The sequence below is a fragment of the Parafrankia soli genome, assembly GCF_001854695.1.
In the GTDB taxonomy this organism is placed as follows: domain Bacteria; phylum Actinomycetota; class Actinomycetes; order Frankiales; family Frankiaceae; genus Parafrankia; species Parafrankia soli.
This window is the reverse complement of the sequence record NZ_MAXA01000235.1, coordinates 1-57,671: the sequence shown is the minus strand read 5'-3', so window position 1 is coordinate 57,671 and position 57,671 is coordinate 1. Positions and strand designations below refer to the sequence as shown.

At 72.5% G+C, this 57,671-nt stretch carries 54 protein-coding genes (1 of these 54 running past the window's edge); 35 read left to right on the top strand and 19 right to left on the bottom strand.

Translation table 11 applies throughout. The annotated features are described in order from the left end of the window. On the top strand, positions 1–237 hold the 3' portion of the coding sequence (locus tag BBK14_RS24080; protein WP_071065533.1) for an EAL domain-containing protein. It extends 3,321 nt beyond the left edge of the window; 237 of the gene's 3,558 nt are visible here — the last part of the coding sequence; its start codon lies beyond the left edge, outside the window; it ends in the stop codon at positions 235–237. Here the strand turns inward: BBK14_RS24080 and BBK14_RS35830 are convergent. The 4 genes from BBK14_RS35830 to BBK14_RS24060 all read right to left on the bottom strand — a co-directional run bounded on the left by BBK14_RS35830 (position 137) and on the right by BBK14_RS24060 (position 3,990). Further along, positions 137–565 carry a protealysin inhibitor emfourin gene (locus tag BBK14_RS35830; protein ID WP_071065532.1) on the bottom strand — a complete coding sequence of 143 codons (429 nt, stop codon included), beginning with the start codon at positions 563–565 and terminating at the stop codon, positions 137–139. The two genes, BBK14_RS24080 and BBK14_RS35830, sit on opposite strands and share 101 nt — an antisense overlap. 29 nt (positions 566–594) lie before the next feature. Next, complete coding sequence (locus tag BBK14_RS24070) at positions 595–1,656, bottom strand: M4 family metallopeptidase (protein WP_071065531.1); 1,062 nt, start codon at positions 1,654–1,656, stop codon at positions 595–597. A 64-nt stretch (positions 1,657–1,720) separates the two neighbouring features. Beyond that, positions 1,721–3,007, bottom strand: coding sequence for an ABC transporter substrate-binding protein (locus BBK14_RS24065; protein WP_071065530.1), 1,287 nt, complete (start codon positions 3,005–3,007; stop codon positions 1,721–1,723). Between the two features lie 245 nt (positions 3,008–3,252). After that, the gene (locus BBK14_RS24060) at positions 3,253–3,990 is read right to left on the bottom strand and encodes a hypothetical protein (protein ID WP_071065529.1); all 738 of its coding nucleotides are present in this window, start codon (positions 3,988–3,990) and stop codon (positions 3,253–3,255) included. A 93-nt stretch (positions 3,991–4,083) separates the two neighbouring features. Here BBK14_RS24060 and coaE point away from each other — a divergent pair, with 93 nt between their 5' ends. Beyond that, entirely contained in the window at positions 4,084–4,704 is a 621-nt protein-coding gene (gene coaE / locus BBK14_RS24055; RefSeq protein ID WP_083391224.1) for a dephospho-CoA kinase, read from the top strand. 5 nt (positions 4,705–4,709) lie between these two features. Continuing rightward, positions 4,710–5,450 (top strand): class I SAM-dependent methyltransferase, encoded by a 741-nt coding sequence (locus tag BBK14_RS24050; protein ID WP_071065527.1) that lies wholly within the window; start codon positions 4,710–4,712, stop codon positions 5,448–5,450. A gap of 77 nt (positions 5,451–5,527) precedes the next feature. Here the strand turns inward: BBK14_RS24050 and uvrB are convergent, their stop codons facing one another. Beyond that, positions 5,528–7,654 carry an excinuclease ABC subunit UvrB gene (gene uvrB, locus BBK14_RS24045; protein WP_071065526.1) on the bottom strand — a complete coding sequence of 709 codons (2,127 nt, stop codon included), beginning with the start codon at positions 7,652–7,654 and terminating at the stop codon, positions 5,528–5,530. A 95-nt stretch (positions 7,655–7,749) separates the two neighbouring features. Beyond that, complete coding sequence (locus BBK14_RS24040; RefSeq protein WP_071065525.1) at positions 7,750–9,429, bottom strand: helix-turn-helix domain-containing protein; 1,680 nt, start codon at positions 9,427–9,429, stop codon at positions 7,750–7,752. 304 nt (positions 9,430–9,733) lie between these two features. Here BBK14_RS24040 and BBK14_RS24035 point away from each other — a divergent pair, with 304 nt between their 5' ends. Both BBK14_RS24035 and BBK14_RS24030 read left to right on the top strand, forming a co-directional pair. After that, on the top strand, positions 9,734–11,011 hold the full coding sequence (locus BBK14_RS24035) for a zinc metalloprotease (protein WP_071065524.1): 1,278 nt from the start codon (positions 9,734–9,736) through the stop codon (positions 11,009–11,011). Between the two features lie 242 nt (positions 11,012–11,253). After that, the gene (locus tag BBK14_RS24030) at positions 11,254–12,348 is read left to right on the top strand and encodes a TerC family protein (protein WP_071065523.1); all 1,095 of its coding nucleotides are present in this window, start codon (positions 11,254–11,256) and stop codon (positions 12,346–12,348) included. Positions 12,349–12,373: 25 nt separating this feature from the next. On the opposite strand, the gene BBK14_RS24025 is transcribed toward BBK14_RS24030, so the two are convergent. After that, a complete protein-coding gene (locus BBK14_RS24025; RefSeq protein WP_071065522.1) occupies positions 12,374–12,898 on the bottom strand; it encodes a helix-turn-helix transcriptional regulator in 525 nt (174 codons plus the stop codon). 345 nt (positions 12,899–13,243) lie between these two features. On the opposite strand from BBK14_RS24025, the gene BBK14_RS24020 reads away from it, so the two are divergent. Continuing rightward, complete coding sequence (locus tag BBK14_RS24020; RefSeq protein ID WP_071065521.1) at positions 13,244–14,293, top strand: glycosyltransferase family 2 protein; 1,050 nt, start codon at positions 13,244–13,246, stop codon at positions 14,291–14,293. 64 nt (positions 14,294–14,357) lie between these two features. Here BBK14_RS24020 and BBK14_RS24015 read toward each other — a convergent pair whose 3' ends face one another. Next, positions 14,358–15,026: an MBL fold metallo-hydrolase gene (locus tag BBK14_RS24015; RefSeq protein ID WP_071065520.1), complete on the bottom strand. Its 669-nt coding sequence runs from the start codon at positions 15,024–15,026 to the stop codon at positions 14,358–14,360. A 442-nt stretch (positions 15,027–15,468) separates the two neighbouring features. Between BBK14_RS24015 and uvrA the strand changes: the two genes are divergently transcribed. Next, positions 15,469–18,366, top strand: a complete 2,898-nt coding sequence (gene uvrA, locus BBK14_RS24010; protein ID WP_071065519.1) for an excinuclease ABC subunit UvrA — start codon at positions 15,469–15,471, stop codon at positions 18,364–18,366. Positions 18,367–18,401: 35 nt separating this feature from the next. Here the strand turns inward: uvrA and BBK14_RS24005 are convergent, their stop codons facing one another. Then, positions 18,402–18,821 carry an SsgA family sporulation/cell division regulator gene (locus tag BBK14_RS24005; RefSeq protein ID WP_020459662.1) on the bottom strand — a complete coding sequence of 140 codons (420 nt, stop codon included), beginning with the start codon at positions 18,819–18,821 and terminating at the stop codon, positions 18,402–18,404. A gap of 404 nt (positions 18,822–19,225) precedes the next feature. Between BBK14_RS24005 and uvrC the strand changes: the two genes are divergently transcribed. The 12 genes from uvrC to BBK14_RS23945 all read left to right on the top strand — a co-directional run bounded on the left by uvrC (position 19,226) and on the right by BBK14_RS23945 (position 32,706). After that, entirely contained in the window at positions 19,226–21,295 is a 2,070-nt protein-coding gene (gene uvrC, locus BBK14_RS24000; RefSeq protein WP_071065518.1) for an excinuclease ABC subunit UvrC, read from the top strand. After that, positions 21,292–22,161: an RNase adapter RapZ gene (gene rapZ / locus BBK14_RS23995; protein WP_020459664.1), complete on the top strand. Its 870-nt coding sequence runs from the start codon at positions 21,292–21,294 to the stop codon at positions 22,159–22,161. Before uvrC ends, rapZ begins: the two co-directional genes overlap by 4 nt. Then, positions 22,158–23,264: a gluconeogenesis factor YvcK family protein gene (locus tag BBK14_RS23990; protein WP_071065517.1), complete on the top strand. Its 1,107-nt coding sequence runs from the start codon at positions 22,158–22,160 to the stop codon at positions 23,262–23,264. Before rapZ ends, BBK14_RS23990 begins: the two co-directional genes overlap by 4 nt. A 5-nt stretch (positions 23,265–23,269) precedes the next feature. Beyond that, positions 23,270–24,256 (top strand): DNA-binding protein WhiA, encoded by a 987-nt coding sequence (gene whiA, locus BBK14_RS23985; protein ID WP_041255728.1) that lies wholly within the window; start codon positions 23,270–23,272, stop codon positions 24,254–24,256. 237 nt (positions 24,257–24,493) lie between these two features. Further along, positions 24,494–25,501 (top strand): type I glyceraldehyde-3-phosphate dehydrogenase, encoded by a 1,008-nt coding sequence (gene gap / locus BBK14_RS23980; protein ID WP_020459667.1) that lies wholly within the window; start codon positions 24,494–24,496, stop codon positions 25,499–25,501. A gap of 54 nt (positions 25,502–25,555) precedes the next feature. Next, the gene (locus BBK14_RS23975; RefSeq protein WP_071065516.1) at positions 25,556–26,758 is read left to right on the top strand and encodes a phosphoglycerate kinase; all 1,203 of its coding nucleotides are present in this window, start codon (positions 25,556–25,558) and stop codon (positions 26,756–26,758) included. A gap of 51 nt (positions 26,759–26,809) precedes the next feature. After that, entirely contained in the window at positions 26,810–27,622 is an 813-nt protein-coding gene (gene tpiA / locus BBK14_RS23970) for a triose-phosphate isomerase (protein ID WP_083391207.1), read from the top strand. 259 nt (positions 27,623–27,881) lie between these two features. Beyond that, positions 27,882–28,112 (top strand): preprotein translocase subunit SecG, encoded by a 231-nt coding sequence (gene secG / locus BBK14_RS23965; RefSeq protein ID WP_018503306.1) that lies wholly within the window; start codon positions 27,882–27,884, stop codon positions 28,110–28,112. Beyond that, a complete protein-coding gene (locus tag BBK14_RS23960) occupies positions 28,109–29,911 on the top strand; it encodes an ABC transporter substrate-binding protein (protein WP_071065515.1) in 1,803 nt (600 codons plus the stop codon). Before secG ends, BBK14_RS23960 begins: the two co-directional genes overlap by 4 nt. Before the next feature lie 264 nt (positions 29,912–30,175). Then, positions 30,176–30,517 carry an RNA polymerase-binding protein RbpA gene (locus BBK14_RS23955; protein WP_020459671.1) on the top strand — a complete coding sequence of 114 codons (342 nt, stop codon included), beginning with the start codon at positions 30,176–30,178 and terminating at the stop codon, positions 30,515–30,517. 29 nt (positions 30,518–30,546) lie between these two features. After that, complete coding sequence (locus tag BBK14_RS23950) at positions 30,547–32,109, top strand: serine/threonine-protein kinase (protein WP_071065513.1); 1,563 nt, start codon at positions 30,547–30,549, stop codon at positions 32,107–32,109. Between the two features lie 207 nt (positions 32,110–32,316). Next, a complete protein-coding gene (locus BBK14_RS23945; RefSeq protein ID WP_071065641.1) occupies positions 32,317–32,706 on the top strand; it encodes a PLDc N-terminal domain-containing protein in 390 nt (129 codons plus the stop codon). 108 nt (positions 32,707–32,814) lie between these two features. Here BBK14_RS23945 and pgl read toward each other — a convergent pair whose 3' ends face one another. The 4 genes from pgl to tal form a co-directional block, all read right to left on the bottom strand. Continuing rightward, complete coding sequence (gene pgl / locus BBK14_RS23940) at positions 32,815–33,594, bottom strand: 6-phosphogluconolactonase (protein WP_071065640.1); 780 nt, start codon at positions 33,592–33,594, stop codon at positions 32,815–32,817. Between the two features lie 8 nt (positions 33,595–33,602). Next, on the bottom strand, positions 33,603–34,625 hold the full coding sequence (locus tag BBK14_RS23935) for a glucose-6-phosphate dehydrogenase assembly protein OpcA (RefSeq protein ID WP_071065512.1): 1,023 nt from the start codon (positions 34,623–34,625) through the stop codon (positions 33,603–33,605). A gap of 34 nt (positions 34,626–34,659) precedes the next feature. Further along, complete coding sequence (gene zwf, locus BBK14_RS23930) at positions 34,660–36,192, bottom strand: glucose-6-phosphate dehydrogenase (RefSeq protein WP_071065511.1); 1,533 nt, start codon at positions 36,190–36,192, stop codon at positions 34,660–34,662. Positions 36,193–36,371: 179 nt separating this feature from the next. Then, on the bottom strand, positions 36,372–37,481 hold the full coding sequence (tal, locus tag BBK14_RS23925) for a transaldolase (protein WP_071065510.1): 1,110 nt from the start codon (positions 37,479–37,481) through the stop codon (positions 36,372–36,374). Positions 37,482–38,336: 855 nt separating this feature from the next. Between tal and BBK14_RS23920 the strand changes: the two genes are divergently transcribed. The 6 genes from BBK14_RS23920 (at position 38,337) to BBK14_RS23895 (ending at position 41,594) form a co-directional block, all read left to right on the top strand. Next, positions 38,337–39,317, top strand: coding sequence for a heme o synthase (locus BBK14_RS23920; RefSeq protein ID WP_071065509.1), 981 nt, complete (start codon positions 38,337–38,339; stop codon positions 39,315–39,317). Between the two features lie 257 nt (positions 39,318–39,574). Continuing rightward, positions 39,575–39,739: a hypothetical protein gene (locus BBK14_RS39120; RefSeq protein ID WP_198541415.1), complete on the top strand. Its 165-nt coding sequence runs from the start codon at positions 39,575–39,577 to the stop codon at positions 39,737–39,739. Next, positions 39,721–40,014: a hypothetical protein gene (locus BBK14_RS39115; RefSeq protein WP_198541414.1), complete on the top strand. Its 294-nt coding sequence runs from the start codon at positions 39,721–39,723 to the stop codon at positions 40,012–40,014. Before BBK14_RS39120 ends, BBK14_RS39115 begins: the two co-directional genes overlap by 19 nt. An 11-nt stretch (positions 40,015–40,025) precedes the next feature. Further along, positions 40,026–40,427 carry an ArsR/SmtB family transcription factor gene (locus tag BBK14_RS23905; RefSeq protein ID WP_071065506.1) on the top strand — a complete coding sequence of 134 codons (402 nt, stop codon included), beginning with the start codon at positions 40,026–40,028 and terminating at the stop codon, positions 40,425–40,427. Beyond that, positions 40,427–40,927 (top strand): SRPBCC family protein, encoded by a 501-nt coding sequence (locus BBK14_RS23900; RefSeq protein ID WP_071065505.1) that lies wholly within the window; start codon positions 40,427–40,429, stop codon positions 40,925–40,927. The genes BBK14_RS23905 and BBK14_RS23900 overlap by 1 nt, the downstream gene beginning before the upstream one ends. A 79-nt stretch (positions 40,928–41,006) precedes the next feature. Then, positions 41,007–41,594 (top strand): TIGR03086 family metal-binding protein, encoded by a 588-nt coding sequence (locus BBK14_RS23895; protein ID WP_241831804.1) that lies wholly within the window; start codon positions 41,007–41,009, stop codon positions 41,592–41,594. A 31-nt stretch (positions 41,595–41,625) separates the two neighbouring features. Here the strand turns inward: BBK14_RS23895 and BBK14_RS23890 are convergent, their stop codons facing one another. The 6 genes from BBK14_RS23890 to BBK14_RS23865 all read right to left on the bottom strand — a co-directional run bounded on the left by BBK14_RS23890 (position 41,626) and on the right by BBK14_RS23865 (position 47,842). Continuing rightward, a complete protein-coding gene (locus BBK14_RS23890; protein ID WP_241831803.1) occupies positions 41,626–42,639 on the bottom strand; it encodes a COX15/CtaA family protein in 1,014 nt (337 codons plus the stop codon). An 89-nt stretch (positions 42,640–42,728) separates the two neighbouring features. After that, on the bottom strand, positions 42,729–43,550 hold the full coding sequence (locus BBK14_RS23885; RefSeq protein WP_071065503.1) for an ABC transporter permease: 822 nt from the start codon (positions 43,548–43,550) through the stop codon (positions 42,729–42,731). Continuing rightward, entirely contained in the window at positions 43,547–44,713 is a 1,167-nt protein-coding gene (locus BBK14_RS23880) for an ABC transporter ATP-binding protein (RefSeq protein ID WP_071065502.1), read from the bottom strand. Before BBK14_RS23880 ends, BBK14_RS23885 begins: the two co-directional genes overlap by 4 nt. A 54-nt stretch (positions 44,714–44,767) precedes the next feature. Beyond that, positions 44,768–45,307, bottom strand: coding sequence for a transcriptional regulator (locus BBK14_RS23875; protein ID WP_071065501.1), 540 nt, complete (start codon positions 45,305–45,307; stop codon positions 44,768–44,770). Positions 45,308–45,502: 195 nt separating this feature from the next. Continuing rightward, the gene (gene glpK / locus BBK14_RS23870) at positions 45,503–46,996 is read right to left on the bottom strand and encodes a glycerol kinase GlpK (RefSeq protein ID WP_071065500.1); all 1,494 of its coding nucleotides are present in this window, start codon (positions 46,994–46,996) and stop codon (positions 45,503–45,505) included. Between the two features lie 69 nt (positions 46,997–47,065). Then, positions 47,066–47,842 (bottom strand): hypothetical protein, encoded by a 777-nt coding sequence (locus BBK14_RS23865; protein WP_071065499.1) that lies wholly within the window; start codon positions 47,840–47,842, stop codon positions 47,066–47,068. A gap of 346 nt (positions 47,843–48,188) precedes the next feature. On the opposite strand from BBK14_RS23865, the gene BBK14_RS23860 reads away from it, so the two are divergent. From BBK14_RS23860 to glgA, 10 genes are all read left to right on the top strand, one after another. Continuing rightward, complete coding sequence (locus tag BBK14_RS23860; RefSeq protein WP_071065498.1) at positions 48,189–48,968, top strand: helix-turn-helix transcriptional regulator; 780 nt, start codon at positions 48,189–48,191, stop codon at positions 48,966–48,968. After that, positions 48,965–50,377, top strand: coding sequence for a Fe-S cluster assembly protein SufB (gene sufB, locus BBK14_RS23855; protein ID WP_071065497.1), 1,413 nt, complete (start codon positions 48,965–48,967; stop codon positions 50,375–50,377). The genes BBK14_RS23860 and sufB overlap by 4 nt, the downstream gene beginning before the upstream one ends. Continuing rightward, the gene (sufD, locus tag BBK14_RS23850) at positions 50,377–51,522 is read left to right on the top strand and encodes a Fe-S cluster assembly protein SufD (protein WP_071065496.1); all 1,146 of its coding nucleotides are present in this window, start codon (positions 50,377–50,379) and stop codon (positions 51,520–51,522) included. Before sufB ends, sufD begins: the two co-directional genes overlap by 1 nt. Continuing rightward, positions 51,519–51,863: a non-heme iron oxygenase ferredoxin subunit gene (locus tag BBK14_RS23845; protein ID WP_071065495.1), complete on the top strand. Its 345-nt coding sequence runs from the start codon at positions 51,519–51,521 to the stop codon at positions 51,861–51,863. Before sufD ends, BBK14_RS23845 begins: the two co-directional genes overlap by 4 nt. An 8-nt stretch (positions 51,864–51,871) precedes the next feature. Then, complete coding sequence (gene sufC, locus BBK14_RS23840) at positions 51,872–52,651, top strand: Fe-S cluster assembly ATPase SufC (protein WP_198541413.1); 780 nt, start codon at positions 51,872–51,874, stop codon at positions 52,649–52,651. Then, positions 52,648–53,973, top strand: coding sequence for a cysteine desulfurase (locus BBK14_RS23835; RefSeq protein ID WP_071065493.1), 1,326 nt, complete (start codon positions 52,648–52,650; stop codon positions 53,971–53,973). The genes sufC and BBK14_RS23835 overlap by 4 nt, the downstream gene beginning before the upstream one ends. After that, the gene (gene sufU / locus BBK14_RS23830) at positions 53,970–54,425 is read left to right on the top strand and encodes a Fe-S cluster assembly sulfur transfer protein SufU (RefSeq protein WP_071065492.1); all 456 of its coding nucleotides are present in this window, start codon (positions 53,970–53,972) and stop codon (positions 54,423–54,425) included. Before BBK14_RS23835 ends, sufU begins: the two co-directional genes overlap by 4 nt. A 2-nt stretch (positions 54,426–54,427) precedes the next feature. Further along, positions 54,428–54,811, top strand: coding sequence for a metal-sulfur cluster assembly factor (locus BBK14_RS23825; RefSeq protein ID WP_071065491.1), 384 nt, complete (start codon positions 54,428–54,430; stop codon positions 54,809–54,811). A 255-nt stretch (positions 54,812–55,066) separates the two neighbouring features. Continuing rightward, positions 55,067–56,308, top strand: coding sequence for a glucose-1-phosphate adenylyltransferase (gene glgC / locus BBK14_RS23820; RefSeq protein ID WP_071065490.1), 1,242 nt, complete (start codon positions 55,067–55,069; stop codon positions 56,306–56,308). Positions 56,309–56,356: 48 nt separating this feature from the next. Then, positions 56,357–57,544 carry a glycogen synthase gene (gene glgA, locus BBK14_RS23815; protein WP_071065489.1) on the top strand — a complete coding sequence of 396 codons (1,188 nt, stop codon included), beginning with the start codon at positions 56,357–56,359 and terminating at the stop codon, positions 57,542–57,544. Positions 57,545–57,671: the final 127 nt, after the last annotated feature.

Here is a 57,671-nt window from a genome sequence, read left to right as displayed (position 1 = left end):
GCCGTCCCGACCGGCGGGCGGGAACGGGCCGAGGCGATGGTCGACGAGGTCCGCCGCTCCTGGGCCCGGGAGTCGACGGTGCCGATCGCCGTCGGCATCTCGGTGACCAGGAGCCACGAGCCGTCGAGCGCCGCGCTCATCGACGCGGAGAACCACCTGCTGGAGACGATGGCGGTGGTGGTCCGGGCCGAGCGGGCAGCCGCGGCGCGCGTGACAGCAACGTCAGCAGGGGTCTGACCCCTTCGGGCACCGGCTCGTGGAACGTCCGCTCCACCCGCCCGCCCTGGAACTCCACCTCGATCACGTAGACGAAGCGATCCGCCCCCGCCGGGCCGCCGCCGGTGCCGCCTGGCCCGGCGGTACCGTCCGGCCCGGCGGTGAGCGAGGCCGCCAGCGACCGCAGCGTGGCCGCCTGGTCGGCGGGGAGCTGGGCGGTGTCGAGCCCGCGCCGGACCGGCCGGCCGATGATCCCGCCATAGCGTTCCAGGATCACCCGGATGCGCCCGGCCAGGTCGGCGGGCCCGCCGCCGTCCGGGCGGGACCCGGTGTTCCGGTCGCCGGTCACCCTCCGATTCTCCCCGCCCGGCCGGGGCGTCAGACCGGAACGCCGACCGAGGCCCAGGCGTCCCGCACGGCCTGGGTCTCCTCGGGCCCGAACAGCACCTGGGCCTGGCGCGAGGTGGCGGCGGCGAACGACCGGAACGTCGCGTTCGGCCGGAGCTGGGGGGCGCGCAGCGCCTCGTACCAGATCCGGCCCGCGCGCTCCCAGGCGTGGCCGCCGAGGGCCACCGCGAGCGTGTAGAAAGCCTTGTTCGGGATGCCCGAGTTGATGTGCACCCCGCCGTTGTCGGTCGTCGTGCGGACGTAGCCGTCCATGTGCGCGGGCTGAATGTCGTCGCCGAGCACCGGGTCGTCGTAGGCCGTGCCGGGCTCCTTCATCGACCGCAGCGCCACGCCCTGCACGGCGTCGGTGAGCAGGCCCTCGCCGATCAGCCAGTCGGCCTCCTCGGCGGTCTGGCCGCGCAGGTGCTGCTTCACCAGCGAGCCGAAGACGTCGCTCAGCGACTCGTTCAGCGCGCCCGACTGGTTCAGGTACATCAGCTGCGCCTCGTCCTCGGTGACGCCGTGCGCGAGCTCGTGGCCGATGATGTCCAGCGAGACCGTGAACCGGTTGAACAGCTCGCCGTCACCGTCGCCGAAGACCATCTGCCGGCCGTTCCAGAAGGCATTTTCGTAATGATCGCCGTAGTGCACGGTCGCGAGCAGGCCCATCCCGTCGTCGTCGACGGAGTCCCGGCCGTAGGCGTCGAGGAAGAACGCGAACGTGGCGCCGAGGCCGTCGTACGCCTCGTTCACGGCGACGTCGGCCACTGGGGCGTCGCCCTCGGCGCGCACGGTCGTGCCCGGCAGGTCCTCGGACTCCTTCGCGTCGCCGATCGTGCGGCGCGGGCCGCTGGTCGGGGCCAGCCGCGGCGGGGTCGCCGGGCGCTGCACGGAGCGCATCAGGGCGTTGTGCACGCGCACGCTGCGGTGCGAGGAGTCCTGGGCCATGGTGGACAGCGCGCGGGCGCGCTGCTCGTCGTTCCCGTTCCGGGCGATGCGCTCGAGGATGTGCGGCGGCACGGCACAGGGCGCACAGCGTCGGTGACCGGTCATCGGCGACTCCTCCAGGTGTGGGCCGTCCCGGGCGGATCTGACCCGGGGCCACCGACCTTGGCCGCTACGTGAGCAGATGTCCAGACCGGCCTGCGCCGTCCTGTGCCGCGGCCGTCGCCGCGGTGACGGCCGGAGCCGCCGGGACGAGCTCGCCGCACCGCGGCTGCGGCTCGACAACCTCGAACACGTCACCGGTCGCGGAGACTCGGACGAAGTCCGCGCAGCGGTCCAGCCGGCCCTGCCCGGCCGAGAAGTTGATCTTCTGGGTGAGCAGGCCGCCGGCGTCGTAGTCGGTCACTCCGCGCAGCCCGCGGATGTAGGAGTCGCGGGTCGGGCAGTGCCCCTGGGTCCGCAGTCCGCGCAGGAACAGGTCGGCACTGATCCACCCGTTGACGGCGCTCTGTTGGCTCGGCGGCTGGATCTCGGGGGCGTGCCGGGTCATCGCGGACAGGTAGTCGCGGTGGGCGGGCAGGCCCCGCTCCAGCGCGGTGAAGGGCAGCGGCGTGTAGGTGCCGGCCAGGGCCTGCCGCAGACCGGAGACCAGCACGCGCATGTCGTAGCCGGCGGGGGAGACCGCCGTCCCGAACGGGTGGCCCCGCTCGGCGGCGGTGATCAGGGTGCCGATGTAGATGTCGAGCGAGGTGGCCGCGACCAGGGTGTCCGCTCCGGTCCGGACGATCCGCCCGACGACGTCGGGCATGGTGATGCCGTCGATCGGCTCCTCGAACACGACCGGGATGCCCGCCGCCGCCAGGCTGCGTCGCGCGCTCTCGGCGTAGAGCAGGGAAGCCCGGGTCGCCGAGGTGATGATCAGCGCCGCCCGGGTTCCGCCGCGGGACTGGACGAACTGCCCCAGGGTGGTCGTCGCCTCGGTGTCGTCGGCGACGTATGTGTACGTGAACATGTTCGGGTGGTCCGCCCACAGCGGCTGGTCGGCCACACCCACCACTGGAATGTGCTGCTGGTCGAGCCAGGGCGCGGACTGTTCCGAGTACGCCGTGTGCTCGAGGATCGCGAACGCGCCCGCGGTCACGAGATCCTTCGCCGCGCGCAGGTTGACGCCCGGGCTGGACTCGTCATCACGCCAGATCGTCGTGATCCGGCGGCCGCCGACCCCGCCGGCGGCATTCTGCTCCGCCATGCGGGCCTCGACACCGGAGCGGTATCCGGTGTACTGGGCCGACATCGCGCCGCTGTCCGGGTAGAGGACGCCGACCGTGATCTCGTCGTCAGTGACACCCGGCGCGCAGGTCCAGGTCGCCGTTCCGCTCTGGGTGGATCCTCCTGCKCCACAGGCGCTCACCAGCGCCGCCGTCACGAGCGCCGTGCCGATCAACTTCGAACGAAACACCAGGACGATCCACCTCTCCGATCCGGCACGCGACAGGCCGCGGGGTTCTCGGGCAGTCACGAAGTCTTACGCCCGGGATGGTCGTCCGGCCTGTAAAAACCGTGTTAGATCACAGCGAGGAAATTCGCGCCCGGACGCCGCTCAGGTGGTGCTCGCGGGAAATCCGTCCGGCGCCGGAGAAAATGAGAAAATCGGCGCGGATATACGCTGTCGCCGAACCGTCCCTCGTGCCTGTCCGGCCTTTTCTAGTGGACGTCCTCGACGCTCACCGGCGGGCTGCTGACCGGCGGGCTGGTGGCCGGGGCCGGACGTCGCCCGGCGCGCACCCGGCGGGTCACCATGACCACCGCGGCGTGGGCGCAGGCCAGCGCGATGCCGCCGATGATGAGCAGGCTCGCGTGGTTGTCGAGCCAGCGGACCAGGTCGCTGGTCCACGGCCCGAGGGCGCTGCCCGCCGACAGGTAGAGCGCCGAGGAGGTCATCGAACCGGGGACGAGGAACCGCAGGAACCGGCGCATCGACACCGACCCGGTGCCCAACGCCGCGTCGACGGCCACGTTCGTGTTGATCAGGCAGAACCACAGCAGGCCCCGCTGCGCGCCGTGCCGCGACAGGACGGTGACCAGCCGGCTGGTGCCGACCCGGCGCAGCAGGAGCGACCGGACGTTGTAGCGGGCCAGGCCGAAGTACCCGAGGTCGAGCAGGGTCCGGAGCACCGTGGCGATCAGCAGTGCGGGCAGGAACGCGACGTTGCCGCCGACCAGTATGAGGACGGAGACCGTCGGCCGCAGCGCGATGAGTAGCAGGGGAGCGGAGCTCGCGAGCGTGGGCAGCAGCACCAGGCCCACCGTGCCGGCGGCGAGCAGGCTGCCGGTGAGCAGCGCCGGCCAGCCCCGGGCAATCGCCGCCCGCGTCCACTCTGCCCGGCCGGGCCTGGCGCGGTCAGGCCCGGCACGGCCGGGCTCGCTGCGGGTGGGCGCCACCCGTCCAGTGTGCCAACCCGCGCGGCCGGCCCGGCGCCGCGCGGACCCGTCGCGGGCACGGGGGGCTCCTGGCAGACTCGGCTGGTGCTGATCGTGGGCCTCACGGGCGGAATCGGGTCGGGCAAGAGCGCCGTGTCTGAACTCCTGGTGGAACACGGCGCCCATCTGGTGGACGCCGACCGGATCGCCCGCGAGGTAGTCGCCCCCGGGACGCCCGGCCTCGCCGCCGTCGCCGAGGCGTTCGGGCCGTCCGTGCTGCTGGCGGACGGCACCCTCGACCGGGAGGCGCTGGGACGCGTGGTGTTCGCCGACGAGGCGAGCCGGCGGCAGCTCGAGTCGATCACCCATCCGCTGATCCGGGCGGAGATGGCGGCCCGGATCGCGTCCGCGCCGCCGGACGCCGTCGTGATCCACGACATCCCGCTGCTGGTCGAGGGCGGACCGCGCCCCGGCTACGACGCGATCGTGGTCGTCGAGACACCACGCGAGCTGCGTCTGGAGCGGCTCGCCCGGCGAGGTCTCGCCCGCGGCCAGGCCGAGGCCCGGATGGCTGCCCAGGCCACCGACGAGCAGCGGCGGGCGGTCGCCGACATCCTGGTCGACAACAGCGGGTCGCTCGACGACCTGCGGAAACGCGTGGGCGAGGTGTGGGGGGAGCTGCTGCGCCGGCGTGACGCCGGGCTGGCCGAGCCCTCCGTCCGCCCCGGCTCCTGAGCGCCGTGGCCTGGGAGTGGGACGCGGCCGCCTACGGCCGGCTGCGGCTGCCGCACGAGCTGTGGGGGCAGCGCACGCTCGCCCGGCTCGCGCTGACCGGCAGCGAGACCGTGCTGGACGCCGGCTGCGGCACCGGGCGGGACACCGCGGCGCTGCTCGAGGCGCTCCCGCGCGGCCGGGTCATCGCCGTCGACGCATCGGCGAGCATGCTCGACCAGCTCCGCGCACGGCTGCCTGACACCGAACGGCTCACCATTCTCGCGGCGGACCTGCTCGACCCGCTGCCGATCGCCGGGCCGGTCGACGCCGTGCTGAGCGTGGCCGTCCTGCACTGGATAGCCGATCACCAGCGGGTGTTCGACAACCTCGCGGCGATCCTGCGGCCGGGGGGCAGGCTCTCGGTCGACTGCGGCGGCCACGGCAACATCGCCTCCGTCCAGGCGGCCCTGGCGGCGGTGCTCGGAGAGGTTCCGCAGGTGTGGAACTTCGCGGCGCCGGCCGAGACGGAGCGGCGCCTCGCCGCGGCCGGCTTCGTCGACATCGAGGCCCGGCTGCGCGCCGAGACCGCCCAGTTCGACGGTCCGGCTGCGTTGCACGACTACCTGGAGACGGTCGTGCTCGGCGCGCACCTGGTCAGGCTGGGCGCCGACGAGCGCGCGGCCTTCGTCCGGGCGGTCGCCGAGCGGCTGCCCCGGCCCGCCATCGACTACGTCCGCCTCGAGGTACACGCCCGCCGCGCGGCCTGACCCCGGCCCGGCCAGGCGCCCGGGTTCCGCCGGTGGCCCGGCCCCCGGCCCGGTTCCGGCGCCGGGCGTTCGCGCGGCTACCGGACGTTCGCGGCGTCCATCCCGCGCAGCTCCTTCTTCAGCTCGTTGACCTCGTCGCGCAGGCGGGCCGCCAGCTCGAACTGCAGTTCCTTGGCGGCCTCGTGCATCTGGTCGTCGAGCTGGCGGATGAGCTGGGCGAGCTCGTGGCGCGGCATGCCGGCGAGCTCCGCCGCGTACCGGCCGACCGCGTCCCCCGCCTTCGACTTCATCCCGGGTACCGGGGCCTTGCCACGGGACTGCGCCCGGCCACCGCCGCCGATCATCTCCTCGCCCGCCGACTCGCGGACCATGTCCTCGAGAATGTCGACGACCTTCTTGCGCAGCGGCTGAGGGTCGAGACCGCGCTCGGTGTTGTAGGCGATCTGCTTCTCCCGGCGCCGGTTCGTCTCCTCGATGGCCTTGCTCATCGACGGAGTGATCTTGTCTGCGTACATGTGGACCTGGCCGGAGACGTTGCGGGCGGCCCGGCCGATGGTCTGGATCAGGGACTTGTCCGAGCGCAGGAAGCCCTCCTTGTCGGCGTCGAGGATGGCCACCAGCGACACCTCGGGCAGGTCGAGGCCCTCGCGGAGCAGGTTGATGCCGACGAGCACGTCGAACTCGCCGCGGCGCAGCTCGGTCAGCAGCTCGACCCGGCGCAGTGTGTCGACCTCGCTGTGCAGGTAGCGCACCCGGATGCCGAGCTCGAGCAGGTAGTCGGTGAGATCCTCGGACATCTTCTTGGTCAGCGTGGTGACCAGGATCCGCTCGTCGCGTTCCGCGCGGATCCGGATCTCGTGCACGAGATCGTCGATCTGGCCCTTGGTCGGCTTCAGCACGATCTCCGGGTCGAGCAGGCCGGTCGGCCGGATGATCTGTTCGACGACGCCGTCCCCGCGCCCCAGCTCGTAGGGGCCCGGAGTCGCCGAGAGGTACACCGTCTGGCCGATGCGCTCCAGGAACTCCTCCCAGCGCAGCGGCCGGTTGTCGATGGCGCTCGGCAGCCGGAAGCCGTGGTCGACCAGGTTCCGCTTGCGGGACATGTCGCCCTCGTACATGCCGCCGATCTGCGGCACGGTGACGTGCGACTCGTCGATGACCAGCAGGAAGTCGTCCGGGAAGTAGTCGAGCAGGGTGTGCGGGGCCGTGCCGGCGGCCCGGCCGTCGATGTGCCGGGAGTAGTTCTCGATGCCGGAGCAGAAGCCGACCTGGCGCATCATCTCGATGTCGTACGTGGTGCGCATCCGCAGCCGCTGCGCCTCCAGCAGCTTGCCCTGGCCCTCCAGCTCGGCCAGCCGGTCGGTGAGCTCCGCCTCGATGCCGGCGATCGCCCGCTCCATCCGCTCCGGCCCGGCGACGTAGTGGGTGGCGGGGAAGACGAAGACCTCCTGGGACTCCCGGACGATCTCCCCGGTGAGCGGGTGCAGGTAGGTCAGGCGCTCGATCTCGTCGCCGAACATCTCGATCCGGACCGCGAGCTCCTCGTAGACCGGGAACACCTCGATGGTGTCGCCACGCACGCGGAACGTTCCGCGGGTGAAGGCGAGGTCGTTGCGGGCGTACTGGACGTCGACGAAGCGGCGCAGCAGGCGGTCGCGCTCGATCTCGTCGCCGACGCGCAGCCGGACCATCCGGTCGATGTACTCCTGGGGGGTGCCCAGACCGTAGATGCAGCTCACGCTGGCGACGACGACCACATCGCGCCGGGTGAGGAGGTTCATCGTCGCCGAGTGGCGCAGCCGCTCGACCTCCTCGTTGATGGAGGAGTCCTTCTCGATGTAGGTGTCGGTCTGCGCGATGTACGCCTCGGGCTGGTAGTAGTCGTAGTAGGAGACGAAGTACTCGACGGCGTTGTTCGGCAGCAGCTCACGGAACTCGTTCRCGAGCTGGGCGGCCAGTGTCTTGTTGGGCGCCATCACCAGGGTCGGGCGCTGCAGGCGTTCCACGAGCCAGGCGGTGGTGGCCGACTTGCCGGTGCCCGTCGCGCCCAGGAGCACGACGTCCTTCTCGCCGGCCCGCACGCGGCGGGCCAGCTCCTCGATCGCCGCCGGCTGGTCGCCTGAGGGGGCGAAATCCGAGACGACCTCGAACGGCGCGGCCGAGCGCTGGAAGTCCGTGGTGGGGCGTTCGAACGTTGTGCTCACGAGTTCCAGAACACCACACGCCTCCGACAGTTTCCCGGCGGCGGTCCCCGGCCACCTCGGCGGTGGCACCCGGCGGCCCCACGCGGCGGTGTCCCTCAGCGCGAGGTGCCCTCCCAGCCGAGCAGCCGGGCACCGAGCACCGCGGTCTGCAGGACGTACCGGTCCGTTGGAGAGGTCGGGTCATGCCTGGTCAGGGCGTGGATGCGGTCGAGCCGGTAGGTGAGCGCGCGCACCGACAGGTGCAACCGGCGGGCCGCCGCGAGCGCCACGCCGCCGGTCGCGAAGTAGGCGTCGAGCGTCTCGATCAGCGGTCCCGCGCCGCCCCGCGCCGCCCGCAGCGGGCTGAGCACCGCCTCGACGAGCTCCTCCAGCGGTTCCCGGTCGCGGAGCAGCACCTTGTAGATGAGCAGGTCGTCGGCGTGCACGACCTGCCCGTCCAGCCACATCCGCCCGGCCAGCTCGACGGCGTTGCGGGCCTCCTCATAGCCGATGCGCACGCCGGCGACGCCGCTGCGGGGCCGGCTGACCCCAAGCCGCCACACGAGCTCCGGTTCCACCCCCAGCCGCCCGGTGACCGCCCTGATGGCGGTGGACGGCGCCGCGTCCGCGGGGGAGAACGCCGGCAGCGGCGCGAACCCGGCGTCGCCGGGGCCGGGCGGGTCCATCCGGCGCCGGCCCCGCGGCGCCGTGGTCCGTGGGCGTGCGATCTCCCGGTCGAGGGTCGGCCGGTCGGCTCTCGGGTGCCCGGAGCCGCCGTCCGGCCGGGCGTGCACGGGGTGATGCACAGGATGGTGTCGTCCCGACGTGGGATCGCTCACGCTGGTCACCCCGGCCCTGGCCGACCCGGCCGTCGGGCCGGCGGCGGGGCGACGGTCCGGTGCGGCGCCGTCGTCCGGCGTGATCGCCGCCGTGGGCGGGACGGGCAGGATCAGGTCGGTCTCCTGCGGGACGACGCAGACGAGCAGCCCGTCCTTGGTCGCGACGAGGGGCTCCGTGGCGCACTGCGCGCGCAGCGCCTCCTCGATCCCGCGCACGACCGCCCGCCCGTCCAGGAAGCGCCGCCCGCCCGCCGCGACGAGGACGACGTGCGGCGCCTCCAGCCGGAGCCCGAAGGCGGCCGCCCGCTCGAGCAGCGGCCCGAGCTCGGAGGTGCCGGTGAGCAGGTCGTCCACCAGCTCGCGGCGCATCGCCTCCTCCGAGCGCGCCCGCGCCGCACGGGCCCGTTCGTAGCCCTCGCACACCGCCGCGACCGCGTCGTCGCTGGCCCGCAGGACGGCCGACGCCGCCGCGCGGGTTCGCGAGACCGCCCCGACGGTCAGCCCGCTGAGATCGGTGGGATCACCGCCGTCCTCGGTGTGCTGGGAGTGCTCGGCGTGGGCGACGGCCGGCACCCGCCCGCCCAGGACCGCCGGCAGCGTCCGTCCCAGGTCGCGCGCGTCCCGGTCGGCCTGGCGGACGACGGGCAGCGACGGCCAGATCCGCCAGGTCGCGGAGAGGTAGAGGTCGACGAGCGCCGGCAGCGAGGCGCCGGACTCGGCGGCGGCCTGGCCGAGCGCCCGGAAGACGTCGAGCTCGGCGCGGGACAGCCGCCGGCCGCTGTCGGCCGCGGAGGCGAGCACCTCCAGATAGTTGCCCAGCAGGCCGGCGTGCAGGCGGGCGTCGGCCGCCGCGAGCACGGCGGCCCGGGGGAGCCGGGTGAGGCTGGTACCGGGCAGCCCGGCTGGCTGGTCGTCGTCCGGGAAGACCGGCCTGGATGTTTGATCCCGTTTCGTCACCTCATGCTCTCCCCCCGCTCGGCTGCCGAGTATCGGCAAGGAAATCGTAGACAAAGTCGCGGACTCCGGACGGTGTCTGCCGGGACACCGAAGGGCAGGCTGAGCGTTGAGCCTGGTACGGGGCCCTGCGGGGCGCCCACGGCAGGCCGACGCGGAGCGGATCCGGCCCCTCGCGGGGACGATCCCCGCACCGCCCGTCGGCCGCCCGGCGCCGCGATCATCGCCCCGCCCAGGTGCCACCACGGCAACACAAAGCCCCCGACGGAAGTGACTGACGGTGAAAGGCAAAGGATCTACCCGAGACATGTCCACGAAGGACGGCTCCCGCCCCACGGCGCTGCCGCCGATCGCAGTGCGCCCAGGCCTGTTCGTGTCCGTGGCGGTCGTGACGGTGCTGCTCGGCGCGCTCACCCTCCCCGCCACCGTGCCGGGCCGTCCGGGCTTCGCCTACTTCAGCGGGGGCGTGCTCGGCGCGGGTCTGCTCGTCGCGATCCTGCTCGGGGCCGACCTGGCCCGGGCCGCCGCCGCGCGCAGGGCCGGGATCACGGTCACCGGGATCACCCTCGGCGCCTTCGGGAGCCGGCTGGGCCTCGCACCCGCACGCGACCGCTCGACGGACCGGGGCGACGGCAGCCCGCTGAGCGGTACCGGCCCGTTGGGCGGTACCGGCCCGGCCGGTACCGGTGACCCGCTCGCCCCGGCCACCGGTGACGCACTCGCCGACGCCGCCGTCGCCCGTGCGGGCCTGACGGTGACGGCCCTCGCCGGGATGGTGCTGGTCGCCGCCGGCGCGCTCGCCCCCGGCGGAACGCTCGCCCTGGTCGGCGAGCTGGCGCTCTGGGTCGGCACGTTCGCCCTGCTCATCACCGTCGTCGACCTGCTGCCCGCACCGCGCAGCGCCGGCGGGCGGATCCTCGCCGCCCGGGTCCTGCGCCGCACCGGTGACGAGGCGGCCGCGGAAGCGGCCGTGGCCCGCGCGGGTGTCATCACCGGGTGGACCCTGATCGTCTTCGGTGCGGCGGCCACCTTCCTGGTCGGGCTGGTCGGCCTGTGGGCGATTCTCCTCGGCTGGCTCGCGCTCGGGACGTCCCGGCTCGCGCAGACGCAGGAGCGCACCTCTGCCGCGCTGCGCGGGGTCTTCGTCCGTGACGTGATGATCCCCGCCCCGGAGGCGCTGCCGTCCTGGAAGACGGTCGCCGCCGCGCTGGACGAGACCGTGCTCCCGTCCCGCGCCTCGGTGTTCGGGGTCCGGGACTTCGCCGGGCCGCTGATCGGCGTCACCCTGCTGCGTGATCTGGCCGCGGTGCCCGCGGACGACCGCGACCTGGCCCGGGTGGCCCGGGTGACCATCCCGCTGGACCGGGTCGCCACCGCCCGTCCGGAGGAGCCGCTCGCCGCGGTCGCGTCGCGGCTGGCGCACCGGCCCGCCGCGGGCGTGATCGTCGTCGTCGCCGACGGCCCGGACGGCCTGCCCGGGATGGTGGGCACCGTGGGCCCGGGCGAACTGGCCCGGGCGCTGGAGACCACGCCGCTGCACGGCCGGGTGGTCACCCCGACCGGCTTCGGCCGCCGTCGCCGGTGAGCTCACCGGTCGCGCCGGGAGCCCGGTCCCGCCGGGTTCCCGGCGGACGTCCCCGCCGTCGCCGGGCCTGAGTGGCCCCCTCGGCGCGCGGGCCTGGCGGCCCGTCCTGAACCCGCTCTGGTCACGCTGCTGGCAACGGCGCCCGGCGGACCAGAGCACAGCATTCCCGGCGGGGCCCGTGAGCCCCGCCGGTGACCGCGGCCACCGGCCGCGACCCCCCCGTACCACCCAAAGGAGATTCCGTGGATGTGCCCGCCTGGGCCTGGGCCGCCTTCATTGGCGGCCTGCTCCTGTTGCTCGCCATCGACCTGATCGCGCACCGCAGGGCGCACGTCATCGGCTTCAGGGAGGCCGCGTGGTGGAGCGTTGGCTGGGTGTCGCTCGGTGTCGCCTTCGCCTTCGTCATCTGGGCCTGGCAGGGCCCCGGCGCGGCCGGCGAGTACACGGCGGCCTACCTGCTCGAGAAGAGCCTCTCGGTCGACAACCTGTTCGTCTTCGCGCTGATCTTCTCGTACTTCAAGGTCCCGCGGGAGTACCAGCACCGCGTGCTGTTCTACGGCGTGCTGGGCGCTCTGGTGCTGCGCTTCCTGTTCATCGCGGCCGGCATCGCGCTGCTCGAGAACTTCAGCTTCGTGATCTACATCTTCGGCGCCTTCCTGCTGTACACGGCGTTCAAGATGGTCCGCGACGACGGCGTCGACATGGACCCCGGGCAGAGCAGGGCCGTCCGGCTGCTGCGCCGGGTGATCCCGGTGACGGACACCTACCAGGGGCAGCACTTCATCCTGCGGCGCGCGGGCAAGCTGATCGCCACGCCGCTGCTCGCCGTGCTGGTGGCGGTCGAGACCGCGGACGTCCTGTTCGCCTTCGACTCGGTGCCCGCGGCGCTCGGCGTGACGAACGAGACCTTCCTCGTCTACACCGCCAACGCGCTGGCCATCCTCGGCCTGCGGTCGCTGTTCTTCCTCCTCTCCGGGCTGATGGAGAAGTTCCACCACCTGGCGACCGGGCTCGCCGTGATCCTTGCCTTCATCGGGGTGAAGATGCTGCTCACCGACGTCTGGCACATGCCGATCTGGCTGTCCCTCGCGGTGATCGCGGTCGTGCTGGCCGGGTCGATCGTCTGGTCGCTGACGACGGAGCCGCCCGCCGAGAACGGCGACGGCGGCCAGGACGGCCATGCCGGTGGGGCCGGCGACCTCAGCGGGTCCAGCGAGGTCGGCGGGCTCAGTGGGGCCGGCGGAGTCAGTGAGGCTGGCGATGGCGGTCGTCTGGTGACCGGCACGGACACCCGCGCCGACGCACCGGCGGCCAACGCGGCGGACTCGGGACGCTAGCCGCCGCCGGCGAGGCGGACCCGGTTCAGGCGGGTCGACGGGCGGGAGCGGGGTGGGTCCCGGTGGGCGGGATCCCGAAGGCCGCGATCGTGTCGCGTTCCTGGACCGGGGTCCGCGTCGCCTCCGCGCGCGTGATCCGGTCCCACCGGAAGCAGCGTGGACCGCCCCGGCGCAGGCACCACGCGAACAGGTACCAGTGGCCCCCGGTGAAACCGATCAGCCGGGGCTCCACCGGACGTCCCTCGCTGACCGCGCCGGTGGCGTCGATGTAGTCGATCGTGATGACGACTCCGTCGAGCAGAGCCGCCTCGACAACGGTGGCCACCGGCCCCCGCGGGGCGCGGACCGGGTCCGTGCCGATCCGCCGTGCCTTTTCGGTGAGCTCCTCGCGGGCGGCCGTGCCGGTCACGCCCAGCGCGTCGAGGACGGCGCCCAGCGCGTCGGCGGCGTCAGCGGCGAACGGCCCGTCCTGGAGCGCGGCCAGCGCCGCCATCACTGCCGCGGCCTGCGTCTCGGTGAGGGCCACCGGCGGCAGCAGGGCGCGGACCATGGCAAACACGGTGCCACGGCGATGTCTCCGTTGCCCGCCGATCACCCGCCGGGGCGAGGTCGGCCCGACCGGGTCCGTGGACCGTCGAAGCGAGTTGGCCGAGCCAGCCCCTGCGCTGCTGGCGCAACACGCTTCAGGTGGAGCGCCGGCCGCCCCCGCTCGGGCATGGTCCGGCGGGCGGCGGCATACCGGCCGACGAGAGCTACCTATTATTAATACGAATTGATGACTCGGCGACGCGCCGATTGTCATGTGGGCGACAGTGCGGCGCTCGCGTTAGTGTTTTGAGGCTGCCGGGATCGTCCGAGCTTCCCGAATCCCTCTGTTTCTCCTTCAAGGCGGACTATGTATAACCTTCTGGCCGTTGTTGTCTCCTATGGTGGATCACCCCAGCTCCACTGTCTTCTGGCGACCCTGGTCGGGGTTACCGGCTGCCGGGTCGCGCTGGTCGAGAACCGGCCCGGCACAGTGCACGAAGACCTGCCCGCGGGCGTTGAGCTGTACGAGGGGCACGGGAATGTCGGATATGGCACGGCTGTGAACATCGCCGTGCTCCGTGCGCTGCGGCCCGGCCCGGCGCAGGAGCCGCGGCCCGCGTCCCCGCCCGAGTGGCTGCTCGTCGTGAACAGCGACGTGACCATGCCTGAGCGGACCAGGGACCTGCTTCCCGATATCCTCGGTTCGATACCCGCCGACGCGGACGTGGTGGGTTTCCCGGTGCAGGCCGAGACCGGCCTCTCCGGCCGGAGCGCGGCGGTGCTTCCGAGTATCCGTACGAATGCGTACACGGCGGTGCGCGGTGAGGCCGCCGCGGTGGAACGCTGGCCCGAGCTCTGCTATCCCGTCGGGGCGTTCTTCGCGATCCGTACCCAGGAGTTCATCCGGATGGGCGGTTTCGACCCGTCCTACTGGATGTACTATGAGGAAACGGACCTTTTCGCTCGGCTGCACGCGTCCGGTGGCCGCATCGCGTGGATCGACGACTGCTGCCATGTCACCCACGTCGGCGGCGGGACCGTCGGCCGCGCCGGCCTGATGTACGCCGAACTCGGCCGTTCGGCCGCCATCTACGCGCGGCGCCACAGCGACACGCTCGGGCGGGGCTGGCTCGCCGTCCACGTGGCGCAGCTGGCGGCGCTGGCGCTGCGCAAGCTCGCGACCGGCCGGACCCACGACGCGCTGCGCGCGTCGAGGATCCTGTCCGGCGTCGCGACGGGGCTGGTCCAGCCTCGCTGGGAGCCCGCCACCCAGTCCCGCTGGCGGGCCGTTCCGGTCGCCACCCGCCGTGACCTGGGCCGGATGGACACCGCCGCGCCCGGGCAGGTGCCGGCGCCCCGGGCGTCCCGCACGTCCCGCGCGGACCGGTCGCCACAGGTGACCGCCGGGTACCGCTGACTGTCAGATACAGCCGACTGTCAGATACGGCTGACCGCCGGGCCGGGTGCGGCTGATCGCCGTCTCACCAGCCGCGGGAGCGCCACTCGGCCAGGTGCGGGCGCTCGGCGCCGAGTGTTGTGTCCTTTCCGTGGCCCGGGTAGATCCATGTCCGGTCGGGCAGCGGACCGAACACCTTGGCCTCGAGGCCGTCCATCAGGGTGGCGAAGGCGGCGGCGTCCCCGAAGGTGTTCCCTGGGCCGCCGGGGAACAGACAGTCGCCGGTGAACAGGTGCGGGGCGTCGCCGTCCTGGTCGTAGAGCAGGGCCACGGAGCCGGGCGTGTGCCCGACGAGGTGCACGACCCGCAGCGTGACCTCGCCGACGTGCACCTCGTCGCCGTCGACGACCGGGTCCATCGTCGGGACCGGGATGGCGGGCGCGTCGAGCGGGTGCGCCACGGTGCGGGCCCCGGTCGCGGCGACGACCTCCTCGAGCGCCTGGACGTGGTCGGCGTGCCGGTGGGTCGTCACCACGGTGGCCAACCCGCTGTCGCCGACAAGGCGTAGCAGCGTGTCGGTCTCGTTCGCCGCGTCGACGAGCAGCTGCTCGCCGGTGGCGGCGCAGCGCAGGAGATAGCAGTTGTTGTCGAACGGGCCGACCGCCACCTTGGTGATCGTGAGGTCCGGGAGCTCGCGGGTGTCCGCCGGCCCGCCGACGGTGACCTCGCCCGTGTATCCGGCGCCGATGTTCATCACGGTTCTCCTCGATCTCTCCGTGGACTGGTCCGCGCGGATCCGTCCGTGGCCGGACCGCCGTGGTGGCGGCCGGGCGGCGTGGAATGATCCGCGGAGCGCATCCATTCTGATCGGCGTGACCGCCGTGTGTCCTCGACGGAACAAGGATGTGGCCCGCGGGGTTCCCCTGCGCGGAGCCGGGCACCGCCGGTGCGGGCACGTCGGCCCGGGCGTGTAGCGTCGGTCGTGTTCGAACGCGCGTTTGATCCGGTGCCGCTGCGGAGCCGGGCCCAGGGCGCGGCGCCTGCCCGCGGGGCCGCGTAACGGGCCGCAAACCCGTCCGTAGCATGCCTGCCGCAGGCCGCGACAGTTGTCCCCCACACCTGATGTCACCCACACCTGATGTCACCTGTATCCGACTGTCACCCCCACCCGACCGAAGACCACGAGGGACCTGACGATGGCTGACCGTCTTGTCGTCCGCGGAGCACGTGAGCACAACCTTCGTGACGTCGATCTCGACCTGCCCAGGGACGGCCTGGTGGTCTTCACCGGGCTGTCGGGCTCGGGCAAGTCGAGCCTCGCCTTCGACACGATCTTCGCCGAGGGGCAGCGCCGGTACGTCGAGTCACTTTCGGCCTACGCCCGCCAGTTCCTCGGCCAGATGGACAAGCCGGACGTCGACTTCATCGAGGGCCTGTCACCCGCGGTCTCGATCGACCAGAAGTCGACCTCGCGCAACCCGCGCTCGACGGTGGGCACGATCACCGAGGTCTACGACTACCTGCGGCTGCTGTACGCGCGGGTCGGCCACCCGCACTGCCCGAAGTGCGGCCGCCCGATCGCCCGGCAGACCCCGCAGCAGATCGTCGACCGGCTCCTGGAGCTCCCCGAGGGCACCCGCTTCCAGGTCCTGGCGCCGGTCGTCCGTGGCCGCAAGGGCGAGTACGCCGACCTCTTCGCCGAGCTGCAGAGCTCCGGCTTCGCCCGGGTCCGGGTGGACGGCACCGTCGTGGCGCTCACCGAGCGCCCCAAGCTCGAGAAGCAGCGCAAGCACACGATCGAGGTCGTGGTCGACCGGCTCGCGGCGAAGGAGTCGGCCAAGCGCCGCCTCACCGACTCGATCGAGACGGCGCTCAAGCTCGGCAGCGGCCTGGTGCTGCTCGACTTCGTCGACCGGGATCCGGCCGACCCCGACCGCGAGCGGATGTACTCCGAGCACCTGGCCTGCATGTACGACGACCTCTCCTTCGAGGAGATGGAGCCGAGGTCGTTCTCGTTCAACTCACCGTTCGGGGCCTGCCAGGAGTGTTCGGGTCTGGGAACCCGCAAGGAGGTCGACCCCGACCTCGTCGTGCCCGACCCGACGCTCTCGCTCGCCGAGGGCGCGATCCAACCGTGGGCCGGCGGGCACAACAAGGAGTACTTCGAGCGGCTGCTGACGGCGCTCAGCGAGGACCTCAGCTTCCGGATGGACACCCCGTGGGAGGGGCTGCCGGAGCGCGCCCGCAAGGCGATCCTGCACGGCAGCGGCGAGACCGAGATCCACGTCGGCTACACGAACCGCTACGGTCGCAAGCGCTCCTACTACACGTCCTTCGAGGGCGTGATGGCCTTCCTGCGCCGCCGCCACTCGGACGCCGAGTCCGACAGCAGCCGCGAGCGCTACGAGGGCTACATGCGCGACGTGCCCTGCCCGGCGTGCCGGGGCGCCCGGCTCAAACCGGAGTCGCTGGCCGTCACGCTCGGCGGCCGCTCCATCGCCGAGGTCTCCGGGATGTCGATCGGGGAGTGCGCGGCATTCCTGCGCGGCGTCGAGCTCAGCGAGCGGGAGCAGGCCATCGCCGGGCGGGTCCTCAAGGAGATCGACGCGCGGCTCGCCTTCCTGCTGGACGTCGGCCTCGACTACCTGTCCCTGAACCGTTCCGCCGGCACGCTCGCCGGTGGGGAGGCCCAGCGGATCCGCCTCGCCACCCAGATCGGCTCGGGGCTGGTCGGCGTGCTCTACGTGCTCGACGAGCCGTCGATCGGCCTCCACCAGCGGGACAACCGCCGCCTCATCCAGACCCTCGTCCGGCTGCGCGATCTCGGCAACACGCTGATCGTCGTGGAACACGACGAGGACACGATCCGTGCCGCCGACTGGGTGGTGGACATCGGCCCCGGGGCCGGTGAGCACGGCGGCCGGGTGGTCGTCTCCGGCCCGGTCGAGGAGCTGCTGAGCAGCGAGGAGTCGATGACCGGCGCCTACCTCTCCGGTCGGCGGCAGATCCCGGTGCCCGACATCCGCCGCGCGCCGACGAAGTCGCGCTCGCTGACCGTGCACGGCGCCCGGGAGCACAACCTCCGGGACGTGACGGTGTCGTTCCCGCTCGGCTGCCTGGTGGCGGTCACCGGCGTCTCCGGCTCGGGCAAGTCGACGCTGGTCAACGACATCCTCGCCAGCGTGCTCGCGAACCATCTCAACGGCGCGCGCGAGGTGCCGGGCCGGCACCGCACGGTGTCCGGCCTCGAGCACCTCGACAAGGCGGTGCGGGTCGACCAGTCACCGATCGGCCGGACCCCGCGGTCCAACCCGGCGACGTACACGGGCGTGTTCGACCACATCCGCCGGCTGTTCGCGGAGACGACCGAGGCGAAGGTCCGCGGGTACCTGCCGGGCCGGTTCTCGTTCAACGTCAAGGGCGGCCGGTGCGAGGCCTGCTCCGGCGACGGCACCATCAAGATCGAGATGAACTTCCTGCCGGACGTCTACGTCCCGTGCGAGGTCTGCGCGGGCGCCCGGTACAACCGGGAGACGCTGGAGGTGCACTTCAAGGGCCGCAACATCGCCGAGGTGCTCGACATGCCGATCGAGGAGGCCGCCGAGTTCTTCGCGGCGGTCCCGGCGATCGCCCGGCACCTGCGCACGCTCAACGACGTCGGCCTCGGCTACGTCCGGCTGGGCCAGTCGGCGCCCACCCTCTCCGGCGGTGAGGCGCAGCGGGTGAAGCTCGCCTCGGAGCTGCAGCGACGCTCCACCGGGCGGACCGTCTACGTGCTGGACGAGCCCACCACCGGCCTGCACTTCGAGGACATCCGGAAACTGCTCGGCGTGCTCGGCCGGCTCGTTGACGCCGGCAACACGGTGATCGTCATCGAGCACAACCTCGACGTCATCAAGACCGCCGACTGGATCATCGACATGGGCCCGGAGGGCGGGACGGGCGGCGGCCGGGTGATCGCCGAGGGAGCTCCCGAGACGGTCGCCGCGGTGCCCGAGAGCCACACCGGCGCCTTCCTGCGGGAGATCCTCGGCGACCGGGTCGACGCCCGTCCGAAGTCACGGCCGAAGCTCGCCGGCGCGGCCGCGCTGTGACGGCGCGCGGCCGTGCCCGCTCAGGTCTGGAGGAGTCAGGTCTGGAGGAGGTCGTCGAGGACGGCGTCCAGAGCGACCTCGGGGTGCTCCTCGCCGGCGGGCACGACCCGCTCGGTGCGTTCGAGGAAGCGGCGGACGGGCGCGGCGTCCAGGACGACCACCGACCGGCGCTCGCCGTCGGCCAGCTCGAGGCGGATGCCGTCCCGGGTCGGCTCGGGCGTGATGCGGACGTCCCCGTCGCCGACGGGTGCCGGGCCGTCCAGGCCGGCCCGCAGCGCGTCCCGGGGAGCCACCCAGTGGCCCTGCGGGAGCGCGGGATGATCCGGCCGGGAGACGAGTACCAGCGCGACCGCCAGCGGGTCACAGCTGCGCCAGGTGATCTGCAGAACGGTGATCCTGCCGCGGCTGGGGGCGTCGTCAACGACGAACTCCGTCGTGACGTCCTCCACCTGCACGCGTCGGCTCCCTCGGCCCGATCTACCCGGTTTAACTGCCTCGCCGGTTTACACCGTCGCAGCAGTTCGCTCGTGACGCCACCCGAGTGGACGCGCTTCAGCATACGGCGACCGGGCGCTGACCGAAGGCGGACGGGAGATCGGCCCGGCGACAGATTGGCCACACGGCGCCGTCCGGGCCCTGGTAGCGGCCCGTCGGTGGGTGCCGGCTCGCCCGTCCGGGCCGGTCGGCGGGCCTTCCACGCGGGCGCCGCCGGCCGCCCGGCGCTCCTCGGGAGCGGTGCCGACGCACGGCCGGAATCGGTGAGCGACGGGGGCCCTCGACAGCATGGAAGCTCAGCGTGATGAAATAGCTACGTGCAGGCACTGCTCAGGCCGGATGACGGTCGCCGTAGGCTCGGCTCATGGCTGATCCGGCGTCCTACCGGCCCCCGCCGGGCTCGATCCCCGAGACCCCGGGCGTGTATCGCTTCCGCGACGAACATGGCCGGGTCATTTACGTGGGCAAGGCCAAGAGTCTGCGCGCCCGGCTGGCCAACTACTTCGCCGACATCCACACGCTGCACCCCCGGACCCAGCACATGGTCACCACGGCCGGTTCCGTGGAGTGGACCGTGGTGTCCACCGAGGTCGAGGCGCTCCAGCTCGAGTACACCTGGATCAAGGAGTTCGATCCGCGCTTCAACGTCCGCTACCGCGATGACAAGAGCTATCCGAGTCTCGCGGTGACGCTGTACGAGGAGTTCCCGCGGCTCCAGGTGATGCGTGGGCCCAAACGGCGCGGCGTGCGCTACTTCGGCCCCTACGCGCACGCGTGGGCCATCAGGGAGACCCTGGACCTGCTGCTGCGGGTCTTCCCCGCGCGCACCTGCAGCTCCGGGGTCTTCAAACGGGCTGGCCAGGTGGGCCGTCCCTGCCTGCTCGGGTACATCGACCGCTGTTCGGCCCCCTGCGTCGGGCGGGTCGACGCCGATGCCCACCGCCAGATCGTCGACGACTTCTGCGACTTCATGTCCGGGCAGACCGGCCGCTACCTGCGCCGGCTCGAGCGCGAGATGCGGGCCGCGGCCGAGGCGCAGGAGTACGAGCGCGCCGCGCGGCTGCGTGACGACATCGGGGCGCTGCGCCGCGCGGTCGAGAAGCAGGCCGTCGTCCTGCCCGACGGCACCGACGCCGACGTGATCGCCTTCGCCCAGGACGAGCTGGAGGCCGCGGTCCAGATCTTCTACGTGCGCGGCGGTCGGGTCCGCGGCCAGCGGGGCTGGGTCGTCGACAAGCTCGAGGACGTCACCACCGCCGACCTCGTCGAGCAGTTCCTGACCCAGGAGTACCTCGACGGCGTGCGCCCGGCCGGCACCGCTGATACCGCCGGCACCGCCAATACCACCGACCCGGCGCCGGCCGCGCAGATCCCCCGCGAGATCCTCGTGCCCGAGCTGCCGCCGGACGCCGAGGCCGTCGCCGAGCTCCTCGAACGGGCTCGTGGGGCCCGCGTCGACCTGCGCGTCCCCCGCCGGGGGGACAAACGCACCCTGATGGAGACCGTCGAACGCAACGCCAAGCAGGCGTTCACCCTGCACCGGACGAAGCGCGCCGGCGACCTCACCGCGCGCAGCCGCGCGCTGGCCGACCTCCAGGAGGCGCTGGAGCTCCCGGACGCCCCGCTGCGGATCGAGTGCTTCGACGTGTCGAACACCCAGGGCACCGACGTCGTGGCCAGCATGGTGGTCTTCGAGGACGGTCTGCCCCGCAAGTCGGAGTACCGCCGGTTCTCCATCCGCGGGGTCGACGGCCAGGACGACGTGGCGAGCATGCACGAGACCGTCCACCGGCGCTTCTCCCGCTATCTGGCGGAGCGGGCCCGCACCGGCGAGCTCGAGGAGTACCCGGGCGCCTCCACCGGCGACGACGAGGCTCCCGAGACCGGCCGGCCCCGGCGGTTCGCCTACCCGCCCAACCTCGTCGTCGTCGACGGCGGGCCGCCGCAGGTCGCCGCCGCCGCGCGCGCGCTCGACGAGCTCGGCATCGAGTCCGGGCCCGGCGGGGTGGCACTGTGCGGGCTGGCCAAGCGCCTGGAGGAGGTCTGGCTGCCCGACCAGGACGAGCCGGTGATCCTCCCGCGGACGAGCGAGGCTCTCTACCTGCTCCAGCGCGTGCGGGACGAGGCGCACCGGTTCGCGATCACCTACCACCGGCAGAAGCGGTCGACGTCGATGGTCGCCTCGGCGCTCGACGACGTCCCGGGGCTCGGGGAGACTCGACGCAAGGCGCTGTTGCGGCACTTCGGCTCGGTGGCGAAGGTGCGGGCCGCGGGCGCCGAGGAGATCGCGCAGGTGCCGGGCATCGGCCCGCGCACGGCGGAGGCGATCGTCGCCGCTCTGGCGCGGTCGGCCCCGGGCACGGACGCGGCGCCGGCGCCCGCCGTCGACCCGCTGACCGGTGAGATCATCGGCTCGGCGGGGGTGACCCGGTGACAGCGGCGACGCTCGACCTTGCGATCATCACGGGGCTGTCCGGTGCCGGCCGCAGCACGGCGGCCAAGTGCCTCGAGGACCTCGGCTGGTTTGTCGTCGACAACCTGCCCCCGGCGCTGCTGTCGACGATGGCCGAGCTGGGGCACCGTTCCGGCGGGGCGGTGAGCCGGATCGCCGTCGTCGTCGACGTGCGCGGGCGGGCGTTCTTCTCCGACCTGCGCGCGGCGGTGGAGGCACTGGACTCGCGCGGCATGCACCCGCGGATGCTCTTCCTGGAAGCGTCCGACGACGCGCTGGTGCGCCGCTTCGACCATGTCCGCCGTCCGCACCCGCTGCAGGGCGACGAGCGGGTCGTGGACGGCATCAACCGGGAGCGGACGCTGCTCGCGGAGTTGCGCGGCGAGGCCGACCTCGTCCTCGACACGACCGACCTCAACGTGCACGAGTTGAGGGCCAAGATCGACGCCGCCTTCGGCCAGCCGCGCGCCAACCGGCTCAACGCCACCGTGATCTCGTTCGGCTACAAGTACGGCCTGCCGCTGGATGCCGACCTCGTCGCCGACTGCAGGTTCCTGCCCAACCCGCACTGGGTCGAGGCGTTGCGCCCCTACACCGGGCGGGACTCGCAGGTCCGCGATTACGTGCTGGCGCAGCCCGGCGCGACGGAGTTCGTCGACCAGTACACGGCGTTGCTCAGGCTGGTCGGCGAGGGGTACGTGCGGGAGGGCAAGCGGTACCTGACCCTGGCGGTGGGCTGTACCGGGGGCAAGCACCGCAGCGTCGCCGTCGCCGAGCAGCTCGGGGCCCGGCTCGCCGCCGACGGCGTCGGCGTCCGGGTCGTGCACCGGGATCTGGGCCGCGAGTGACCGCCAACGCTCCCGCGATCGTCGCGTTCGGCGGCGGGCACGGCCTGGCCGCGTCGCTGGCCGCGCTGCGCCGGATCACCCGCCACCTGACCGCGGTGGTTACCGTGGGTGACGACGGTGGTTCGTCGGGCCGGCTGCGCGCCGAGCTCGGCGCCCTGCCCATGGGCGACCTGCGGATGGCCCTCGCCGCGCTGGCCGGCGCCGACGAGTGGTCCCAGACGTGGGCCGACCTCTTCCAGCACCGGTTCGGCGGCGGCGGGGCGCTCGCCGGCCACGCGGTCGGCAACCTCGTGCTGACGGCGCTGGCGGAGCGCGCGGGCTCCCCGGTGGCCGCGCTCGACCTGGCGGCGTCGCTGCTCGGCGTCGACGGCCGGGTGCTGCCACTGTCATGCGCCGGCATCGACATCGTCGCGGACGTGACCGGCCTCGACCCGAACCGGGCCGGGGAGTCCGCGGAGGTCCGCGGCCAGGCGGCCGTCGCGACGACCCCCGGCCGGGTGGCCGGGGTACGCCTGGCCCCGGCGGAGCCGGCGGCCTGCGGTGCCGCCCTCGCGGCCGCCGCCGCCGCGGACTGGATCGTCCTCGGTCCGGGCTCGCTCTACACGAGCGTGCTGCCGCACCTGCTCGTGCCCGACATGCGCGCGGCGATCACGGGCGCCGACGCCCACCGGGTGATGGTGCTCAACCTCGTGGCGCAGCCGGGCGAGACGGCCGGCTACACCCCCGAGGCCCACCTGCACGCCCTGGCCACGCACGTCCCGGGGCTGCGCCTCGACGTGGTGATCGCGGACCCGGCCGCGGTCGGCGACCCGGACCCGCTGGCCCGCGCGGCCGCGGACCTGGGCGCCCGGCTCCACCTCGCACCCGTGCGGGTTCCCGGTGAACCCGCGCTGCACGACCCCGAACGTCTCGCGGCCGCGTTCCGCGCCGTCTTCGCGCAGGACGGCGCCGTGGCGGTGCCGTCGGCGGCCCGTCCGATGGACGGCCAGCGGGCCTGGCCTGGCCGGCAGCCGGGAGCGGCCTGTGCCGACCCCTCGGGTGTCGGGTGCTCATCCACCGGTGGCTCCGGCCACCGGATCCCCTCCGGCGAATGCAAGGAGTGATCGGTGTGGCGGCGATGACGGCCACCGTCAAGGACGAACTGAGCAGGCTGCGAGTGGCCAAGCCCTGTTGCCGGCGGGCCGAGATGGCGGCGATGCTGCGGTTCGCCGGCGGCCTGCACATCGTCGGCGGCCGCATCGTGGTGGAGGCCGAGCTCGACACCGGCGCCACCGCGCGCCGGCTGCGGCGTGAGATCGCCGAGGTCTTCGGCTTCCCGTCGTCGGTGGCCGTGCTCGCGGCCGGCGGCCTGCGGCGGTCGGTGCGCTACATCGTCCGCGTCGAGCGGGACGGGGAACAGCTCGCCCGGTCGACGGGCCTGCTCGACCAGCGCGGCCGGCCGGTACGCGGCCTGCCGCCGCAGGTGGTGACCGGTTCGGCGTGCGACGCGGCGGCGGCCTGGCGGGGCGCGTTCCTCGCGCACGGCTCGCTGACCGAGCCCGGCCGGTCCTGCTCGATGGAGGTCACCTCGCCCGGCCCGGAGGCGGCGCTGGCGCTTGTCGGCGCCGCCCGGCGGATGGGCGTGCAGGCCAAGAGCCGGGACGTCCGCGGCGTCGACCGCGTGGTCGTCCGGGACGGGGACGCCATCGGCGCGCTGCTGACCAAGATCGGTGCGCATGACAGCCTGATGGCCTGGGAGGAGCGGCGGATGCGCCGCGAGGTCCGGGCCACGGCGAACCGGCTGGCGAACTTCGACGACGCGAACCTGCGCCGCTCGGCGCGCGCCGCGGTGGCCGCCGGCGCGCGGGTGCAGGCGGCGATGCGCATCCTCGGGGACGACGCCCCCGACCACCTGCTCGCGGCCGGGCGTCTGCGCCTGGAGCACGCGCAGGCGTCGCTGGAGGAGCTCGGCGCGCTCGCGGACCCGCCGCTCACCAAGGACGCCGTCGCCGGGCGGATCCGCCGGCTCCTCGCGCTGGCGGACAAACGGGCCAACGCGCTGGGCATCCCCAACACCGAGGCGAGTGTGTCGCCGGAGCTGTTCGAGAACGCCTGAGCACGCAATCGCTACCACGGACGGGGCACAGCGAGAGACCCGGTACGCGGCGTGGCCGTGGAAGCCCATGGGATAGGGTGATTGTCGAAACGGCGCGGCATTCAACCAAATGCCGAGTGTGCCGGGTCGCTCGGTGTGAGGAGACCGACATGGATCGGTTCGGATTCCCGCCGATGATGTCCCGACTCGCTAGGCTCCTGGCACACGACGGCACACGAGCATAGGGGAGTCCTGGACGTGGCTACGCGGGTGGGTGTCAACGGCTTCGGGCGAATCGGTCGTAACTTCTGGCGGGCGCTTGCAGCCAGCCGGCGTAGTGATCTGGAGATCGTCGCCGTCAACGACCTGACGGACAACAAGACGCTCGCGCACCTGCTGAAGTACGACACGACTCTGGGCACGCTGCCCGAGTCGGTCTCCGTCGGCGAGGACGGCATCCGCGTCGGCGACAGCACGATCAAGGTGCTCGCGGAGCGTGACCCGGCCGCCCTGCCCTGGGCTGACCTGGGCGTCGACGTGGTGATCGAGTCGACCGGCCGCTTCACCACGGCCGAGACGGCCGGCAAGCACCTGACCGCCGGGGCGAAGAAGGTCATCATCTCGGCGCCGGCCAAGGGTGAGGACCTCACGGTCGTCATGGGCGTGAACGACGACGTCTACGACCCGGCGAAGCACCATATCCTCTCGAACGCTTCCTGCACGACGAACTGTGTCGCGCCATTGGCGAAGGTTCTCGACGAGGCGTTCGGTATCGAGCGTGGTCTGATGACCACGATCCACGCTTACACCAATGACCAGGTCATCCTTGACTTCCCGCATTCCGACCTGCGTCGGGCGCGGGCGGCGGCGCAGAACATCATTCCCACCACCACCGGTGCGGCGAAGGCGACCGCTCTCGTGCTCCCGCACCTCAAGGGCAAGCTCGACGGCATCGCGATGCGTGTTCCGGTCCTTGACGGCTCGGTCACCGACCTTGTCGTGAACCTGGCCCGTCCCGCGTCGAAGGACGAGATCAACGCCGCGTACAAGGCGGCGGCGGAAGGCCCGCTGAAGGGCTATCTCGTCTACACGGAGGACCCGATCGTGTCCTCCGACATCGTGGGTACCCCGGCGTCGTGCACCTTCGACTCGCTGCTCACGATGTCCAGCGGCAGCCAGGTGAAGGTCGTCGGCTGGTACGACAACGAGTGGGGTTACTCCAACCGGCTCGTCGACCTGACCGGGCTCGTCGCCGCCCGGATCTGACATCGGCGAACCAGCCCGTCCATCGCACCTTCGCCCACCCCGGAGCAGCCCAGCGTGAGGACGATCGACGACCTGCAGGTCACCGGTCACCGCGTACTCGTCCGCAGTGATCTCAACGTGCCCCTGGACCATTCCAAGGGCGCGCCGCGCATCACCGACGACGGCCGGGTGCGTGCGAGCGTGCCGACCATCCAGGCTCTTCTGGACCGGAACGCGAAGGTGATCGTCTGCTCGCATCTGGGACGTCCCAAGGGGGCCCCGGAGGAGAAATACTCCCTCGCCCCGGTCGCCGAGCGGCTCGCCGAGCTGCTCGGCGTCCCGGTGGCGTTCGCCGGGGACGGCGGCGGCGACATCGCCGGTGACCGGGCCCGGGAGGTGGTCGGGCAGCTCGCCGAGGGCCAGGTGGCCCTGCTGGAGAACCTGCGCTTCCACCCGGGCGAGACCAGCAAGGACACCGTCGCCCGCGCGACCTTCGCCGACGAGCTCTCGGCGCTCGCCGAGTTCTACGTCGGCGACGCGTTCGGCGCGGTGCACCGGGCCCACGCGAGCGTGTCGGAGGTGCCCAAGCGCCTCCCGCACGCCGCCGGCCGGCTGGTGCTGACCGAGCTCGAGGTGCTGCGGGCGCTGACCGCGGCGCCGGCCCGGCCGTACGCCGTCGTGCTCGGCGGGTCGAAGGTGTCGGACAAGCTCGGCGTCATCCGGGCCCTGCTGCCGAAGGTGGACACGCTCCTCGTCGGCGGCGGCATGTGCTTCACCTTCCTGGCGGCCCTCGGGCACCCGGTCGGCGCCTCGCTCCTGGAGAGCGAGATGATCGACACCTGCAAGGACCTGCTGGCCGAGGCCGGTGACCGGCTCGTACTGCCCACCGACGTGGTGGTCGCCGACCGGTTCGCCGCCGACGCGGAGACCGCCGTGGTCGCCGCCGACGCGATCCCGGACGGCTGGCTCGGCCTCGACATCGGGCCGGCATCCACCGCCGCGTTCGCGCGCGTGGTCGCCGGTGCGGCGACGATCTTCTGGAACGGCCCGATGGGCGTGTTCGAGTTCGCGCCGTTCGCGGAGGGTACCCGCGGGGTCGCCGAGGCGGTCGCGGCCGGCGGCGGCTTCTCGGTCGTCGGTGGCGGCGACTCGGCCGCCGCGGTGCGCACCCTCGGCATCCCGGAGGACGACTTCAGCCACATCTCCACCGGCGGCGGCGCGAGCCTGGAGTACCTGGAGGGCAAGACGCTCCCGGGCCTCGCCGCGCTCGACGTCTGAGCACCACCGAGTCTGATCTCCACACTTTCACCGAGGAAGGGAAGCAGGGACGTGGCGAAGGGGGCACCCGCCCGCGGGTCGGCCGGAACCGGCCGGCGGACGCTGGTCGCCGGCAACTGGAAGATGAACCTCAACCACCTCGAGGCCATCGCGCTGGTGCAGAAGGTCGCCTTCGACCTCAAGCCCGCCGAGCTCGAGCGGGTCGAGGTCGTCTTTCTGCCGCCGTTCACCGACCTGCGCAGCGTCCAGACGCTGATCGACGGCGACAAGCTCGCCGTCGGCTACGGCGGCCAGGATCTCTCCCCGCACGGCTCGGGCGCCTACACCGGCGACATCAGCGGGCCGATGCTGTCCAGGCTTGGCTGCTCGTACGTCGTCGTCGGGCACTCCGAGCGGCGCACGTACCACCACGAGGACGACGCGCTGGTCGCCTCGAAGGCCCTGGCGGCCTACAAGCACAACATCACGCCGATCCTGTGCGTCGGCGAGCACGAGGACATCCGCGCCGCCGGAACGCATGTCGAGCACGTCCTGGCACAGCTCGAGGGCTCGCTGGCCGGTGTGAGCGCGGAGCAGGCGGCCACGCTCGTCGTCGCCTACGAGCCGGTCTGGGCGATCGGTACCGGGCGCACCGCCTCCGCCCAGGACGCGCAGGACATGTGTGCCGCCGTGCGCGGCCAGCTCACAAAGCTGTACGGCGAGCCGATCGCGGCCGGCATCCGGGTCCTCTACGGCGGCTCGGTGAAGGCCGCCAACGCGGCCGAGCTGTTCACCATGCCCGACGTGGACGGCGGTCTGGTCGGCGGTGCGAGCCTGGTCGCCGAGGAGTTCGTCGGCATCATCCGCAGCGGTCCGGCGGCGTAGCGGGGGCTGTCCGCCACCGGTGCGCGCCCGCGGCCGGCCGCGCACGAGCCGTCCCGGGGTGTGCCACATCGGTGACCGGGCGGTGTCATGTACGTTTGCACGATCGTCGAGTAGCCCGATCGGGTGCGACGGTACGGGCCCACCACACGTTGCTGGAAAGGCGGAGGAGGTGCGTAGGACGGTGGCGAGGCTCCGCTGGGAGGCTCGACCCGGCCACCGGGTCGCCTGCCACGTCCCCGAGGAGCGGGAGCTGGTCTAGATGACGGTCGGTCTGTCGATCGCCCTGATTGTCGCGAGTGTGCTGTTGGTGCTGCTGGTGCTGCTGCACCGGGCCAAGGGCGGCGGTCTGTCGACACTGTTCGGGGGCGGTGTCTCCTCGTCACTGGGGGGATCGTCCGTGGTCGAGAAGAATCTCGACCGCCTCACCGTCGCGGTGGCCCTCTTGTGGATCACCTGCATTATCGGTCTCGGTCTGCTCCTGAAGAATTGAACGCCTCTCCGGGGCAGCGGCTCGGTCATGCCCGAGGGATCGCCGCCCTGCTCACCGCCCTCCTGACCACGGTCGCCCTGCTCGCTGTCGCGGGATGCAGCGGCGAGTCGGACCCGACGCCGGGCCCGATGGCGGCGAGCCCGACCACGCCGCCGACGACCGCCTCCCCGCTCGAGAAGCCCGGCGGCACGCTGCGCCTGCTGACCGGGCGGATGCCGACCGGCGACCCCGGGTGGGCCGACGAGCCGGGGGAGCGGGCGTTCGCCCGGCTGGTGACCCGCCAGCTCTACAGCTACCCCGCCGACGCCGACACCGCCAGGTCGACGATCCCGCGCCCCGACCTCGCGGCCGGTGCCCCCGTGGTGACCATGGGCGGCACCGTCTACACCGTGCGGCTGCGCTCGGCGGCCCGGTGGAACACCCCGAACCAGCGCCGGATCACCGCGACGGACGTCGCCCGCGGCCTCAAGCGGATGTGCGCGCCGCCGTCGCCCTCCCCACTGCGCGGGTACTACGCGGCGACGGTCGTCGGCTTCGCCGAGTACTGCGCCGAGCTCGCCGCGGCGCCGGTGGCCGACGCCCCCGCGCTGATCGAGAGCGGCACCGTTCCCGGGATCGAGGTCATCGGCGACGACACCCTCGCGTTCCACCTGATCAAGCCGGTCAACGACTTCGTGGACATCCTGGCCCTGCCGGCCAGCTCGCCGGTGCCGCTGGAGGCCCTGGCCTACCCGCCGGACTCCCAGCAGTACCTCGACAACCTGATCTCCGACGGGCCGTACCGGTTCGTGTCGGAGCCCGGCGGTGGCTACCGGCTGTCCCGCAACCCGGCCTGGAGCGGCTCCTCGGACGGCATCCGGCGGGCGCTGCCCGACCACATCACCGTCACCGACGGGCTCGACCCGGCGACCATCACGGCGCGCATCGAGGCCGGTGACGCGGACATGGCCCTGAGCGGCGACATCCCCGCCGACGACCTGGCCCGACTGGTCGAGAGTGCCGACAAGAAGCTCGTGGTCGCTCCGACCGGCCCGGTCGTCGCCCTCGTCGTCGGGCTCAACGGGCCGTCCGCGGCGGCCCTGCGCGACCAGCAGGCCCGGGAGGCGCTGGCCTACTGCATCGACCGAACGGCGGTGGCCGCCGCGCTGGGCGGCCCCACGCTCGCCACGGCGACGGCCCAGCTCCTGCAGTCGCCGATGACCGGCTACGAGACGTACAACCCCTTCCCGGCCGGGGACGGCTCCGGGGACTCACGGCGCTGCGCCGACGGCCTCGCGAACAACCCGGGCGGGAAGGTGACGGCGCTGTCCCTGCTGACCACGGACAGCGCCACCGACACGGCGGTGGCCGAGGCGCTGCGTGCCGTGTTCGCCCGCGCCGGAATCCGCCTCGACCTGCGCATCCGCACCGGCGCGCAGTACACGGCGGCCGCGTCGAGCCCGGGCGGGCAGTTCTGGGACCTCGCCCTGACCACGATCACCCCGGACTGGTTCGGCGACGCCGGTCGTACCGTCTACGAGCCGCTGCTGGACGAGGCATGGGTGGGCGCCCGGCCGGCCGACGGCGGCTACCGCCGTCCGGACCTCCTTGCCCGCTACGAGTCCGCCGTGACGGCCTCCTCCGAGGACGACGCCGCCACGGACTGGGCCGGGCTGGAGCGAACGGTGCTGAACGACGCCGCGGTCGTGCCCCTCGCGGTCACCCACACGTCGCGGCTGCGTAGCTCGGCGGTACAGGCGTTCACGATCGTGCCGTCGCTGGGAACCGCCGATCCCACAGCGGTTTCGCTCGGTCCCTGAGGGTCTCCGGACCGGCGGCGGGACCAGTCGCACACCCGTGAGGGGGCCCCTAGGGGCCCCCTCACGCATTAGGAAGCCCCGGTGAGGGTGGTCGGTGCAACCCGTGGTGGACCTCCCGGCCTACACTCCGGAACAGACGTGCTCGACAAGTGCCGGGGGGTGCTGAGGACGTCTACGGCGGCGGTTCGGACGTGGGTGGTCCGGCCGCGGGGGGCCGACCGCCGAGCTACCACCCATGGGACGAGACGAAGGAGCACGCGGGCCGTGGCAGGTGGCAACGCCATCCGGGGGAGCCGGGTCGGGGCAGGGCCGATGGGGGAGGCCGAGCGGGGCGAGACCGCCCCTCGGCAGCGGATTTCCTTCTGGTGCGCCAACGAGCACGAGACGAAACCGGCCTTCGCGGCCGACGCCTCCATCCCGGACACGTGGGACTGTCCGAGCTGCGGCTTCCCGGCCGGGCGGGACCGTGAGAACACGCCCGCCCCGCCGAAGACGGAGCCGTACAAGACACACCTCGCCTACGTGCGGGAGCGTCGCAACGAGAAGGACGGCGAGGCGATCCTGGCCGAGGCGCTGGCGAAGCTGCGGGGCGCGCCGGCCAACTGACCGGCGCACCGCAGGGCACCGGGCCGGCGATGCCGCGTGACGGCGGTTCGTCCGGCCCGGGCCCGGCAGAGATGATCGGCTCCACCGGATCGATCGTCGCCGGCCGGGTCGTCGCCGGCCGCTACCGGCTGATCGAATGCGTCGGCGCCGGCTCGATGGGCATGGTGTGGCGCGCCCTCGACGTGCTGCTGCGGGCCGAGGTGGCCGTGAAGGCCATCTGGATCGGCGGCCGCGCGGGTGCTCCGGGCCCGGACGGCGCCGACCCGCAACGGCTGGCCGCGGCCGTGCGCGAGGCCCGCAACGCCGCCCAGCTGCGGGCGAACCCGCACGTGGTCTCGGTGACCGACGTCATCCAGGACGGCGGCCTGCCGTGGATCGTCATGGAGCTGGTCGCCGCCACGTCGCTGGACACAGCGGTCCGCCGCGGCGGACCGCTGCCGCCGCGCCGGGTGGCCGAGATCGGGCTCGCCGTCCTGGACGCGCTGACCGCCGGCCAGCGGGTCGGCCTCCTGCACCGTGACGTGAAGCCGTCGAACATCCTGCTCGCCGACGACGGGCGGGTGCTGCTCACCGACTTCGGCATCGCCACCAACGTCGCGGACACGACCGACGCAGGCGCGAGCGGCAGTGCGGGAACCCCCGCCTACCTCGCGCCGGAACGGATCACCCGGGGCCCGGCCTCGCTCGCGGCCGACCTGTTCTCCCTCGGCGCCACCCTCTACTTCGCCGCCGGCGGCATCCCGCCGTTCGCCCGCGAGACGGTGCCGCTCACTCTCGGCGCGGTCCTGCACGTCGATCCACCCGCGCTGACGGACACCGACGCGCTGTGGCCGGCGATCGGCGGCCTGCTGGTCAAGAACCCACAGGCGAGGCTGAGCGCGGAGGGCGCGGAGGTCCTGCTCACCCGCGTACTGCGGCTGGTCCCCGGCGAGCCGGACAATGCTGCCACGCGACCATCGACCACGCGACCATCGACCACGCGACCACCGACCGAGCCGCCCGCCGCCCGGCCAGCGCGGCGGCAGACGGCCGCCCCGCCAATGGCCGGGTCCGCCCCGCGGCCAGTGCCACCAGTGCCACCAGTGCGGCCAGTGCCTGCGCCGTGGCCGGTGCCTCTCCCGGACGGCCCGCGCCGGCGCCGTCCACTGGTCGCGCTCGCCGCCGGTGTGGGGCTCGTGCTTGTCCTGGTCGCCGCCGGGCTGCTCTGGGCCGCGCGGGACGAGCGCCCACCGTCCACAGCCGGCCCGCCGCCCGCCGCCGACCTGCTGCCCGCCGGCATGGCCGGCACGTGGGTCGGATCGGTGACCCAGGGGCCGATCGAGTTCGGCGTCGAGGTCGTGCTCAGGCGCGGCGGTATCGGCGAGATCGTCGGCGACAGCGACTATCCGACGGACGGCTGCGCCGCGCGGCTGCGCCTCCTGGAGGCCGGCGCTGACCGCGTCACCGTCCAGGAACGGCTGTTCCGCTCGGGCGCGCTGTGTCGTGGCGCCGAACGGCTCGTGCTGGCGTTGCGCCCCGACGGCCGGCTGGCCTACACCTTCCCCGCGACGAATATCAACTCAACGGGTACCGGCGTTCTCACCCGGCGCTGACCGGCGGGGCCGGTGCCGGCCGGTTCACCCCCGCTGGGTGAGCGTGGCGGTGCGCCGCGGCGCACCGAGTGGGTATGAGTCGGGTCTCGCCGGCAGGTCGGTCACGCCGGCGGAGTGCCCGTGAGCTCCGGCCGGCGGCCGCCGCGTCGCCCGATCCGCGGCCGCGGTGCCGCGGGCCGGTGGGCCGCGACGGTGAGAGGAGGAATGGTGGACCCCGACTTCCCGTTGCTCAGTGTCTTCCTTTACATGCTGTGGTTCTTCTGTTTCACGATGTGGCTGTTCCTGATGTTCACGGTGATCACGGACGTCTTCCGCAGCCATGATCTCTCCGGGTGGGGCAAGGCCGGCTGGACGGTGCTGATCATTGTCCTGCCGCTGATCGGTTTGCTGGCCTACCTGATCGTCAGGGGCAGCTCCATGCACGACCGCCAGGCCCGGCAGGTGGCATCCCAGGCCGACATGTGGCGCACCGAGGTCCGCGCGGCCGCCGGCCGGCCGAGCGCCGCCGACGAGCTCAGCCGGCTTGCGGACCTCCGCGACCACGGCGTCATCAGCACCAACGAGTTCGAACGGGAGAAGACGAAGATCCTGGCCTGAACGAGATCCCGGCCTGAACCGGGCACGGCCGGCTTCCCCGGTCGCCCCTGCCTCCCGCGGGGGTCGCGCCTGTCCGCGACCTCCGCGGGAGTTTCGCTCAGAGTTCGCTCAGAGCCGGGACGCGGCGGCGCGGTCCACCAGCCAGAGCGTGCGCTCCCGGCCCACCGCGCCGGCGGCCGGGAAGGCCACCGGATCCGCGCCGGGCGTCAGCGCGTTCGCCACCGCCTCGGCTTTCTCCTCCCCGGCGACGACCACCCAGACCTCACGGGCGGCCCGCAGCGCGGGGAACGTCAGTGTCACCCGGGTGGGCGGCGGTTTCGGGCAGTCCCGGACGGCGGTCACCGTCCCGGTGGCCACGGCCGCCGGCGAGTCGGGGAAGATCGACGCGACGTGCGTCTCCGGCCCGAGCCCGAGCAGCAGGACGTCGAACGCCGGAACGGCGGAACCGGCCACCGCCCGCGCCGCGAGCGTCTCCGCGTACGCCGCGGCGGCCGTCTCCGGCTCGGCGACACCGCCGCCGCCCGCTCCCGCGAGGTGGCCCATGGGGAAGACCCGCGTCGGGTCCACCGGAACGTGCGCGAGCAGCGCCTCCCGGGCCTGCTGGTCGTTGCGGTCGGGGGAGTCCGCCGGCACGAAGCGCTCGTCGCCCCACCAGACGTCCACCCGGGCCCAGTCGACCGCGTCCACCGCGGGGCTGGCCCGCACCGCGCGCAGCAGCGCCACGCCGATGCCGCCGCCGGTGAGCACGATCGAGGCCTCGCCGCGCGCCGCCTGGGCGTCCACCAGCGCGGTGATGAGCCGCGCCGCCGCCGCCCGCGCGAGCACGCCGGCGTCCGCGTGGACGACCACCGTGGGCGGTTCCGGAGCGGGCCCGCCGCCCGCGGGCACGGACGGCGTCACGACGCCGCGGGCGGGATCGGCGTGGGTGGGATCGCCGCGAGTGCCGCCTCGGAGCGCTCCAGCGCCGGATCGCGCCAGATGTGCTCGCGGTGCAGCGGTCGGCTGTTCAGATCCGGGACGCCGCTCCAGGCCGAGAGCGCCTCGGCGTACACGCTGTCGTCGTCGAGGCGGCGCAGCTCCTCCGCGAGCAGGTCACCCAGCCCTCGTTCGGGCAGCGGCAGCACCCTGGTCGGGTAACCCGTGCGGGTGATACCGGCCGAACGGCTGTCCGTGCGGGCCAGTGAGAGCTCGCCGTCGCCCACCGCCAGGCGGACGCTCTGGATGCCCTTCTTACCCGGCGCGTCGGTGATCGTTACCGGGACCCGCAGCTTCGCCTGCAGCCAGCCGGCGAACAGGCGGGCGCTGGGGTTGCCCGGCTCGCTGACGACCGTCGCCGGCCCCACCGGCTCGGAGACCTGATCGAACGCGGCCGCCAGCAGGGTGCGCCACCCCGAGATGCGGGTCCAGGCCAGGTCGGTGTCACCGGGGACGAAGTCCTCGGCCCGCTGCAGCAACGCGGCCAGCGGGTCGTGGGCCGCGTAGGTCCCGGTGACCCGGCGGTCGGCGAACACGCCGAGCGGGTCGTAGGCGATCTTCTCCGGGGGAGCGTCGTACCACCAGGTGACCACGGGGGCGTCCGGCGCGAGCAGCGGGAGCACGACCGACTCGGCGTGCAGCGCGAGCCGGCCCGACATCCGCATCACGACGGCCTCGCCGGGCCCCAGCCGGCCGCCGATCGACACCTCGGCGTCCAGCCGAGGGTGCGGCGAGTCGATCTGCCGGCGCACGACGATCAGCAGCCGGCACGGGTGGGCGGCGGCGGCCGCGGTGGCGGCGCTCTCCGCCTGGCTGACGTGCTGCTCGTCCACGACCACCACGAGCGTCAGCGCCAGGCCGAACGCGAGCGCGCCGGCGGCCCGCCGCTCGGCGGACAGCGCCTTGACCACCGCCGATCCGGTGGTGTCCCACAGGGTGGTCATGACAGTCTCCCTTCGGCGTGGCGCGGATAGCGGGTCATGGCCGGCGCCACCGGCGGCCGTCGCGGGCGAGCATGTCGTCGGCCGCCGCCGGGCCCCAGCTCCCGGCCCGGTACGTGTGCGGCTTCGTGCTCCGCCAGAACTCCTCGAGCGGGTCGATGATCCGCCACGACTCCTCGACCTCGGCGTTGTTCGGGAACAGCGTCGCGTCGCCGAGCAGGACGTCCAGGATCAGGCGCTCGTAGGCCTCGGGCAGCGCCTCGGTGAACGCCTCGCCGAACAGGAAGTCCATGGCGACGTCGCGCACCTCCATGGCCGAGCCGGGGACCTTCGAGCCGAAGCGCAGCGTGACGCCCTCGTCCGGCTGCACCCGGATCACCAGCTGGTTGTTGCCCAGCTCGGCGGTGTCGGTCTCGTCGAACGGCAGGTGCGGCGCCTTGGTGAAGGTGATCGCGATCTCGGTGACCCGCCGCGGCAGGCGCTTGCCCGTCCGCAGGTAGAACGGCACTCCGGCCCAACGCCGCGTCTCGACGCCGAGCTTCACCGCGACGAAGGTCTCCGTCGTCGAGTCCGCCGGGATGTCGGCTTCCTCAAGGTAGCCGCGGACCCGCTCGCCGGCGAGCCAACCCTGCGAGTACTGCCCGCGCACGGCGAACGTGGCGTAGTCGTCGGGCAGCGACACCGCCCGCAGGACCTTCAGCTTCTCGGTGCGGATGGTGTCCGCGCCGAAACTGACCGGCTCCTCCATCGCGGTGAGCGCCAGCAGTTGCAGCAGGTGGTTCTGCAGGACGTCGCGGGCCGCGCCGGTCTCGTCGTAGAAGCCGGCCCGGGTGCCGATGCCGACGTCCTCGGCCATGGTGATCTGCACCGAGTCGACGAAGTGGGAGTTCCAGATCGGCTCGAAAAGGGTGTTGGCGAACCGCAGGGCGAAGAGGTTCTGAACCGTCTCCTTGCCCAGGTAGTGGTCGATGCGGAAGACGTCGTCGGGGGTGAAGACGTCGTCGACCAGCGAGTTCAGTTCGCGCGCGGACTCCAGGTCGTGCCCGAACGGCTTCTCGATGACGACCCGGCGCCAGCCGCCCGCGGCCTCGTTGGAGGCCAGGCCCGTCCGCTGCATCTGCTTGAGGACGACGGGAAAAGCCGTCGGCGGGATCGACAGGTAGAAGGCCGCGTTGCCCCGGATCCCGTGGCTGTGCTCCAGGTCGGTCAGCGTCGCGGCGAGGCCGTCGAACGCGGCGTCGTCGGAGAACGAGCCCTGGCAGAACCGCAGGGAGCCGGCGAKCCGCTCCCAGGTGTCCTCGCGGAACGGTGTCCGGGCGCCGCGTTCCGCCGACTCGCGGGCGAAGGCGGCGAACTCGTCGTCGCTCCAGTCCCGGCGGGCGAAGCCGACCAGGACGAAACCCGGCGGGAGCAGCCCCCGGTTCGCGAGATCGTAGACGGCCGGTATGAGCTTCTTGCGGGCCAGGTCACCGGTCGCGCCGAAAACCACCAGCGCGCTGTTGTCCGGTAGCCGCGGCAGCCTCCGGTCCCGTGGATCCCGCAGTGGGTTGCCACTAGCGGTGGACGCCACCCGTTCCCCCTTCACAGTTCGTGGTGCTCGCGATTCATGGTGACCGCGGCCCGTGTCACCGCCGGTCCGCCTCCCCGATACTCCCGCCGGCCGGCCCGGTCTGCCCAGGCGGGATGGCGCGGCCGGGCGGAGAGGTCGGACGGACGGGTCGGGCGGACGGGGCCGGACCGGCGGAACGGTCAGGACGCGGCGGAGCCGAGCTGCTCGCGGATGGTGTCGAGGAGCTGGTTCCAGGAGTCCTCGAACTTGCGGACGCCCTCGACCTCCAGCACCTCGACGACGTCGGCCATGTCCACTCCGAGCTCGGCGAGCTCGGCCAGGACGGCGCGGGCGTCCTCGTAGTTGGGCGTGATGGTGTCGCCGGGCACGACCCCGTGGTCGGCGAACGCCTCGAGCGTCGCCTCCGGCATCGTGTTGACGGTGCCCGGGGCGATCAGCTCCGTCACGTAGAGGGTGTCCGGCAGCCCCGGGTCCTTCGTCGACGTCGACGCCCACAGCGGGCGCTGGGGCTTCCCGCCGGCGGCGGCGAGCCGCTCCCAGCGCGGCGTGCTGAAGATCTTCTCGTACAGCTCGTAGGCGAGCCGGGCGTTGGCGATCGCGGCCTTCGAACGCAGGGCCTCCGCCTTCGGGGTGCCGATCTTCGCGAGCCGGCCGTCGACCTCGCTGTCGACGCGGCTGACGAAGAAGGACGCGACGGAGGCCACGTCGGAGATGTCCCGGCCGGCGGCGAGGGCCTGCTCGAGGCCGGTCATGAACGCGTCCATGACGGCCTCGTAGCGGTCCAGCGCGAAGATCAGCGTCACGTTCACGCTGATGCCCTGCGCCAGCGTCGCGGTGATGGCCGGCAGGCCGGACTTCGTCGCCGGGATCTTGATGAACAGGTTCGGCCGGTCGACCGACCACCACAGGGCACGGGCCTCGGCGACCGTGCGCTCGGTCTCGTGCGCGAGCCGCGGGTCGACCTCGAGGGAGACCCGGCCGTCGACGCCGGAGCTGGCGTCGTAGGCGGGTCGCAGGATGTCGCAGGCGTCGCGGATGTCCGCCGCGGTGATCGCGCGGACGGCCTCGCCCACGTCGACCCCGCGAACGGCCAGGTCGCGGAGCTGCTCGTTGTACGTCTCACCGCCGCCGATGGCCTTCTGGAAGATCGTCGGGTTGCTGGTGACGCCGACGACGCTGTGGGTGCGGGCGAGCTCGGCGAGGTTGCCGGTCCGGATCCGCTCGCGGCTGATGTCGTCCAGCCACACCGCCACGCCGGCGGCTGACAGGTCGGACAGGGGCTTGCTCATCGGACGTAATCCTCTCCGCGGCCGTGTCGTCGCGCCGCAGTGGTGCGGTCGGTGCAGTGGTCCGTGGGTGGGCTTATCGTTCGGGGCGTCCCCGCCGGGCACCGGCGTCGCCGGGCCCGCTGATCGTCGGATGGGCTGATCGTCGGATGGACCGGCGCGTCGTCGCGCGGCCCACGATGGGTGCTCGTCCCCCACAATGATCGCACCCGGCCGGACGGCCCTCCGTCGCCATTGCGCGGCCAGGTGCGGCGGACGCGGGCGTCCCGGCCGAAATCGTCACTGCCCTTGCGCCGCCTTCCTTACTGCTTACGGCGACCGTGCCAGATGTCCCTGCCCTCGGCCCTACCCGCATGCGTGATCCTCACCCCAGTGTCCGTGTCCGAGTGGCACACCGGGAACGTGCCGAAGAACACTGGCTTTCCGTTGGCCTGCCGCCGTCCGCCGCGGCAGCCGACGTCGCCCGGCCGCGGCCGCCGACGTCACCAGCCCGCGGCCGCGGGCGGCGGCGACGCGCGCGGCCTGCGCACAGCAAGCCCGGCGCCCCCGGTGGACGGCGCCCACACGCGGGGTGCGGACCCCATCGGGACGCAGCCCACGCGCACTGCCCGGCTCCCGGCAGCTAGACTCCGACACGTCGTAGAACACCACCCACGCCCTCTCTCGGGCACCGTCCCGCGCGGTTCGCTGGATGACCGCGCCGATCGCGAGGTCGTTCTGTCTCCCGAGGCCGTTGTTCGCCACCGGCAGGGCTTGCCCCGCCGCCCGGTGACGTCGAGCGGTGGCCGTCCGGCCACGGCGGGACCTGCCCCGCGGGCCATTCCCGCCGCGGGCGCGGGTCAACCGCCGCGTGTTGCCGTGACCTCCGCCGCCGTCCCGGTACCCGCCGTCCCGGTACCCGCGGCGCCGGCCGCCGGGGCGGAGCCGTCCGGTGATGTCCTGGTCGTTCCCCGGGGCCGACTGGCCCGGGCGACCGACCGGGCCCGGTCCTACATAGCGCTGATGAAACTGCGGGTCGTGGAGCTGCTCCTCGTCTCCACGGTGCCGGTCATGCTCCTCGCCGAGCGCGGGATGCCGTCCTGGTGGCTGATCGCGGTGACGCTGCTCGCCGGCACCCTCTCCGCCGGCAGCGCCAACACGATCAACTGCTACGTCGACCGCGACATCGACCAGCTCATGGGCCGCACGAAACGCCGCCCGCTCGTCCGGGAGGTCGTCGAACCCGCCCAGGCGCTGCGTTTCGGCATCGCCCTCGGCATCATCTCGACCCTCATGTTCGGCCTGCTGGTCAACTGGACGTCGGCCGTGCTGTCCGTCGGGGCCATCGCCTTCTACGTCTTCGTCTACACGCTCGGCCTCAAGCGACGCTCCCCGTCGAACATCGTCATCGGCGGCGCCGCGGGCTGCTTCCCGGTGCTGATCGGCTGGTCCGCCGTGACCGGCACGGTCGGCTGGCCCGCCGTGCTGCTCTTCGCGGTCGTGTTCTTCTGGACGCCGCCGCACTTCTGGGCGCTGGCGATCCGCTTCAAGGACGACTACGCCGCCGCCGGCGTCCCGATGCTCCCCGTGGTGGCCACGCTCGAGGTCGTCACCCGCCGCATCCTGGCCTACTCCTACCTGATGGTCGCGGTCTCCCTCGCCGTCGCCCCCGTGGCCGACATCGGCCTGGTGTACCTGGTCCCGGCGGTTCTGCTCGGCGCCTGGTTCGTCGCCGAGGCCCACCGGATGGCCGCCCGCGCCAAGCGCGGCGAGGAGATCAAGCCGATGCGCCTGTTCCACATGTCCATCACCTACCTGACCCTCCTCTTCGCGGCCCTGGCCGTCGCGGCGCTGCTCTGACACCCCCTGATCCGGCACCGCTGTTAGCTGGCTCCCGCCCGTCACCCGCATCCAGGGTGACGGGCGTCGTCGGTTCCGGAGCCGGTCGGCAGCGCTCGGCGCACGCTTGACCTGAAGCGCTTGAGGTTCGTCAGCCTGGGGTCATGCCGGAGACGGACGTGCGGATGATGACGATTCAGGAGGTCTCGCGGCGGACGGGGTTCACCGAGCGACGCTGCGCTACTACGAACGGGTGGGGCGGAACGCTGGAACTCGCGGTGATCAACCCGGTCGGGATCTTCGGGCCGGTGCTGGGCGCGGACTACGCCAGCTCCATCGACCTGGTACGGCGCCTGCTCGCCGGTGCCATGCCCGCCATCCCCGCCTGTACTCCGGGGTCGTCGACGTCCGCGAGGTCGCCGAGTTGCATCTCCTGGCCATGAACAGCCCGGCAGCGGCGGGACAGCGGTTCCTCGCCGTCGCCGGTGACGAGTACAGCCTGCCCGCCATCGCCGGCGGCGCGCGGCGCGGCGATAACGGTGCCGTAGCGGCGGCTCTGCGTGGCGCGGTGTCATGGTGCGTCGATCTGTGTGCGGTGTCGGCGCCTGCACGATGCCGCCTGTTTCGGCTGCCCGCCAGGCAGGGAAAACAGGTTCTCAACTTGATGGTTGACGTCCTGGCCGCCCACGCCTACCGTCATCATCAACCGATCGGTTGAGGGAAGGTTTTGTGGATCAGCTGTCGCGACTCTTCGCGGCGCTCACGGACCCGACACGGCGGGATCTGGTCGCCCGGCTCACGGCCGGCGACGCCACCGTCGGCGAGCTCGCCGCGCCGTACGACATGTCCGTCCAGGCGGTGTCGAAGCACCTGAAGGTGCTTGAGCAGGCGGGACTGATCACCCGGGCGGGGAGCGCCCATCGCAGTCCTGTGCACCTCGAAGCCGAGGTGCTCGACCTGATGACGGGGTGGATAGAGCGGTACCGCCGCCGAGCCGAGCAGCGCTACCGCCGCCTGGACGCGGTGCTGGCCGAGATGAACGGCAGTCCGGCGAACGAGGCGTCCACCGCCGGGAGCGGCGGGCCGGACGCGGGCACGAACGACGAACAGCCAATGAGGGGAACAGCCTGATGAGTAGCAACAGCAGCACCGCCACCGCGGGGACGACCCGCATCGAAGCCGACCCGCGGGTACCGCTGATCCGGCTCACCCGGGACTTCGCCGCCACACCGGAGCAGCTCTTCCGCGCGCACACCGACCCGGCCCTGTTCGCCCGGTGGGTCGGGCCGGACGGGTTGGACACGACGATCGAGCACTGGGACGCCACCAACGGCGGAAGCTGGCGCTATGTCGCCCGTCGGGACGGTGTCGACTTTCGCTTCCGCGGCTGCTTCCATGAGGTCCGCCCGGACCGGATCGTGCAGACCTTCACCTTCGAGGGCGAGCCGGACAGCGTGGCGCTGGAGACGATGTGGTTCGAGGACCTCGGTGACGGCCGCACCCGGCTGCACGCCCAGTCGCTGGTCGACAGCTTCGAGAGCAGGGACGCCTGGCTACGCGGCGGCATGCAGACCGGCATCGACGAGGGCTACGCCAAACTGGCCGCCCTGGTGTCCTCCGGTGCCGTCTGATCCGGGCGCGCCGAACAGTGCGGAACCCACGATGACGACGTCCGAGGGGACGAGACCCCCACCCCCGGCAGCATCCTCTGTGGCACTGACGGCGCTCGCCGACCGCCCGGCCGAGCGCCACCGGCGGATCGCCGGCACCTTTACCGACCGGGTTCTCGGGACCCGGGACTGGGACGCCCCCGCGCCGGTCGCCGGTTGGGTAGCCCGCGACGTGGTCGGTCACCTGTGCGAATGGTTCACCGGCTTCCTTGAGGCAGGCGGCGGGCCGGCCCTGCGGCACGGTCCACCCGTCGACGAGGACCCGGTGCGGGCGTGGCAGACACACGCCGATGCTGTCCAGCGGCTCCTCGACGACCCGACCACCGCCGCGCTGACCCTTCGCAACCCGCACATGGGCGAGCTGTCGGTCGCCACAGCCACCGACATGATCTACACGGCCGACGTATTCATGCACACCTGGGACCTGGCCAGGGCCACCGGCCAGGACGGTCGCCTCGACGCTGGCTTCTGCGGCCTGCTGCTCGGCGGCATGGAACAGATGGAGGACGTCATCCGATCCTCCGGCCAGTACGGGCCACGGGTCGCCGTCCCCGACGATTCGGACGCCCAGACCCGCCTGCTCGGCTTCATCGGCCGCGACCCGTTCTGGCGGCCCGGCGGCCGGTAGCTCGGCTGGCCCGACCGCTACGGCGAGGAGGTCAACCCGCGGCGACCTGGCGGGAGCCCGTCCAGGCGCTCTCCCTCGCCGGGGGGCGTTCGCTCATGGCCAGCCACAGCTGGACGGTGACGATCCACATGATGGTCGCGCCGGCCATGTGCAGGGCGACGAGCAGCGGCGGGATGCCGGCGAAGTACTGGGTGAAGCCGATCGCGGCCTGGGCGACGACGGTCAGCGCGAGGGCGTTCGCGCTGCGGCGGGCCTCCGCGGGGGCGGGCGTCAGCCGGACGGCGAAGATCATCGCAACGGTGAGGCCGGTGAGGATCATCGCGCCGTCGGCGTGGAGCTGGGCGACGTTGACGATGTCGAAGCCGAACCGCTTCGTGTCCTCACTGTCGCCGCTGTGCGGCCCGGTGCCGGTCACGACGGTGCCCAGGACGAGCACGCCCCCGGCCACGGTCATCAGCAGCCGGGCGAGCCAGAGCAGCTCCGGGCGGACCGCGGGCGGGGTCGGGCCGGCGGCCTGACGGGCCCGCCGGTGCAGCGCCACGGCGTTGAACAGCAGGACCATCGACAGCAGGAAGTGCGCGGCGACGGTGGCCGGGTGCAGCTTCACCAGCACCGTGATCCCGCCGAGCACCGCCTGGCCGACGAAGCCGAGCCACAGGCCGAGGGAGAGTAGCAGCAGGTCCCGCCGCGGTTCGCGCAGCCGCCGGGCCGCGATCGGCAGGGCCAGCACGACCAGGCCGACGACGATGCTGACGACCCGGTTGCCGAACTCGATGGCGCCGTTGAGGGCGTACGCCGAGTGCGGGGTGAAGGAGCCGTCGCCGCACTGCGGCCAGGTGGGGCAGCCCAGCCCGGAGCCGGTCAGCCGGACGGCGCCGCCGCTCACCACGATCGCGGCGAGCAGGAGGACACTGGCCAGTGTCAGCCGGCGGAAGGCGCGCAGCCCGATCACCGGTAGCCGGCCGGTGGTGGTGTCCGGCTGGCTGGCGCCGCCGCTCTCGCGGGGCTTGCTCCGACGATCGGTAGAAGTTGGCATCGCGGTCATAGTAATCCGCCCGAGTCCGTGGCAAGGGGTGCGCGCCGCCACTACCGGGGTGGCCCGGCACCGGCGCGCGGGCCGTGGCCGCCGGCCGGCTATTCCCAGCGGAACAGCCGCGCCGCGAGCCCCAGCGCGCCCACCGACCACAGTGCGAGCACGAGCAGGTTGCCCGCCCCCGGCCCGGAGCCGTCGGCCAGCACCGCGCGCAGCCCGTCCGACAGCGCGGCCGTGGGCAGGGCCTCGGCGACGACCCGCATCCAGCCGGGCAGCTCGTCCAGCGGGAACACCACGCCGCCCACCAGGAGCAGCAGCAGGTACACGCCGTTCGCGGCGGCGAGTGTCGCCTCGGCGCGCAGCGTGCCGGCCATCAGCAGGCCCAGGCCGGAGAAGGCGGCCGTCCCGAGCAGGACGAGCAGGATCGCCCAGCCCGCGCTGGCGACCGAGCCGGCCGGGTCCCAGCCGAGGGCGAAGCCGACGGCGACCAGCAGGACGAGCTGGACGACCTCGACCGCGAGCACGGCCAGCGTCTTGCCCGCGAGCAGGATCGAGCGGGGGAGCGGGGACGCGCCCAGCCGCTTGAGCACCCCGTAGGAGCGCTCGAACCCGGTCGCGATGGCCTGGCCGGTGAACGCGGTGGACATCACGGCCAGCGCGAGCACCCCGGGGACGAGGAAGTCCACTGAGCTCTGCGTGGTCGTCGAGGTCGGCAGGACGTCCACGGCGGAGAAGAAGACGAGCAGGCCGATCGGGATGATCAGGGTGAGCAGGACGGATTCGCCGCGGCGCAGGGTGAGTGTGAGCTCGAGGCGGGTCTGCGCGGCCAGCATCCGGGCCCGCGGCGCCGCGCCCGGCGCCGGGCGCAGATCAAGCACGGTGCCGGGCGCGGCGCCGGCCGTGGCGGTGTCGGCCACGCTCATGACGCCAGCTCCGAGCCGGTCAGCTCCACGAACACGTCCTCCAGGGTGCGCTGTTCGACCCGCAGGTCCTCGGCGAGCACGCCGTTGCTGGCGCACCACGCGGTGACCGCGGCGAGCAGCTGGGGGTCGACGGTGCCCTGCACCAGGTAGTGGCCGGACGGCCCCTCCCGGCCGGTCGTGCCGTCGGGCAGGGCCAGCAGCAGGCGCTCGACGTCGAGGCCGACCGGCGCGCGGAAGCGCAGCTGGCCCTCGGCGCCGCCGCGGGTCAGCTCGGCCGGCGACCCGGCGGCGACGACCCGGCCCCGGTTCACGATCACGACCTGGTCGGAGAGGCGCTCGGCCTCGTCCATCGCGTGGGTGGTGAGCACGACCGTGACCCCGGACAGCCGCAGCTCCTCGATGAGCTCCCAGGTGTCGCGGCGGCCCTGGACGTCGAGGCCCGCGGTCGGCTCGTCGAGGAAGACCAGCTCGGGCCGGCCGACGACGGCCATCGCGAGGGAGAGCCGCTGCTGCTGGCCGCCGGAGAGCCGGCGGAACGGCACGCCCGCAACCTCGGCGAGCCCGAGGCGTTCCATCAGGACGCCCGCGTCGAGCGGGTTGGCATGGTGCGCGGCGATCAGCCGCAGCATCTCGCCGGCGCGCGCGCCCGGGTACATGCCGCCAGCCTGCAACATCACACCCACCCGCGGGCGGAGCGCGGCGCCGTCGCGGATCGGGTCCAGACCGAGGACGCGGACCTCGCCGCTGTCGGCCGCCCGGAATCCCTCGCAGATCTCGATCGTGGTGGTCTTGCCGGCGCCGTTCGGCCCGAGCACGGCGGTGACGGAACCCACCGAGACGCTCAGCGACAGGCCGTCGACCGCCCGGATCTGGGCCGCGCGCTCCCCGCCGGGGAGGACCTGGCCCTCGATGGTCTGTGTGCCGCGGGTCTGTGTGCCGCGGTCGGCACGCCCGGGCGGCGGCGCGTCACCCTGTTTGGTCTCGGTGGGCGGGTGCGCCTGGCGGCGCCCGTGGGCCCGGGAAGATCTTGGTATGGTCGCGGGGCCTCCGGAGGCCTCGGGCGTTCCGGCGCGCAGGTAGCGCGGACGTGCGGTGTTTCCGCCGGCGGACCGCCGGTAGATCTTGACCAGATCGGTCACCTCGACTGCCAGGACCTCCGCCACGCCGCCGATCCTACGGACTCGGCGCGGGGTTATCCGTGCCGTTATCGCCGGGCGTTATCGGCGGGGTTGTGTCGGGCGGACCGTGGCCGCCCGGCGCCGGCCGCCGGCCGGTACCGGCTCGCCGGCCTCGACCAGCGTGCCCCAGGCACCGAGCCGTTCGTAGAGGACGGCGGGTGTCGTGCTGTACAGCCGGGACAGCGACTGGAGGTCGGAGCGGCGCAGGCGCAGCACGTCCCGAGAGCTGTCGGAGCGCAGCACCTGCACGATCGCGATCCACCGGCGCAGCGGGCCCGTCCGGGTCGGGGGCAGCTTGCGCAGGCGGCGCAGGTCGATCACCAGCGGCGGCAGGTCGTCGGTCTCTCGTCGTTCGACCGGCGGCGGCACCAGCAGGGTCGCGGGGACGTCGTACAGCTCGGCGAGCTCGACGAGACGGTGCACCCGCAGGGTCCGGCTGCCACGTTCGTAGGCACCGAGGGTTCCGGCGGTCCAGCGCCCGCCGGTGCGTTCCTGGACGTCGAGCAGGGACAGCCCGCGGCGGTTGCGGGCCGCCCGGAGGCGGCGGCCGAGTTCCAGGGCGTAGTCCGCGTCGGTCACGGTCTCCGTCCGGGGGGTCAGGTGCGGCAGGAGACGCCAACCGCCCCCGCAGAACAGGTTGGCAGGTATCGCGGACGGCGGCAGGCAGTTTTCCCAATCAGCCGCGAGCCTTTGTTGTCTCTGAGTGGGCTTCAATCGTTGTCCAGATGTGGGACATGTCGGTTTCTCATCGCGGAAACCGCGCAAACAACCAGGTCAGCCGCGATCCCAGTCCCGTGAGCGCTCGACGGCGCGCAGCCACTGCCCGTAAAGCGCGGCTCGCTGGTCTTCGCCCATGGCCGGCTGGTACCGCGCCGCGGTGCGTCGTCGGGCGTCCAGCTCGTCGCGCCCGGCGTAGACACCGGTCGCCAGCCCGGCCAGGTAGCCCGACCCCAGCGCCGTGGTCTCGATGTTCTCCGGGACGTCCACCTCGACCCCGAGGATGTCGGCCTGGAACTGCATCAGCCACGGGTTGCGCGCGGCGCCGCCGTCCGCCCGCAGCTGGGTCACCGTCACCCCGGCGCCCGCGGCCATCTCCTCGACGACGTCCCTGGTCTGGTAGGCGATGCCCTCGAGCACCGCGCGGGCCAGGTGCGCCCGGCCGGTCGCCCGGGTGAGGCCGACCAGCGTGCCGCGGGCGCGCGGATCCCAGTGCGGCGCGCCGAGCCCGGCGAGCGCGGGGACGAAGTACACCCCGTCGTTGCCGTCCAGCGAGGCGGCCAGCGCCGCGGTCTGCTCGGCGTCGGAGATGACGCCCAGCCCGTCACGCAGCCACTGCACCGCGGAGCCGGTGGAGAGAATCGCCCCCTCCAGCGCGTAGGTGAGCGACTCGCCGTCGAGCCCGAACGCGACAGTGCGCAGCAGCGACGACTGCGGTGCCGGGAGCGTCGCCCCGGTGTTGACCAGGACGAACGAGCCGGTGCCGTAGGTGTTCTTGGCCTGGCCGGGCTCGAAGCACGCCTGCGCGAACAGGGCGGCCTGCTGGTCGCCGACGACCGCGGCGATCGGCACCCGGACCCCGAGGAACACCTCCGGGTCGGTCTCGGCGTACACCCGGGAGCTCGGCACCACCTCGGCGAGCAGCTCGGCCGGGACGTCCAGCAGGTCGCACATCTCGGCCGACCAGGCGCCGTCCGCCAGGTCGAACAGCATCGTGCGGGAGGCGTTGGTGACATCGGTGATGTGCGCCCGCCCGCCGGTCAGGCCCCAGACGAGCCAGGAGTCGACGGTGCCGAACGCGACCTCGCCAGCCGCGGCCGCCCGGCGGGCCCCGTCGACGTGGTCGAGCACCCAGGCGGCCTTCGTCCCGGAGAAATAGGGGTCGAGCACCAGGCCGGTGCGCTCCTGGACCCGCGGCCCATGGCCGGCCGCGGCCAGCCGTTCGCAGACATCCGCCGTGCGCCGGTCCTGCCAGACCACGGCGGGGTGCAGTGGACGTCCGGTGCGGCGTTCCCAGAGCACCGTGGTCTCGCGCTGGTTGGTGATCCCCATCGCTGCCAGGTCGGACGGGGCCCGCCCGGCGTCGGCCAGCGCGGCGGCGACGGTGTCGACGACGCCGCGCAGCAGCTCCGCCGGGTCCTGCTCCACCCAGCCCGGGCGGGGGAACGACGTGCCGACCGTGCGGTAGCCGCGGCCGACGACCGCGGCCTCCTCGTCGAGCAGGCAGACCGTGGTCCCTGTCGTGCCCTGATCAACAGCGGCCACCAGCATCGTCGGGTCCCCCCTACGTGGGCCGCCCGCCTCCGTCAGGCCAGCAGAGCCGTCGGGCCAGCAGAGCCGTCAGGCCAGCGAGGCGAGGTCGACGGCGTTGGCCGGTGCGGCGATCGCGACCTTTGATCCGTACTCGGAGAACTCCATCTTGCCCTCGTCGCCGCCCAGCAGCTCCAGGCGCAGCGGCACGGCGTCGCCGGTGTTGGCGGCCCACAGGCGCGTCCCGACCTTGCTACCCACCTCGACGGCCGGCTTGCCGTTGATCTTCTCGGTGCTCACGTCGCCGTCCAGCGCGGACACGTACTCGCCGATCGAGAGGGCGAAGCCGTCGATGGTGAAGTAGCGGTACTGGCCCGCGGCGTCGTCGGAGAGCCGGACCCAGCGGTCGGCGAGCAGCTCGGCGGCGGCACCCTCGCCGATCGACTCGTAGTACTCCTTGCTGCCGCGGGCGTAGGTGTCGTCCGCGATCTTCACGACCTCGGTGACGATCGAGCCGGAGGTGACGGTGCCCCGGGACGACGACCCGGACATCACCAGGTCGTAGTTGGTCGTCCCGTCCGCCGACGGGTCCTGGACCGTCCCGACGACGCGCACGCTCTGCGCCGTGCGCAGCGCCTCGACCGACCTCGTGCCGATCTCGGCCGGCGAGGCGTCCTCCAGGCCGTTCGTGTCGGAGCCGCCGGTGCAGGCGGTGAGCGCCAGCACGGCGCCGGCCAGCAGCAGGGCCGCGACCCGCCGCGCCGGTCGGCGTGCGGCCGTCGGGTGCGCGGCGCCGCGTGGATCGATGGTGGTGCCCGGATCGAGGATCCCGCCGGGATGTGCGGTGCCGCCGCGAACCGTCCGCATCTCTCCGTCGCCTCCCGTGCCGCCCCGGGCCGTCTCCGGTCGCCGGGATGTCCGGTGGGGACCATGGTGAGGTCCGCGCAGGCTCCGGCCGTGCTGCCCGGACCGCTCCGGTCAGGGCGGACAGGAGCCCGCAGCCGCGCCCGGGTGATGTTCCGCGCGCGCCGGGCGAAGTGTCCCATCCGCCTGTGGGAGGGGTCCGATCGGGTATGTCCGAAGCGGTCGCATGTGACCTGGCAGACCCGACTTCTGTCGGTGACCCGACCCTATGAAGGAGATCACGGGCCCGTCAGGTGGGCGACGGCCGCCTCGGTTCGACCACGTCCTGGAAATAGGGCACACTGGTGTTGTGAAAAGCGAGCAGGAGGTGTCCACGGGCGCGACCGACGGTCGCACCCGGGATCGCCTCGTGCGGCTCCTGCTCGAACGCGGCCCGTCGACGGCCGCGGACCTCTCGCACGAGCTCGGGCTGTCGCCCGCGGCCGTCCGCCGGCATCTCGACGCTATGACCTCGGACGGCACCATAACGACCACATCGACCGTGGTCCACGGCCGGCGCGGGCGGGGCCGGCCGGCCCGGCGCTACACCCTCACCGAGGCCGGGCACCAGGCCGGCCCCACGGCCTACTCCGACCTGGCCGCCGGCGCGCTGCTGTTCCTCGCGGACGCCTGCGGCCCCGACGCGGTGGCCGAGTTCGCCCGGGTACGCGGGGTCGATCTGGAACGGCGGATCCGCGACGAGGTCGTCGCCGTGCCGCCGGCGGAGCGCCCGGAGGCGATCGCCGCGGCCATGACCCAGGCCGGGTACACGGCCAGCGTCTCCGAGCTGCCGAGCGGTACCCAGATCTGCCAGCACCACTGCCCGGTGCAGCACGTGGCCGAGCGCTTCCCCGCGTTGTGCGAGGCCGAGACGGCGATGTTGGCGCGGCTCCTCGACACGCACGTGCAGCGCCTGGCCACGATCGCCCACGGCGACGGCGTCTGCACCACACACATACCGGTGATCCCGGTGGAGTCGATCACGGTGCTCTCGCCGTCGGGGGCCTCCGGGCCAGCGGGCGCGGCGCCCGACAGGACCCCGTCCGGGCAGACATCACAACCATCCACCTTTCCGGAAGGTTCTCTATGACCACCTCTGCCGAGACCGCCCTTGAGGGCCTTGGCTCCTACCGGTTCGGCTGGGCGGATGCGGACGCCTATGCCGTCGACGTGGAACGTGGCCTCTCCGAGGCGGTCGTACGTAGCATCTCGGCGAAGAAGAACGAGCCGTCCTGGATGACCGACCTGCGGCTGAAGGGCCTGAAGCTCTTCGAGCGCAAGCCCATGCCGACCTGGGGTGCGGATCTGACCGGCATCCATTTCGACAACATCAAGTACTTCGTCAGGTCGACGGAGAAGCAGGCCGAGGAGTGGGCGGACCTGCCGGAGGAGATCCGGGCCACCTACGACCGGCTCGGCATCCCGGAGGCGGAGAAGCAGCGGCTGATCTCCGGCGTCGCGGCCCAGTACGAGTCGGAGGTCGTCTACCACAAGATCCGTGAGGACCTCGAGGAGCAGGGCGTCATCTTCCTGGACACCGACTCGGGGCTGCGCGAGCACCCGGAGATCTTCCAGGAGTACTTCGGCTCGGTGATCCCGGTCGGCGACAACAAGTTCGCCGCGCTGAACACCTCGGTGTGGTCGGGTGGCTCGTTCATCTACGTCCCGCCGGGCGTGCAGGTCGAGATCCCGCTGCAGGCCTACTTCCGGATCAACACCGAGAACATGGGCCAGTTCGAGCGCACCCTGATCATCGTGGACGAGGGCGCCTACGTCCACTACGTCGAGGGCTGCACCGCGCCGGTCTACTCGTCGGACTCGCTGCACTCCGCGGTCGTCGAGATCGTCGTGAAGAAGAACGCCCGCTGCCGGTACACGACCATCCAGAACTGGTCGAACAACGTCTACAACCTGGTCACGAAGCGGGCCGCCTGCCACGAGGGCGCCACCATGGAGTGGATCGACGGCAACATCGGCTCCAAGGTGACGATGAAGTACCCGGCGGTGTGGCTGCTCGGCGAGCAGGCCCACGGCGAGGTCCTCTCGATCGCCTTCGCAGGTGAGGGCCAGCACCAGGACGCCGGCGCCAAGATGGTGCACGCGGCGCCGCGCACCTCGTCCAAGATTGTCTCGAAGTCCGTGGCCCGCGGCGGCGGCCGGACCTCGTACCGTGGCCTGGTCCAGATCAACGAGGGCTCGCACGCCTCGCGGTCGACGGTGAAGTGTGACGCGCTGCTGGTCGACGCGGTCAGCCGCTCCGACACCTACCCCTATGTCGACGTCCGCGAGGACGACGCCTCCATCGGGCACGAGGCCAGCGTCTCCAAGGTCGGCGAGGACCAGCTCTTCTACCTGATGAGCAGAGGTCTGTCCGAGGACGAGGCGATGGCCATGGTGGTGCGCGGCTTCATCGAGCCGGTCGCCCGCGAGCTGCCCATGGAGTACGCCCTCGAACTCAACCGGCTCATCGAGCTCCAGATGGAAGGCGCAGTCGGCTGATGGCCGTCATCGATGCCACGGGACGCCCCCCGGCCCAGGCCGGCGCGGCTCCGCGTCCCGTTCGGTCCCGTGACCCCGAGGACCACGCAGTACCTGGCGGTCGCGAGGAGGCGTGGCGGTTCACCCCGCTGCGCCGCCTGCGCGGCCTGCTCAACGGCCCCGTCGCCGACTCCAAGGTCGACGTCTCGGTCTCCGCGCCGGACGGCGTCGAGATCGAGCGGCTCGCCCCGACCGACTCCCGGATCGGGCGCGTGCTCACCCCGGCGGACCGCCCGGCGGCGTTCGCCATGGCCCGTTCGGACGGCGGCCTGTCCGTCACCATCCCGGCCGAGGCCGCGCTCACCGAACCGGTGGTCGTGAGCCTGCGGGGCGACGGCGGCGTCTGCTACGAGCACGTGCTCGTCGAGCTCGGCCCGTTCGCCACGGCCACGGTCGTCCTCGACCACACCGGCAGCGCCACCTTCGCCGGCAACGTCGAGGTGTTCATCGGCCACGGCGCGGCGCTGACGTTCGTCACCGTCCAGGACTGGGCGGAAGACTCCGTCCACCTGGGCGCGCACGCCTACTCGGTGGGGCGCGACGCGCGCCTGCGCTCGTTCACCATCACCCTCGGCGGCGACCTCGTCCGGCTGAACCCGACCGTGGACTACCGCGGCCCCGGTGGTGACGCAGAGCTCTACGGCCTGTTCTTCACCGAGGCGGGCCAGCACCAGGAGCACCGCCTGCTGGTCACCCACGAGGCGCGGTCCTGCCGCAGCCGGGTCACCTACAAGGGCGCGCTGCAGGGCGAGGGCGCGCATGCGGTGTGGATCGGCGACGTCGTGATCGGTGCCGACGCCGTCGGCACCGACACCTACGAGCTGAACCGCAACCTGGTGCTCACCGACGGCGCGCGCGCCGACTCGGTGCCCAACCTGGAGATCCTCACCGGGGAGGTCGTCGGCGCCGGCCACGCCAGCGCGACCGGCCGCTTCGACGACGAGGCGCTGTTCTACCTGATGTCGCGCGGCATCCCCGCCGACGAGGCCCGTCGCCTGGTGGTCCGCGGTTTCTTCGCCGAGATCGTCGACCGGATCGACCTCCCCGAGCTGCGCGAGCGCGTCATGAGCCGGGTCGAGGAGGAGCTGGCGGCGGTGGGCGTATGACCAGCACGACCGACACGCACTGGCGGCGCGCCTGCGCCGCCGCCGACCTCGGCGACGAGGCCGCGCTCGGCGTCGAGATCGACGGCGAGCCAATCTGCGTCGTCCGCTCCGGCGGCCGGCTGTACGCGGTGCGCGACGAGTGCTCGCACGCCGACGTGCAGCTCTCCGAGGGCGAAGTAGAGAACGGCCTCATCGAGTGCTGGCTGCACGGCTCCCAGTTCGACCTCGCCACCGGCCAGCCGACGAGCCTGCCGGCGATCGACCCGGTGCCCACATACCCAGTGACCATCGACGGCGACGACGTCCTCGTCGACCTTCACACGAACCCGAAGCGAGGGTGACGACCGCGGTGTCTGTTCTCGAGATCCGCAACTTGCACGTGTCGGTGGACACCGACACGGAGGGCCCGCGCGAGATCCTGCGCGGGGTCGACCTCACCGTCCGCAAGGGCGAGACCCACGCGATCATGGGGCCGAACGGCTCCGGCAAGTCCACGCTCTCCTACTCCATCGCCGGCCACCCCAAGTACACGGTCACCGAGGGCACCGTCACCCTCGACGGCGAGGACGTCCTCGCCATGTCCGTGGACGCCCGCGCGCGGGCCGGGATCTTCCTGGCGATGCAGTACCCGGTCGAGGTGCCCGGCGTCTCGGTGTCGAACTTCCTGCGCTCGTCGGCGACGGCGGTGCGTGGCGAGGCGCCGAAGCTGCGCACCTGGGTCAAGGAGGTCAAGCAGGCGATGGCCGGGCTGGAGATGGACCCGGCGTTCGCCGAGCGCAGCGTCAACGAGGGCTTCTCCGGCGGTGAGAAGAAGCGCCACGAGATCCTGCAGATGACGCTGCTCGCGCCGAAGGTCGCCATTCTCGACGAGACCGACTCCGGCCTGGACGTCGACGCGCTGCGCATCGTCTCCGCCGGCATCGAGGCGGTGCGGGCCAAGGGGGAGACGGGCATCCTGCTCATCACCCACTACACCCGCATCCTGCGCTACGTGAAGCCCGAGTTCGTGCACGTCATGGCGGGCGGGCGGATCGTGGACGAGGGCGGTCCCGAGCTCGCGGCGACCCTGGAGGATTCCGGCTACGACCGGTACGTCAAGGGCGTGGAGCCGGCGGCGGCGGTCTCATGACCGTCGTCGAGACACGCGCGGCGGGAGTCGGCGCGCACGCCGGCGCCGGGTTCGACGTCGAGCGGGTCCGTCGCGACTTCCCGATCCTCGCCCGCACGGTGCACGACGGCCTGCCGCTGGTCTACCTCGACAGCGCCGCGACGTCGCAGAAGCCGCTGGCCGTCCTCGACGCCGAGCGGACCTACTACGAGCGGCACAACGCCAACGTGCACCGCGGTATCCACGTGCTCGCCGAGGAGGCCACGGCCCTCTACGAGGAGTCCCGGGACAAGATCGCGGCGTTCGTCGGCGCGCCCGACCGGCGCGAGATCGTGTTCACGAAGAACTCCTCGGAGGCGCTGAACCTCGTCGCCTACGCGATGAGCAACGCCGTCACGGGCGGTCCGGAAGCGGAGCGGTTCCGGCTCGGGCCGGGCGACGAGGTCGTCATCACCGAGATGGAGCACCACTCCAACCTGGTGCCCTGGCAGATGCTGTGCGCGCGCACCGGCGCCACCCTGCGCTGGATCGGTCTCACCGAGGACGGCCGGCTCGACCTGGCACACCTCGACGAGGTCATCACCGACCGGGCGAAGATCGTCTCCTTCGTGCACCAGTCGAACATCCTCGGCACGGTCAACCCGGTCGCGACGATCGTCGCCCGGGCTCGTGAGGTCGGGGCGCTCACCGTGCTCGACGGCTCCCAGTCGGTGCCGCACATGCCGATCGACGTCGWCGACCTCGGGGTGGACTTCCTCGCCTTCACCGGGCACAAGATGTGCGGGCCCACCGGCATCGGCGTGCTGTGGGGGCGGCGCGAGCTGCTCGAGGTGATGCCTCCGTTCCTCGGTGGTGGAGAGATGATCGAGGTCGTCACCATGGAGGCCTCGACCTACGCCGCTGCGCCGCACCGCTTCGAGGCGGGCACCCCGATGATCTCCCAGGCGATCGGCCTCGGCGCCGCGGTGGACTACCTCACCGGCCTCGGCATGGACGCGGTCGCCGCGCACGAGCACGAGATCACCGCGTACGCGCTCGACGCGCTCGCGGGCGTCCCGGGCCTGCGGATCATCGGACCGCCGACCGCCGAGGGCCGCGGCGGGGCGATCTCGTTCGCCCTGCGCGACTCCGAGGACCGCCCACTGCACCCGCACGACGTCGGCCAGATCCTGGACGAGCAGGGCGTCGCGGTGCGGGTCGGCCACCACTGCGCCCGCCCGGTCTGCCTGCGCTACGGCGTGCCGGCGACCACCCGGGCCTCGTTCCACCTGTACACGAACACCGCCGACGTCGACGCGTTGGTGGAAGGTCTCGGGCAGGTCAGGAGGTTCTTCCTGAGGTGAAGCTCGACTCCATGTACCAGGAGATCATCCTGGACCACTATCGCAACCCGCATCACCGCGGCCTGCGTGACCCGTTCGACGCCGAGGTGCACCACGTCAACCCGACCTGTGGCGACGAGGTGACCCTGCGGGTCAAGGTCGCCGACGGTGTCGTCGCGGACGTGTCCTACGAGAGCGAGGGCTGCTCGATCAGTCAGGCCTCGGCCAGCGTGATGGCCGACCTGGTGATCGGGAAGTCGGTGGCGGACGCGCTCGAGCTCGAGCGTGAGTTCCTGGCGCTGATGCAGTCCCGCGGCACCCAGGAGGGCGACGAGGAGGTGCTCGAGGACGCGGTCGCGTTCGCGGGCGTCTCCAAGTACCCGGCCCGGGTGAAGTGCGCACTGCTGTCCTGGATGGCCTGGAAGGACGCCACCGCGCAGGCCACCGCCCTCGTCCCCGAGCAGGAGAAGTGACCATGAGCGAGACCGCCACCCCCACCGAGCCGGCGCGGGTCACCGAGAGGGCTGTCGTCGTGGAGAAGGCATCGTTCGACGACGTCGAGGAGGCCATGCGCGACGTCGTCGACCCCGAGCTCGGGATCAACGTCGTCGACCTCGGCCTGGTGTACGGCATCAACATCGCGGACGACAACACGGTCACCCTCGACATGACGCTGACCTCGGCGGCCTGCCCGTTGACCGACGTCATCGAGGACCAGACCCGCTCGGCACTCGTCGACGGGCCGGACAACCTGGTCAACGACGTCACGATCAACTGGGTCTGGATGCCGCCGTGGGGCCCGGACAAGATCACCGACGAGGGCCGGGAGCAGCTGCGCGCTCTCGGGTTCAACGTCTGATCTGTACCTGATCAGTACGGAGCGGCGGCCCGGGGCGGCACCCTGGGTCGCCGTAGCGTCGTAGCGTGACCTGACCGTTTTCTTACCTCGTGGCTAACTCTTCGACGTGCAGCCACTGACCCCAGTGGTCCCTTGTAGGCTCCGAGATGACCGGAATGCACACAGCCTGGGCACATGTTCGGGTGTGGTCATCCGGTCCGTGYCGGGGCGGATCCGTCCCGGATTCGGGTCGATCACGGGGAGCCGGGCCGAAGTATGCGCAGCCCGCGGGTGCTGGGTCTTGTCTTGGCGGGTGGYGCGGGAAAGCGCCTGGCTCCGCTGACCGCCGACCGCGCGAAACCCGCGGTGCCGTTCGGCGGGATCTACCGCCTGGTCGACTTCGTCCTGTCGAACCTGGTCAACGGCGGCTACCTGCGGATCGCCGTGCTGACCCAGTACAAGAGCCACAGCCTCGACCGGCACATCACGACCACCTGGCGGATGAGCAACCTGCTCGGCAACTACGTGACGCCGGTGCCCGCCCAGCAGCGCCTCGGCCCGCAGTGGTTCGCCGGCAGCGCGGACGCCATCCACCAGTCCCTCAACCTCGTCCACGACGAGGCCCCCGACGTGGTCGTGGTCTTCGGCGCCGACCACGTCTACCGGATGGACCCGCGCCAGATGGTCGCCCAGCATCTGGAGACCGGCGCCGGGGTCACGGTGGCGGGGCTGCGCGTCCCCCGGTCGGAGGGCAGCGCGTTCGGGGTGATCCGTACCGCGGATGACGGGGTCACCATCGCGGAGTTCCTGGAGAAGCCGGCCGACCCCCCGGGACTGCCGGGCAGCCCCGACGAGATCTTCGCGTCGATGGGCAACTACGTGTTCACCACCGACGTGCTCATCGACGCCCTGCGCGCCGACGCCGCCGACCCGGAGAGCGTCCACGACATGGGCGGCAGCATCGTCCCGATGCTGGTCGAGCAGGGCACGGCCGCCGTCTACGACTTCGCCGCCAACCAGGTGCCCGGGGCGCTCGAGCGCGACCACGGCTACTGGCGGGATGTCGGCACCCTGGACTCCTACTTCGACGCGCACATGGACCTGTGCGCGCTCGACCCGGTCTTCAACCTCTACAACCGGGACTGGCCGATCTACACCAACGTCCCGCCGTCCATCCCCCCGGCGAAGTTCGTGCACGACACGCCGGGCCGGGTCGGCGTCGCCACCGACAGCATCGTCAGCAACGGTGTGATCATCTCCGGTGGCGCGGTGCGCCGCTCCGTGCTGTCCCCGGGGGTCCGGGTGAACTCGTGGTCGGTCGTCGAGAACRCCGTCGTGATGGACAACTCCGTCATCGGACGGCGCGCCGTGGTCCGTGACGCMATCCTCGACAAGAACGTGGTCGTCCCCCCGGGCGCGACCGTCGGGGTGGACAAGGACCACGACCGCGCCCGCGGCTACCAGGTCAGCGAGGCCGGAGTCACCGTGGTCGGCAAGGGCGTCACGATAGCGGACTGATCCGCTCCAGCGGACCAGGGCGGAACCGAGCGAAGGGCCGAGGAACGGATGCGGGTCGCGCTGTTCACACGTGAGTACCCGCCGGATGTCTACGGCGGCGCCGGGGTGCACGTCGAGTACCTCGCACGGGAGCTGGCGCGGCTGGTCGACCTGACCGTGCACTGCGAAGGCGACCCGCGCCCATCTCCAGGCACCGCCGGCGCAGCCAGCACGGCCGCGGTCGAGGCGCACCGGCCCTGGCCGGCGCTCGATGGGGCGAACGACGCCCTGCGGATCGCCTCGATGGACCTGTCGATGGCGGCGGCGGTGGACCGTGCCGGCGGTGCCGACGTCGTGCACTCCCACACCTGGTACACCAACCTCGCCGGGCATCTGACGTCCCTCGTGCAGGGCATCCCGCACGTGATGACCGCGCACTCGCTCGAGCCGCGCCGACCGTGGAAGGCCGAGCAGCTCGGCGGGGGCTACCGGCTGTCGTCGTGGTGTGAGCGGGTGGCGATCTCCGCCGCGGCGGCCGTGGTGGCGGTCAGCGAGGGCATGCGCGCCGACATCCTCGACGCCTACCCCGAGGTCGACCCCGGGCGCGTGCATGTCATCCGCAACGGCATCGACACCGACGAGTACACCCCGGACAACCGCACCGACGTCCTCGAGCGGTACGGCGTGGACCCGGATCGCCCGTCGGTGGTCTTCGTCGGGCGCATAACCCGGCAGAAGGGGCTGCCCGTGCTGCTGCGGGCCGCGGCCCGGCTCGACCCGTCCGCGCAGCTCGTGCTCTGCGCCGGCGCTCCGGACACCCCCGAGCAGCTCGCCGAGGTCACCGGGCTGGTGGACGGCCTGCGCGCCAGCCGCGACGGCGTGGTCTGGCTGTCCGGCATGCTCGCCAAGCCCGAGGTGATCCAGATCCTGTCGCACGCGACGGTGTTCGTCTGCCCGTCCGTCTACGAGCCGCTGGGCATCGTCAACCTGGAGGCGATGGCCTGCGGTACGGCTGTGGTCGCCTCCCGGGTCGGCGGCATCCCCGAGGTCGTCGCGTCCGGCGAGACGGGCCTGCTCGTGCCACCGGACGACCCCGCGGCGTTGGCAGCCGCGATCAACGAGGTGCTCGCCGACCCCGGGCGCGCCGCCGCCATGGGCCGCGCGGGGCGGGACCGTGCCGTCGCCGAGTTCGGCTGGCCCGCGGTGGCCGAGCGTACCGCCCGCCTCTACGAGAAGGTCACCGGCAGCTCCGGTTGAACGGGCAGGTAGCGGCTCACGCGGCGTGATCCCGCAGGAGTGCGCGGATCGATTCGTCGAGGTGGAACGGGCCGCCGTTCCGGGTGATGATCGCGTCTGGAGCCACGTGCCGAGTGGCTTCGGCGAG

What these genes read in the sequence shown, in the direction of transcription:
- BBK14_RS24070 (WP_071065531.1), bottom strand. Translation starts at nt 1,656, where the DNA reads ATGACCGGTCACCGACGCTGTGCGCCCTGTGCCGTGCCGCCGCACATC.
- BBK14_RS24035 (WP_071065524.1), top strand. Translation starts at nt 9,734, where the DNA reads ATGTCCACGAAGGACGGCTCCCGCCCCACGGCGCTGCCGCCGATCGCA.
- BBK14_RS24025 (WP_071065522.1), bottom strand. Translation starts at nt 12,898, where the DNA reads ATGGTCCGCGCCCTGCTGCCGCCGGTGGCCCTCACCGAGACGCAGGCC.
- BBK14_RS24020 (WP_071065521.1), top strand. Translation starts at nt 13,244, where the DNA reads ATGTATAACCTTCTGGCCGTTGTTGTCTCCTATGGTGGATCACCCCAG.
- BBK14_RS24015 (WP_071065520.1), bottom strand. Translation starts at nt 15,026, where the DNA reads ATGAACATCGGCGCCGGATACACGGGCGAGGTCACCGTCGGCGGGCCG.
- uvrA (WP_071065519.1), top strand. Translation starts at nt 15,469, where the DNA reads ATGGCTGACCGTCTTGTCGTCCGCGGAGCACGTGAGCACAACCTTCGT.
- uvrC (WP_071065518.1), top strand. Translation starts at nt 19,226, where the DNA reads ATGGCTGATCCGGCGTCCTACCGGCCCCCGCCGGGCTCGATCCCCGAG.
- secG (WP_018503306.1), top strand. Translation starts at nt 27,882, where the DNA reads ATGACGGTCGGTCTGTCGATCGCCCTGATTGTCGCGAGTGTGCTGTTG.
- BBK14_RS23950 (WP_071065513.1), top strand. Translation starts at nt 30,547, where the DNA reads ATGCCGCGTGACGGCGGTTCGTCCGGCCCGGGCCCGGCAGAGATGATC.
- BBK14_RS23935 (WP_071065512.1), bottom strand. Translation starts at nt 34,625, where the DNA reads ATGACCACCCTGTGGGACACCACCGGATCGGCGGTGGTCAAGGCGCTG.
- tal (WP_071065510.1), bottom strand. Translation starts at nt 37,481, where the DNA reads ATGAGCAAGCCCCTGTCCGACCTGTCAGCCGCCGGCGTGGCGGTGTGG.
- BBK14_RS23900 (WP_071065505.1), top strand. Translation starts at nt 40,427, where the DNA reads ATGAGTAGCAACAGCAGCACCGCCACCGCGGGGACGACCCGCATCGAA.
- BBK14_RS23890 (WP_241831803.1), bottom strand. Translation starts at nt 42,639, where the DNA reads ATGACCGCGATGCCAACTTCTACCGATCGTCGGAGCAAGCCCCGCGAG.
- BBK14_RS23885 (WP_071065503.1), bottom strand. Translation starts at nt 43,550, where the DNA reads ATGAGCGTGGCCGACACCGCCACGGCCGGCGCCGCGCCCGGCACCGTG.
- glpK (WP_071065500.1), bottom strand. Translation starts at nt 46,996, where the DNA reads ATGCTGGTGGCCGCTGTTGATCAGGGCACGACAGGGACCACGGTCTGC.
- BBK14_RS23865 (WP_071065499.1), bottom strand. Translation starts at nt 47,842, where the DNA reads ATGCGGACGGTTCGCGGCGGCACCGCACATCCCGGCGGGATCCTCGAT.
- sufB (WP_071065497.1), top strand. Translation starts at nt 48,965, where the DNA reads ATGACCACCTCTGCCGAGACCGCCCTTGAGGGCCTTGGCTCCTACCGG.
- sufD (WP_071065496.1), top strand. Translation starts at nt 50,377, where the DNA reads ATGGCCGTCATCGATGCCACGGGACGCCCCCCGGCCCAGGCCGGCGCG.
- BBK14_RS23845 (WP_071065495.1), top strand. Translation starts at nt 51,519, where the DNA reads ATGACCAGCACGACCGACACGCACTGGCGGCGCGCCTGCGCCGCCGCC.
- BBK14_RS23825 (WP_071065491.1), top strand. Translation starts at nt 54,428, where the DNA reads ATGAGCGAGACCGCCACCCCCACCGAGCCGGCGCGGGTCACCGAGAGG.
- glgA (WP_071065489.1), top strand. Translation starts at nt 56,357, where the DNA reads ATGCGGGTCGCGCTGTTCACACGTGAGTACCCGCCGGATGTCTACGGC.